67 protein-coding genes and 1 tRNA gene (2 of these 68 running past the window's edge) are annotated in these 53675 nt (G+C 69.8%); 9 read left to right on the top strand and 59 right to left on the bottom strand.

The window, feature by feature from the left end:
• From atpA to rpmE, 11 genes are all read right to left on the bottom strand, one after another.
• Positions 1-1282: the 5' portion of a F0F1 ATP synthase subunit alpha gene (atpA, locus tag EWH70_RS27770; RefSeq protein ID WP_130478466.1), read on the bottom strand. Its footprint begins 359 nt before the window's first position; the window shows 1282 of its 1641 coding nt (coding positions 1-1282); the start codon lies at positions 1280-1282; its stop codon lies beyond the left edge, outside the window.
• A 51-nt stretch (positions 1283-1333) separates the two neighbouring features.
• The gene (locus EWH70_RS27765; RefSeq protein ID WP_130478465.1) at positions 1334-2152 is read right to left on the bottom strand and encodes a F0F1 ATP synthase subunit delta; all 819 of its coding nucleotides are present in this window, start codon (positions 2150-2152) and stop codon (positions 1334-1336) included.
• Between the two features lie 8 nt (positions 2153-2160).
• Entirely contained in the window at positions 2161-2712 is a 552-nt protein-coding gene (locus tag EWH70_RS27760) for a F0F1 ATP synthase subunit B (RefSeq protein WP_130478464.1), read from the bottom strand.
• Between the two features lie 30 nt (positions 2713-2742).
• Positions 2743-2997: an ATP synthase subunit c family protein gene (locus EWH70_RS27755; protein WP_130478463.1), complete on the bottom strand. Its 255-nt coding sequence runs from the start codon at positions 2995-2997 to the stop codon at positions 2743-2745.
• Between the two features lie 55 nt (positions 2998-3052).
• The gene (gene atpB / locus EWH70_RS27750; protein WP_205669285.1) at positions 3053-3844 is read right to left on the bottom strand and encodes a F0F1 ATP synthase subunit A; all 792 of its coding nucleotides are present in this window, start codon (positions 3842-3844) and stop codon (positions 3053-3055) included.
• 218 nt (positions 3845-4062) lie between these two features.
• Positions 4063-4497 (bottom strand): Cg1360 family ATP-synthase-associated protein, encoded by a 435-nt coding sequence (locus EWH70_RS27745; RefSeq protein ID WP_130478462.1) that lies wholly within the window; start codon positions 4495-4497, stop codon positions 4063-4065.
• Positions 4494-5645 (bottom strand): glycosyltransferase family 4 protein, encoded by a 1152-nt coding sequence (locus tag EWH70_RS27740; protein WP_130478461.1) that lies wholly within the window; start codon positions 5643-5645, stop codon positions 4494-4496. The genes EWH70_RS27745 and EWH70_RS27740 overlap by 4 nt, the downstream gene beginning before the upstream one ends.
• A 133-nt stretch (positions 5646-5778) precedes the next feature.
• Positions 5779-6414: an L-threonylcarbamoyladenylate synthase gene (locus EWH70_RS27735; RefSeq protein WP_130478460.1), complete on the bottom strand. Its 636-nt coding sequence runs from the start codon at positions 6412-6414 to the stop codon at positions 5779-5781.
• 466 nt (positions 6415-6880) lie between these two features.
• Positions 6881-7744 carry a peptide chain release factor N(5)-glutamine methyltransferase gene (gene prmC / locus EWH70_RS27730; RefSeq protein ID WP_130478459.1) on the bottom strand — a complete coding sequence of 288 codons (864 nt, stop codon included), beginning with the start codon at positions 7742-7744 and terminating at the stop codon, positions 6881-6883.
• Positions 7745-7861: 117 nt separating this feature from the next.
• Positions 7862-8932, bottom strand: coding sequence for a peptide chain release factor 1 (gene prfA, locus EWH70_RS27725; RefSeq protein ID WP_130478458.1), 1071 nt, complete (start codon positions 8930-8932; stop codon positions 7862-7864).
• Between the two features lie 69 nt (positions 8933-9001).
• On the bottom strand, positions 9002-9214 hold the full coding sequence (gene rpmE / locus EWH70_RS27720) for a 50S ribosomal protein L31 (RefSeq protein ID WP_130478457.1): 213 nt from the start codon (positions 9212-9214) through the stop codon (positions 9002-9004).
• Between the two features lie 213 nt (positions 9215-9427).
• Between rpmE and EWH70_RS27715 the strand changes: the two genes are divergently transcribed.
• Positions 9428-9955 carry a CHAP domain-containing protein gene (locus EWH70_RS27715; RefSeq protein WP_130478456.1) on the top strand — a complete coding sequence of 176 codons (528 nt, stop codon included), beginning with the start codon at positions 9428-9430 and terminating at the stop codon, positions 9953-9955.
• Positions 9956-10032: 77 nt separating this feature from the next.
• On the opposite strand, the gene rho is transcribed toward EWH70_RS27715, so the two are convergent.
• From rho to argS, 6 genes are all read right to left on the bottom strand, one after another.
• Positions 10033-11952 (bottom strand): transcription termination factor Rho, encoded by a 1920-nt coding sequence (gene rho, locus EWH70_RS27710; protein WP_130478455.1) that lies wholly within the window; start codon positions 11950-11952, stop codon positions 10033-10035.
• Positions 11953-12308: 356 nt separating this feature from the next.
• Positions 12309-13181 (bottom strand): homoserine kinase, encoded by an 873-nt coding sequence (gene thrB / locus EWH70_RS27705; RefSeq protein WP_240687262.1) that lies wholly within the window; start codon positions 13179-13181, stop codon positions 12309-12311.
• Complete coding sequence (thrC, locus tag EWH70_RS27700) at positions 13178-14224, bottom strand: threonine synthase (protein WP_130478453.1); 1047 nt, start codon at positions 14222-14224, stop codon at positions 13178-13180. The genes thrB and thrC overlap by 4 nt, the downstream gene beginning before the upstream one ends.
• Before the next feature lie 2 nt (positions 14225-14226).
• The gene (locus EWH70_RS27695) at positions 14227-15525 is read right to left on the bottom strand and encodes a homoserine dehydrogenase (RefSeq protein WP_130478452.1); all 1299 of its coding nucleotides are present in this window, start codon (positions 15523-15525) and stop codon (positions 14227-14229) included.
• The gene (gene lysA / locus EWH70_RS27690; RefSeq protein WP_130478451.1) at positions 15522-16961 is read right to left on the bottom strand and encodes a diaminopimelate decarboxylase; all 1440 of its coding nucleotides are present in this window, start codon (positions 16959-16961) and stop codon (positions 15522-15524) included. Before lysA ends, EWH70_RS27695 begins: the two co-directional genes overlap by 4 nt.
• Positions 16962-16965: 4 nt before the next feature.
• Positions 16966-18621, bottom strand: a complete 1656-nt coding sequence (argS, locus tag EWH70_RS27685; RefSeq protein ID WP_130478450.1) for an arginine--tRNA ligase — start codon at positions 18619-18621, stop codon at positions 16966-16968.
• 153 nt (positions 18622-18774) lie between these two features.
• Between argS and EWH70_RS27680 the strand changes: the two genes are divergently transcribed.
• A complete protein-coding gene (locus EWH70_RS27680) occupies positions 18775-19650 on the top strand; it encodes a DUF3105 domain-containing protein (RefSeq protein ID WP_130478449.1) in 876 nt (291 codons plus the stop codon).
• Between the two features lie 46 nt (positions 19651-19696).
• Positions 19697-20380, top strand: a complete 684-nt coding sequence (locus EWH70_RS27675; protein ID WP_240687267.1) for a DUF305 domain-containing protein — start codon at positions 19697-19699, stop codon at positions 20378-20380.
• 102 nt (positions 20381-20482) lie between these two features.
• Here the strand turns inward: EWH70_RS27675 and EWH70_RS27670 are convergent, their stop codons facing one another.
• On the bottom strand, positions 20483-21403 hold the full coding sequence (locus tag EWH70_RS27670) for a cation diffusion facilitator family transporter (protein ID WP_130478492.1): 921 nt from the start codon (positions 21401-21403) through the stop codon (positions 20483-20485).
• A gap of 158 nt (positions 21404-21561) precedes the next feature.
• Between EWH70_RS27670 and EWH70_RS27665 the strand changes: the two genes are divergently transcribed.
• A tRNA-Arg gene (locus tag EWH70_RS27665) sits at positions 21562-21634 on the top strand.
• 130 nt (positions 21635-21764) lie between these two features.
• On the opposite strand, the gene EWH70_RS36340 is transcribed toward EWH70_RS27665, so the two are convergent.
• The 34 genes from EWH70_RS36340 to EWH70_RS27510 form a co-directional block, all read right to left on the bottom strand.
• Positions 21765-23186, bottom strand: coding sequence for a tyrosine-type recombinase/integrase (locus tag EWH70_RS36340; RefSeq protein WP_240687261.1), 1422 nt, complete (start codon positions 23184-23186; stop codon positions 21765-21767).
• Positions 23183-23380, bottom strand: a complete 198-nt coding sequence (locus EWH70_RS27655; protein ID WP_130478448.1) for a helix-turn-helix transcriptional regulator — start codon at positions 23378-23380, stop codon at positions 23183-23185. The genes EWH70_RS36340 and EWH70_RS27655 overlap by 4 nt, the downstream gene beginning before the upstream one ends.
• Before the next feature lie 321 nt (positions 23381-23701).
• Positions 23702-25366, bottom strand: a complete 1665-nt coding sequence (locus EWH70_RS27650) for a hypothetical protein (protein ID WP_240687260.1) — start codon at positions 25364-25366, stop codon at positions 23702-23704.
• A gap of 49 nt (positions 25367-25415) precedes the next feature.
• A complete protein-coding gene (locus EWH70_RS27645) occupies positions 25416-26999 on the bottom strand; it encodes a DNA cytosine methyltransferase (protein WP_240687259.1) in 1584 nt (527 codons plus the stop codon).
• Positions 26999-27178, bottom strand: a complete 180-nt coding sequence (locus EWH70_RS27640) for a hypothetical protein (RefSeq protein WP_130478446.1) — start codon at positions 27176-27178, stop codon at positions 26999-27001. Before EWH70_RS27640 ends, EWH70_RS27645 begins: the two co-directional genes overlap by 1 nt.
• Positions 27178-27495, bottom strand: coding sequence for a hypothetical protein (locus EWH70_RS27635; RefSeq protein WP_130478445.1), 318 nt, complete (start codon positions 27493-27495; stop codon positions 27178-27180). The genes EWH70_RS27640 and EWH70_RS27635 overlap by 1 nt, the downstream gene beginning before the upstream one ends.
• A gap of 161 nt (positions 27496-27656) precedes the next feature.
• Entirely contained in the window at positions 27657-27833 is a 177-nt protein-coding gene (locus EWH70_RS35630) for a hypothetical protein (protein WP_165436446.1), read from the bottom strand.
• 67 nt (positions 27834-27900) lie between these two features.
• Positions 27901-28818: a bifunctional DNA primase/polymerase gene (locus EWH70_RS27630; protein WP_240687258.1), complete on the bottom strand. Its 918-nt coding sequence runs from the start codon at positions 28816-28818 to the stop codon at positions 27901-27903.
• Positions 28815-29162, bottom strand: a complete 348-nt coding sequence (locus EWH70_RS27625) for a hypothetical protein (protein WP_130478444.1) — start codon at positions 29160-29162, stop codon at positions 28815-28817. The genes EWH70_RS27630 and EWH70_RS27625 overlap by 4 nt, the downstream gene beginning before the upstream one ends.
• Positions 29159-29476, bottom strand: a complete 318-nt coding sequence (locus EWH70_RS27620; protein ID WP_130478443.1) for a hypothetical protein — start codon at positions 29474-29476, stop codon at positions 29159-29161. The genes EWH70_RS27625 and EWH70_RS27620 overlap by 4 nt, the downstream gene beginning before the upstream one ends.
• 18 nt (positions 29477-29494) lie before the next feature.
• Positions 29495-29992 (bottom strand): RapZ C-terminal domain-containing protein, encoded by a 498-nt coding sequence (locus tag EWH70_RS27615; protein WP_205669284.1) that lies wholly within the window; start codon positions 29990-29992, stop codon positions 29495-29497.
• Positions 29993-30050: 58 nt separating this feature from the next.
• Positions 30051-30410 carry a hypothetical protein gene (locus EWH70_RS27610; protein WP_130478442.1) on the bottom strand — a complete coding sequence of 120 codons (360 nt, stop codon included), beginning with the start codon at positions 30408-30410 and terminating at the stop codon, positions 30051-30053.
• An 84-nt stretch (positions 30411-30494) separates the two neighbouring features.
• Positions 30495-30728: a hypothetical protein gene (locus tag EWH70_RS27605; RefSeq protein WP_130478441.1), complete on the bottom strand. Its 234-nt coding sequence runs from the start codon at positions 30726-30728 to the stop codon at positions 30495-30497.
• 82 nt (positions 30729-30810) lie between these two features.
• Positions 30811-31326, bottom strand: coding sequence for an ATP-binding protein (locus tag EWH70_RS27600; protein WP_130478440.1), 516 nt, complete (start codon positions 31324-31326; stop codon positions 30811-30813).
• An 85-nt stretch (positions 31327-31411) separates the two neighbouring features.
• Positions 31412-32047 (bottom strand): HNH endonuclease family protein, encoded by a 636-nt coding sequence (locus EWH70_RS27595; protein WP_130478439.1) that lies wholly within the window; start codon positions 32045-32047, stop codon positions 31412-31414.
• A gap of 26 nt (positions 32048-32073) precedes the next feature.
• A complete protein-coding gene (locus EWH70_RS27590; protein WP_130478438.1) occupies positions 32074-32502 on the bottom strand; it encodes a hypothetical protein in 429 nt (142 codons plus the stop codon).
• A gap of 22 nt (positions 32503-32524) precedes the next feature.
• A complete protein-coding gene (locus EWH70_RS27585) occupies positions 32525-32962 on the bottom strand; it encodes a hypothetical protein (protein WP_130478437.1) in 438 nt (145 codons plus the stop codon).
• Entirely contained in the window at positions 32959-33192 is a 234-nt protein-coding gene (locus EWH70_RS27580; protein ID WP_130478436.1) for a hypothetical protein, read from the bottom strand. Before EWH70_RS27580 ends, EWH70_RS27585 begins: the two co-directional genes overlap by 4 nt.
• 260 nt (positions 33193-33452) lie before the next feature.
• Positions 33453-35762, bottom strand: a complete 2310-nt coding sequence (locus tag EWH70_RS27575) for an ATP-binding protein (RefSeq protein WP_130478435.1) — start codon at positions 35760-35762, stop codon at positions 33453-33455.
• Between the two features lie 3 nt (positions 35763-35765).
• On the bottom strand, positions 35766-37085 hold the full coding sequence (locus EWH70_RS27570; protein ID WP_130478434.1) for a hypothetical protein: 1320 nt from the start codon (positions 37083-37085) through the stop codon (positions 35766-35768).
• Complete coding sequence (locus EWH70_RS35625; protein ID WP_165436437.1) at positions 37082-37480, bottom strand: hypothetical protein; 399 nt, start codon at positions 37478-37480, stop codon at positions 37082-37084. Before EWH70_RS35625 ends, EWH70_RS27570 begins: the two co-directional genes overlap by 4 nt.
• Entirely contained in the window at positions 37480-37731 is a 252-nt protein-coding gene (locus EWH70_RS35620; protein ID WP_165436436.1) for a hypothetical protein, read from the bottom strand. The genes EWH70_RS35625 and EWH70_RS35620 overlap by 1 nt, the downstream gene beginning before the upstream one ends.
• Positions 37718-37999: a hypothetical protein gene (locus EWH70_RS27565; protein WP_130478433.1), complete on the bottom strand. Its 282-nt coding sequence runs from the start codon at positions 37997-37999 to the stop codon at positions 37718-37720. Before EWH70_RS27565 ends, EWH70_RS35620 begins: the two co-directional genes overlap by 14 nt.
• Positions 37999-38205, bottom strand: coding sequence for a hypothetical protein (locus EWH70_RS27560; protein ID WP_130478432.1), 207 nt, complete (start codon positions 38203-38205; stop codon positions 37999-38001). The genes EWH70_RS27565 and EWH70_RS27560 overlap by 1 nt, the downstream gene beginning before the upstream one ends.
• Positions 38202-38555 (bottom strand): hypothetical protein, encoded by a 354-nt coding sequence (locus EWH70_RS27555; protein WP_130478431.1) that lies wholly within the window; start codon positions 38553-38555, stop codon positions 38202-38204. Before EWH70_RS27555 ends, EWH70_RS27560 begins: the two co-directional genes overlap by 4 nt.
• 174 nt (positions 38556-38729) lie before the next feature.
• Positions 38730-38942: a hypothetical protein gene (locus EWH70_RS27550; RefSeq protein WP_130478430.1), complete on the bottom strand. Its 213-nt coding sequence runs from the start codon at positions 38940-38942 to the stop codon at positions 38730-38732.
• 10 nt (positions 38943-38952) lie between these two features.
• On the bottom strand, positions 38953-39174 hold the full coding sequence (locus tag EWH70_RS27545; RefSeq protein WP_130478429.1) for a hypothetical protein: 222 nt from the start codon (positions 39172-39174) through the stop codon (positions 38953-38955).
• 96 nt (positions 39175-39270) lie between these two features.
• On the bottom strand, positions 39271-39504 hold the full coding sequence (locus EWH70_RS27540) for a hypothetical protein (protein ID WP_130478428.1): 234 nt from the start codon (positions 39502-39504) through the stop codon (positions 39271-39273).
• A 118-nt stretch (positions 39505-39622) separates the two neighbouring features.
• Positions 39623-39892 carry a hypothetical protein gene (locus tag EWH70_RS27535; RefSeq protein WP_165436445.1) on the bottom strand — a complete coding sequence of 90 codons (270 nt, stop codon included), beginning with the start codon at positions 39890-39892 and terminating at the stop codon, positions 39623-39625.
• Positions 39889-40089 (bottom strand): hypothetical protein, encoded by a 201-nt coding sequence (locus EWH70_RS27530; RefSeq protein ID WP_130478426.1) that lies wholly within the window; start codon positions 40087-40089, stop codon positions 39889-39891. The genes EWH70_RS27535 and EWH70_RS27530 overlap by 4 nt, the downstream gene beginning before the upstream one ends.
• A complete protein-coding gene (locus EWH70_RS27525; protein ID WP_130478425.1) occupies positions 40086-40487 on the bottom strand; it encodes an SsgA family sporulation/cell division regulator in 402 nt (133 codons plus the stop codon). Before EWH70_RS27525 ends, EWH70_RS27530 begins: the two co-directional genes overlap by 4 nt.
• Positions 40488-40628: 141 nt before the next feature.
• The gene (locus EWH70_RS27520; protein ID WP_240687257.1) at positions 40629-40877 is read right to left on the bottom strand and encodes a hypothetical protein; all 249 of its coding nucleotides are present in this window, start codon (positions 40875-40877) and stop codon (positions 40629-40631) included.
• Between the two features lie 174 nt (positions 40878-41051).
• Positions 41052-41285, bottom strand: coding sequence for a hypothetical protein (locus EWH70_RS27515; protein WP_130478424.1), 234 nt, complete (start codon positions 41283-41285; stop codon positions 41052-41054).
• 1 nt (position 41286) lies between these two features.
• Entirely contained in the window at positions 41287-41589 is a 303-nt protein-coding gene (locus tag EWH70_RS27510) for a hypothetical protein (protein ID WP_130478423.1), read from the bottom strand.
• A 112-nt stretch (positions 41590-41701) separates the two neighbouring features.
• On the opposite strand from EWH70_RS27510, the gene EWH70_RS27505 reads away from it, so the two are divergent.
• On the top strand, positions 41702-42037 hold the full coding sequence (locus tag EWH70_RS27505) for a GntR family transcriptional regulator (RefSeq protein WP_130478422.1): 336 nt from the start codon (positions 41702-41704) through the stop codon (positions 42035-42037).
• On the opposite strand, the gene EWH70_RS27500 is transcribed toward EWH70_RS27505, so the two are convergent.
• Complete coding sequence (locus EWH70_RS27500; protein WP_130478421.1) at positions 42020-42220, bottom strand: hypothetical protein; 201 nt, start codon at positions 42218-42220, stop codon at positions 42020-42022. The two genes, EWH70_RS27505 and EWH70_RS27500, sit on opposite strands and share 18 nt — an antisense overlap.
• Positions 42221-42612: 392 nt before the next feature.
• Here EWH70_RS27500 and EWH70_RS27495 point away from each other — a divergent pair, with 392 nt between their 5' ends.
• A complete protein-coding gene (locus EWH70_RS27495; protein ID WP_240687265.1) occupies positions 42613-43821 on the top strand; it encodes an NsdA family TPR-like regulatory protein in 1209 nt (402 codons plus the stop codon).
• Here the strand turns inward: EWH70_RS27495 and EWH70_RS35615 are convergent.
• The 4 genes from EWH70_RS35615 to EWH70_RS27480 all read right to left on the bottom strand — a co-directional run bounded on the left by EWH70_RS35615 (position 43780) and on the right by EWH70_RS27480 (position 48682).
• Positions 43780-44790, bottom strand: a complete 1011-nt coding sequence (locus EWH70_RS35615) for a phosphotransferase family protein (RefSeq protein WP_165436444.1) — start codon at positions 44788-44790, stop codon at positions 43780-43782. The two genes, EWH70_RS27495 and EWH70_RS35615, sit on opposite strands and share 42 nt — an antisense overlap.
• On the bottom strand, positions 44772-45434 hold the full coding sequence (locus tag EWH70_RS35610; protein ID WP_165436443.1) for a hypothetical protein: 663 nt from the start codon (positions 45432-45434) through the stop codon (positions 44772-44774). The genes EWH70_RS35615 and EWH70_RS35610 overlap by 19 nt, the downstream gene beginning before the upstream one ends.
• Before the next feature lie 1965 nt (positions 45435-47399).
• Positions 47400-48266: an NAD(P)H-binding protein gene (locus tag EWH70_RS27485; RefSeq protein ID WP_130478419.1), complete on the bottom strand. Its 867-nt coding sequence runs from the start codon at positions 48264-48266 to the stop codon at positions 47400-47402.
• Complete coding sequence (locus tag EWH70_RS27480) at positions 48263-48682, bottom strand: nuclear transport factor 2 family protein (protein ID WP_130478418.1); 420 nt, start codon at positions 48680-48682, stop codon at positions 48263-48265. Before EWH70_RS27480 ends, EWH70_RS27485 begins: the two co-directional genes overlap by 4 nt.
• A gap of 126 nt (positions 48683-48808) precedes the next feature.
• Here EWH70_RS27480 and EWH70_RS27475 point away from each other — a divergent pair, with 126 nt between their 5' ends.
• The gene (locus tag EWH70_RS27475) at positions 48809-49633 is read left to right on the top strand and encodes a helix-turn-helix transcriptional regulator (RefSeq protein ID WP_130478417.1); all 825 of its coding nucleotides are present in this window, start codon (positions 48809-48811) and stop codon (positions 49631-49633) included.
• Positions 49634-49664: 31 nt separating this feature from the next.
• On the top strand, positions 49665-50489 hold the full coding sequence (locus tag EWH70_RS27470) for a DUF72 domain-containing protein (RefSeq protein WP_130478487.1): 825 nt from the start codon (positions 49665-49667) through the stop codon (positions 50487-50489).
• A gap of 46 nt (positions 50490-50535) precedes the next feature.
• Here EWH70_RS27470 and EWH70_RS27465 read toward each other — a convergent pair whose 3' ends face one another.
• Entirely contained in the window at positions 50536-52083 is a 1548-nt protein-coding gene (locus tag EWH70_RS27465; protein WP_130478416.1) for an AbgT family transporter, read from the bottom strand.
• 15 nt (positions 52084-52098) lie between these two features.
• Positions 52099-53307, bottom strand: a complete 1209-nt coding sequence (locus EWH70_RS27460; RefSeq protein WP_130478415.1) for a lyase family protein — start codon at positions 53305-53307, stop codon at positions 52099-52101.
• 165 nt (positions 53308-53472) lie between these two features.
• On the opposite strand from EWH70_RS27460, the gene EWH70_RS27455 reads away from it, so the two are divergent.
• Positions 53473-53675 carry the beginning of a GntR family transcriptional regulator gene (locus tag EWH70_RS27455; protein ID WP_130478414.1) on the top strand. Its footprint extends 451 nt past the window's final position, so only the first 203 of its 654 coding nucleotides appear in the window; its start codon is at positions 53473-53475; its stop codon lies beyond the right edge, outside the window.

The following is a 53675-nucleotide window of genomic DNA, read 5'->3' as shown; positions in this document are numbered from 1 at the left end:
ACAGGCGGGCGCCGCGGTCCAGCTGCGCCTTCGACGCGGCGTCGAGGTCCGAGGCGAAGGCGGCGAAGGCCTTCAGCTCCTCGTACTGCGACAGGTCGATTCGCAGCGAGCCGGAGACCGTCTTCATGGCCTTGATCTGCGCGTCACCACCGACTCGGGACACCGAGGTGGTCACGTCGACCGCCGGTCGCTGACCCGAGTTGAACAGGTCCGACTGGAAGAAGCACTGGCCGTCGGTGATCGAGATGACGTTGGTGGGGATGTAGGCCGAGATGTCGTTGGCCTTGGTCTCGATGACCGGCAGACCGGTCAGCGAGCCACCACCCAGCTCGTCGGACAGCTTCGCGCACCGCTCCAGCAGCCGCGAGTGCAAGTAGAAGACGTCGCCGGGGAACGCCTCGCGGCCCGGCGGGCGGCGCAGCAGCAGCGACAGCGCGCGGTAGGCCTCGGCCTGCTTGGTCAGGTCGTCGAAGACGATCAGGACGTGCTTGCCCTGGTACATCCAGTGCTGACCGAGCGCGGAACCGGTGTAGGGGGCGACCCACTTGAAGCCCGCGGAGTCGGAGGCCGGGGCGGCGACGATGGTGGTGTACTCCATCGCGCCAGCGTCCTCGAGCGTCTTCTTCACGCCGGCGATGGTCGAACCCTTCTGGCCGATCGCGACGTAGATGCAGCGAACCTGCTGCTTCGGGTCGCCGGACTCCCAGGCGCGCTTCTGGTTGATGATCGTGTCGACGCAGACCGTGGTCTTACCGGTCTTGCGGTCACCGATGATCAGCTGACGCTGGCCACGGCCGATCGGCGTCTGGGCGTCGATCGAGGTGATGCCGGTCTGCAGCGGCTCGGACACCGGCTGCCGCTGCACCACGGACGCGGCCTGCAGCTCCAGTGCGCGGGACTCGTCGGCCTCGATCTCGCCGAGGCCGTCCAGCGGCTGGCCGAGCGGGTTGATCACGCGGCCGAGGAAGTTGTCGCCCACCGGGGCCGACAGCACGCGGCCGGTGCGCTTGACCTCCTGGCCTTCCTGGATGGTCTCGTAGTTACCCAGGATGACCACACCGATCTGGCGCGGTTCGAGGTTCCGGGCCACACCCAGGACGCCGCCGGGGAACTCCAGCAGCTCGTTGGCCATGGTCGAGGGCAGCCCCTCGACGTGGGCGACGCCGTCACCGGTGTCGATGACAGTGCCGACCTCTTCCCGGCTCACTTCCGGGGCGTAACTGGAGACGTAGTTCTCGATCGCACTGCGGATCTCGTCCGAGGAGATCGTCAGCTCCGCCATGTCGTTCCCGCTCTCGCTTCTCTTCTTGCCAGTGGTTGAGTCTTGTGTGGATCAGGCCAGCTGCCGGCGCAACGCGGCCAAGCGGCCGGACGCGCTGCCGTCGATGACCTCGTCGCCGACCTTGATGATCAGGCCGCCACCGAGTGCCGCGTCGATCTCCACGTGCAACGCGATGGGCCGCCCGTAGATCTGCCGCAGCTTGTCGGACAGTTGCTGCCGCTGCTCGTCGGACAGCGGGCTGGCGCTGGTCACCTGCGCCACCGAGCGCTCACGACGCTGCGCGGCCAGCGCGACCAGCCCGTCCAGCGCCTTGCCGATGCCACGGCCACGCAGCCGCTGCACGACCTGCTCGACCAGGATCTGCACCACCGGGTCGACCTTGCTGGCGAACAGCGTGCGCACCAGGGTGCGCTTGGCCTCCGCGGGGGCGGCCTGGTCGGACAGCGCCCGGTCCAGCTCCCTGCTCCCGACCACGATGCGGGCCAGGCGGAACAGCTGGCGCTCGACCTCGTCGATCTTGCCCGCGCGTTCGGCACTGCTCAGCAGCGCCGACCGGCCGAGCGACTCGAGGCCGTCGACCAGCTCACGCGGGCTGGACCAGCGGTTGCCGACCACGGCGTCGAGCACCCGCAGCGACGGTTCACTCACCTTGCCGTCCAGCAGCCCACGCAGCATCCGCGTGCGGGCCTGCGGGTCGGAGGTGCCGTCCGCGAGGGCACGGCGCAGGCCGACCTCGGAGTCGAGCAGCGTGACCACGGCGAGCAGCTCCTCGCCGACGGCTGACGGGTCGGTGCCCGCCTCGCCGACGACCTCGCCGAGACGGGTCTCGGCGAGGCCTAGAGCCTCCCGGCTCGCAGCATGCAGCGTCATGTACCTGTCTACTTCCTGGCTCCGGCCACACCATTGGCATCGAGCTCGGCGAGGAACCGGTCGACGGTCCCGCGACGGCGGGCCTCGTCCTCCAGCGACTCACCGATGATCCGACTGGCCAGCTCGACCGAGTTGCGGCCGAGCTCGGCCCGCAGCTCCGCGACGATCTGGGCCTTCTGCGCCTGCAGCTGGGCCTCGCCCTGCGCCACGATGCGGCGCTGCTCGGCGACGGCCTCCTCACGCAGCTCGGCCTTGATCTGCTCGGCCTCGAGCCGGGCGTCATCCCGGATCTTGGCGGCCTCGGCACGGGCTTCGGCCAGCTGCGCCTTGTACTGCTCCAGCGCCGCCTCGGCCTCGGCCTGAGCCTTCTCGGCCTTCTCGATCCCACCCTCGATCTTCTCGGTGCGCTCCTTGTAGAGCGCCTCGAAGCGCGGCACCGCGTACTTACGCAGCAGCCAGAACAGGATGAGGAAGGCGATCAGGCCGAGAATGATCTCCGACGGGTGCGGGATGATCGGGTTCGGCCCTTCGGCCGCCAGCACCAGTTGAGTGTTCAGCACAGCGTCTCCCTACGCGACGAGAGGCGAATATCAGGCCCCGGCCAGGAAGTACATGACGATGCCGATGAGGGCGAGCACCTCGACGATGGCGAAGGTCTGCCAGGCGAGGCCGAGCAGCTTGCCCGACGACTCCGGCTGGCGCGCGGTGCCGTTGATGACCGCCGAGAAGATCAGACCCACGCCGATACCCGGGCCGATCGCACCCAGGCCGTAACCGATGGCGGCGAGACCGGGGTTGATGTCGACGGCTGCCTCAGCGGCCTGCGCGAGAACCATGTTGCTCACTTGCTGTTTCCCTTTCACTCGGTCCGCGATTGGCGCGGATCGGGGGCTTTCTCTCTTAGTGGTCGGCGGACAGCGCCATGCCGATGTAGTTGGCTGCCAGCAGCGCGAAGATGTACGCCTGCAGAACCTGGATCAGTGCCTCCAGGAACGAAACCGCCAGCGCCATGGCGAAGCCGAACACCGACAGCGGCTTGAACGCGCCGCCGGCCTCGATAAGCAGGTACTCACCGCCCAGGGTGAACACCATCAGCAGCAGGTGCCCGGAGAACATCGCGGCGAAAACACGCAGTGCGAGCGTCGCCGGATTCATGAAGAACTTCACGAAGATCTCGATGGGCACCAGCAGCGGGAGCACGAAGCCCGGCGCGCCCGGGGGCACCACCTGGTTCTTCACGAACCCCGCGAAACCGAAGCGCTTGACGCCGACCACCCAGTACAGCGGGTAGACGATCAGCACCGAGAGCGCGAGCGGGAAGCCGATGTGCGACATCGTCGGGAACTGGATGAACGGGATGAACCCGAACAGGTTATTCACCAGCACGAAGGTGAACAGGGCCAGGATCAGCGGAACATAAGGCCGGAAATCCTTGGAGCCGATCTGGTCCCTGGCGATGTTGTTGCGCCCGAAGTCGTAGACCGACTCCATGACGAACTGGAACTTGCTGGGAACGATGCTCAGCCGCCGCGACGCGATCAGGAAGAACGAAGCGACGATGATCGTCGACAGGAATGCCAACAGCATCGGCTTGGTGAGGAATGTGCCCTCACCGAAGATGGGGCCGAGGTCGAAGTCCTTCGCGCCCGGGGGGACAAACTCGCCACCCTCGGCCAGTACCAGCGCGCCCACTGGGCTCCTTCCGGTTCTCCCGGCCGGCGTTCACTCCGCCGGGGGAATCGTCACGATCTGGACGTAACGTACCCGATACGTTTCGGGCACCCGGAGGCGGCTCCGCTGTGCGCAGGGGGACCCGGGGACGGCCGCACCGCCTCCTTTGACGCGGACCTTATCAGCCACGAAACAGACGCCGTACGGGCGTACTCCTAAGGGCGGGTAAAGGGGCCTTCTCAGCTGGTGGGGATGATCGTCGGGATCTTGGTCTTGCGGAACGCGACGATCTCTCCGGCGGCCGTGAGCAGGATCGTGGCGAGCATCGTGATCCCCAGCGAGTAGGTGTGGAAGACGTCCACACCACGCAGGGCGGCCATCACCCCGAAGAGGACAAGGATCTTGAGGGCGTAACCACCGAGTGCGACAACCATGACGAAATGGACAGGCATGTCGGCGGACCTGCGCATCATGAAGATGGTGGCCAGCGCGGACGCCAGCGCGACCACGCCACCGACGAGCGCACCCAGCAGCCCGGGGGTCCCGACCCAGATCGTGGCGACGACGGCGGCCACGACGACGGTGGCCGGCCCGACGATCAGCGTGTACCGCTGCATGGCCGCGGCCAGCTTCAACACCGACTCGGCGTGCGGGTTCTCGTGCTTGTCCGTCATGGCGCTCCCTGGTGGTTCCTTGACCTGAGTCTAGGCACCAGCGAGACCATGACCGCGAGCAGCAGCCCCACGCCGGTGATCCAGAGCACAACGGCGACGTCGAACAGCGTCACGGCGACCGCGCCGAACGCGAGCAGTCCGGCCCACAGGTAGATGAGCAGGACGGCCCGGCGGTGCGAGTGCCCGATCTCCAGCAGGCGGTGGTGCAGGTGCATCTTGTCGGCGGCGAACGGGCTCTCCCCGCGCCGGGTGCGGCGGATGACTGCCATCAGCAGGTCCAGCACCGGCAGGAACAGCACGGCCGCCACGACGAGCAGCGGCGAGAGCATGCCGACCACGTCGGTGGCGCGCCAGGCGTTGTACGGGATGCGGCCGGAGGCCGAGATGCTGGCGGAGGCGAGCATGAGCCCGATCAGCATCGAGCCGGAGTCGCCCATGAATATCTTCGCGGGCTGGAAATTGTGCGGCAGGAACCCGAGACAGCCGCCCGCGAGCGTCGCCGCGATGAGCGCGGGCGGGTAGGCGCCGACGTAACCGCCTGCCGTCCACAGCACGCCGAGGGAGAACACACAGGTGGCCGTCGCCGCGATGAAGCCGAGCCCGCCGGCGAGCCCGTCCAGGCCGTCGACGAAGTTCATCGCGTTGATCATCACGACGACCAGCAGCACGGTGAGGATGGCGCCCTGGTTTCGGTCGAGCACCATCAGCGAGCCGATCGACTCGCCGTTGCCGCCCCACGGAACCCAGAACGTCGTCCACTGCACGCCGTAGAGCACCAGGATGCCAGCGCACATGACCTGGCCGGCGAGCTTGGTCCAGGCGTCCAGCTCGAACCGGTCGTCCAGCGCGCCGATCAACACGATCACGCCACCCGCGACCAGCACGCCGACCGGATCGAACGAGTACTCGAAGGCACGGCGCAGCACCGGAAGCTGGTGGGCCAGGCCCATTCCGGCGACGACGCCGAGGTAGATGCCGATTCCACCTGCCCGCGGAATCGGGATGACGTGAACATCCCGCGCGCGCGGCGTGGCGACGGCGCCGGCCCGGATCGCTCCCCGGCGGATCAGGCCGGTCAGCAGGAACGTCAGGGTGGCCGAGATCAGGCCGACGAGGAGGTACTCGCGGATCGGCAGAACGTTGTCCATGGCCTTACGCCTTCGCGGGGTGGGTCACCCGGAAACGTTAGCGCCCGATCAGGATGGCTGACTCAGTGGGACGCCTAGGAGCGTGCTGAACGATCCCGCCCGTCGCGAGCGGTGAGCAGCAGGGTGGGGTCGTTCAGCGCGTTCCTAGAACTTCGGCTACCTCGTCGGCGCTCACGGCGCCTTCACGCAGCAGGGCGGGCTCGTCGCCGGTGAGGTCCACGATCGTGGACGGCACCGGGTCGCCGGTGGGCCCGCCGTCGAGGTACACCGACACGGAGTCGCCGAGCTGGTCGACCGCCTCCTGGGCGGTGGCGGCCGGTGGCCTGCCCGAGACGTTCGCGCTGGACACCGCCATCGGGCCGACCTCACGCAACAGTTCCAGCGCGACCGGGTGCAGCGGCATCCGCAGCATGACCGTGCCGCGGGTGGTGCCGAGGTCCCACTGCAGGCTGGGTGCGTGCGGCAGCACCAGCGAGAGGTCGCCGGGCCAGAACGCCTCCATCAGTGCCCGCGCCTGCGGGGGCACGCCGAGAACCAGGCCGTCCACTGTGGACCAGGACCCGACGAGGACGCCGACCGGCATGTCCGGCCCGCGGTTCTTGGCGTGCAGCAGCGACCGGACGGCGCCGGAGTCGAAGGCGTCCGCGCCGATGCCGTACACCGTGTCGGTCGGCAGCACCACGAGCCTGCTCGACCGGACCGCGCCCGCGGCGGCGGCCAGCCCGTCGGCCCTGGCGTCGGGGTCACTGCAGTCGTACACCGCGCTCATGCCCGGGAGCCTATCCCCGGCCGCCTTCCGAGGCTCGTGAAGGCCACCTTCACCACGTCTTACGTCAGGGTCCCCGGCAAAGTCCGGGTGCTGTGTGCCCCCAATGTGGCATTGGGGGAGTTCAAGTTCCCCAATGCCACATTGGGGAACTTTGCTGGGTCTCTTTCGTGGTGACGGCTGCGTCTGCTGGGCCGGATGTGACTGCTGAGGCCGCGACGCCGGGGCGGGAGTTCGTGAAGGCCACCTTCATCACATGAGACGACACAAACTCGGCCTTCACACCGGACAACGGGCTACCCGCCCACGTTTCCGTGGCAAGCATGCCGTGAAGGGGGCACTCACGGCATCAGACGCCGTGAAGGCCCCCTTCACGGCATCGAGGTCACCACACCAGCCCCACCAGTCACACCCTTTGCCGGGGCCCTGACGTGAGACGTAATGAAGGTGGCCTTCACGTGCCGCCGGGTCAGCCGCGCAGGGCGGTCACGAAACGGGGGCGCCCGGTCAGGTCGGGGTGGTCCTGCACGTCGGTGAGCACCCGCCTGGCCCGCACCAGCTCGGGCACCGCCGTGCCGTGCGTGTCGTCGTGCTCGATGGCCAGCCCGCCGCCGCGCCGCAGCAGCCGGGCGGCCGCGTCGATCGCGTACCGGATGACGGCCAGGCCGCCCTCGGGCGCGAACACGGCGTGCGCCGGGTCGTGGTCGGAGACCTCCGGCGGGACCGGGGTGCCCTCCGGAACGTAGGGCGGGTTGCACAGGACCAGGTCGACCAGGCCGTCCAGCTCGGCGAACATCGAGCCGTCGGCGATGTCGCCGGAGTAGAGGCGGATGGCGGTGTCGCCCGCCGCGATCCGCGCCTCGGCGTTGTGCCGGGCCCAGGCCAGCGCGTTCGAGTCGATGTCGACCGCGTACACGACGGCGTCCGGCCGGGCGTGCGCGACGGCCAGCGCCAGGACGCCCGAGCCGGTGCACAGGTCGACCACGACGGGGAACTTCCTGCCGTCGATCAGCTTCAGGCCCCACTCCAGCAGCAGCTCCGTCTCCGGGCGCGGCACGAAGACCCCGGCGCCGACGTCGACGGTGATGTCACCCATCGCCGCCCAGCCGATGAGGTGCTGCAACGGCACGCGCTTGGCCCGCTGGGTGACGAACTGGCCGATGGCGTCGATCACCGTCGGGTCGACCAGCGGGACCAGCGGTAGCCGCCCCCGCTCCACGCCGAGTACGTGGGCGGCGATCAGCTCGGCGTCGGTCCTTGGCGAAGCCACGCCGGCTCGCTCGAGAATCCGGGTGGCCTCCAGGATCGCCAGGCGCAGCGGTTGACGGTTCACACCCTCAAGATTGGCACACCCGGAGCGGGAACCCGGCGAGCGCACCGCGGGTCCGGCGCAGCGTGTCGACCGGTGCCCGAATGGTCAACTCGCGGGGCGGGAACGGTGGACTCGCGGTCAGCCCGCGTGCTCGGCCAGGCGCTCGGCGCGGTCGGCGGCGACCAGGGCGTCCAGCACGCCGTCGAGCTCGCCGTCGAGCACCTGGTCCAGGTTGTACGCCTTGTAGTTCACCCGGTGGTCGGAAATCCGGTTCTCCGGGAAGTTGTAGGTCCGCACCCGCTCGGAGCGGTCGACCGTGCGCACCTGGGAACGCCGGGCGTCGGCCGCCTTGCTGGCCGCCTCCTCCTCGGCGATCGCCTGCAGCCGGGCCTGCAGCACCTGCAGGGCCCGCGCGCGGTTCTGGATCTGCGACTTCTCGTTCTGGCAGGACACCACGATGCCGGTCGGCACGTGGGTGATCCGCACGGCGGAGTCGGTGGTGTTCACGCTCTGCCCGCCGGGACCGGACGAGCGGAACACGTCGATGCGCAGGTCGTTCGGGTCGATCTCGATCTCGACCTCTTCCGGCTCCGGGTAGATCAGCACCCCGGCCGCCGACGTGTGGATACGGCCCTGCGACTCGGTGGCGGGCACGCGCTGCACCCGGTGCACGCCGCCCTCGAACTTCAGCCGCGACCAGACGCCGTCCGCCTCGGCCTTCCTGCTCTTGATCGACACGGTGGCGTCCTTGTACCCGCCCAGGTCCGAGTCGACCTGGTCCAGCACCTCGACCTGCCACCCGTGCCGCTCGGCGTAGCGCAGGTACATCCGCAGCAGGTCGCCCGCGAACAACGCGGACTCCTCGCCGCCCTCCCCCGACTTGATCTCCATGACCACGTCGGACCCGTCGTAGGGGTCACGGGGCAGCAGCAGCTCGGTGAGCCGCTGCTCCAGCTCGGGGACGCGCTCGGCCAGCTCCGCCGCCTCGGCCTCGAACGCGGGGTCCTCGCCGGCCAGCTCACGGGCGGCCTCCAGGTCGGAGCGGGCCGCCTCCAGCTCGCCGATGGCGCGGACGACCGGGGTCAGCTCGGCATAGCGGCGCCCCAGCTTGCGGGCCTGTGCCTGGTCGGCGTGCACGGCAGGGTCGGCGAGCCGGCGCTCCAGATCGGCGTGCTCGTCGAGCAGACCGCGCAGTGAACTCGAATCCATGACCTCTCCCGTGTGCGGACGAAAAAACGGCGCCTACCCGGCAGTCGCGGGTAGGCGCCGTCAAGGAAGCTACTTGGCGCGCTTGCCGTAACGCTTCTCGAACCTGGCCACCCGGCCACCGGTGTCGAGGATCTTCTGCTTGCCCGTGTAGAACGGGTGGCAGTTGGAGCAGATCTCGACGTGGATCTCGCCGGAGCTCTTGGTGCTGCGGGTGGTGAAGGTGTTGCCGCAGCCACAGGTCACGTTGGTGACCTGGTACTCGGGGTGAATGCCGCTCTTCATGGGGTCCTCTCTAGGTGGCGCCGGGTCCCCGTCAATGGATCAGCCGAGGTGAACCGGTGCCGGACGTCAGCGGATGATTCTGCCAGACGTGCTGGCAGAGGACTCAACGCACCCCGGCCCATGCCTATTCCGTCCGGATGTACGCGATTTGTACGGGCGTACGGGACCGTGTTCGTCATCACTTTTCCGGCTCGGATGGAGGTAGGTCAAACCATGCACATCAAGGCAGGGCGGCTCCTTACCCTGGCGGCGGCCGTCGCGCTCGCGGCGACCACCCTGGTCACGGCACCCGCCGCGGCGAGCACCGAGGGCATCACGGCGGCCGACATCGACCCGTCGGCAGGCGTGTTCACCACCGTCCCGGACAGCGAACTGGAAGCGCTCGGGGCAGGCGACGGCACGCCGGCCGGTGCCGTCCAGTGGTTCCGCAACCGGATGGGCAGTACTGCCTATCAGGGGCTGTGCGAGAAAGCGGTGGAGAACGCCTACGGCGTCACCGGCGTCTGGGCGTCGGCCAACGCCCACTGGTTCGGCGCGAGCCCGAAGCACACCAACGGCAGCAGGCCACCCAAGGGCGCGTTCGTCTACTGGAACATCAGCAAGTGGGGCCACGTCGGGATCGCCGACGGCAACGGCGGCATTTACGCCACCAGCATCGGCGGCAAGATCGGCCACGCCTCCAGCGTGAACTACTTCCGCAACTACCGCGGTTGGACCCCGGCCGCCGTCCCCCGCCGGTGATATCTGCCCCCCAAAGACATGAAGGCCACCTTCATACCGTCTCGCGGTAGGAAGGTGGCCTTCATGCGCTTCGGGCGCTAGTCCTCGTCGGGACCGAGCGCCGTCTTCGAGACCTGCATCAGGAACTCGATGTTCGTCTTCGTCTTCCGCAGGCGGGACAGCAGCAGGTCGATGGCCTGCTGGGAGTCCAGCGCGTGCAGCACCCGGTGCAGCTTCAGCGTCACCGCGAGCTCGTCCGGCGAGAGCAGCAGCTCCTCCTTGCGGGTGCCGGACGGGTTGATGTCGACGGCCGGGAACACCCTGCGCTCGGCGATCTTGCGGTCCAGCTTGAGCTCGGCGTTGCCGGTGCCCTTGAACTCCTCGAAGATCACCGTGTCACCGGTGGACCCGGTCTCCACCATCGCCGTGGCGAAGATGGTCAGCGAGCCGCCGTTCTCGATGTTGCGTGCCGCGCCGAGGAACCGCTTCGGCGGGAACAGCGCGGTCGAGTCGACACCACCGGACAGGATGCGGCCCGACGCCGGCGCGGCCAGGTTGTAGGCCCGGCCGAGACGCGTGATCGAGTCCAGCAGCACCACGACGTCCAGGCCCATCTCCACCAGGCGCTTCGCGCGCTCGATGGACAGCTCGGCCACCGAGGTGTGGTCCGACGGCGGACGGTCGAAGGTCGAGGCGATGACCTCACCCTTCACCGACCGCTGCATGTCGGTGACCTCTTCCGGACGCTCGTCGACGAGGACGACCATCAGGTGGCACTCGGGGTTGTTCGTGGTGATCGCGTTGGCGATGTCCTGCATGATCGTCGTCTTGCCCGCCTTGGGCGGGGACACGATCAGCGCACGCTGCCCCTTGCCGACCGGCATCACCAGGTCGATGACGCGGGTGGTCAGCTTGTGCGACTCGGTCTCCAGCCGGAGCCGCTCGTTCGGGTACAGCGGGGTCAGCTTGGTGAAGTCGGGACGGCTCTTGGCCGCCTCCGGCTCCTGGCCGTTGATCGAGTCGACGCGCACCAGCGGGTTGAACTTCTGCCGCTGCTGCTCGCCCTCCCGCGGCTGCCGCACCACACCGGTGATCGCGTCGCCCCTGCGCAGGCCGTACTTGCGGACCAGCGACAGCGAGACGTACACGTCGTTCGGCCCGGCCAGGTAACCCGACGTGCGGACGAACGCGTAGTTGTCCAGCACGTCGAGGATGCCGGCTACCGGGAGCAGGACGTCGTCCTCACGCACCTCGGTGTCCGGGTTGCCCTCGCCACGACCGCCACGACGCCTGCGGTCGCGGAACCGGCGGCCACGACGGCCACCGCCGTCCTCGCCGTCGTCGTCCTGCTGCTGGCGACCGCCCTGCTTGCCCTGGTTCTGCTGGCCACCCTGGCCACGCTGCTGGTCGCCCTGGCCGCCCTGGCCGCGCTGCTGACCACGCTGCTGCTGGTCACCCTGCTGCTGACCGTCGGGAGCACCGGCGGCACGGTTGGAGCCGCGGCGACGCCGCCCGCCCTCCCGGCGGCCGCCCTCGTCGCCGCTCTGGCCCTGGTCGTCCTGGTTGCCGTGCGGCTGGTTGCCGTTGACCGACTGGGTCTCCTCGGCGGGCTTGCGCTCCTGCTGCTCGGCCTTCTCCGGCGCGGGCGCCTCGTCGGTCTTCGGGGCCTTGGCGGCCTTCGGCTCCTCGGCGGGCTTGTCCTGCTTCGCCGCGGGGACGTCCGCCTTGGGAGCCTTGTCCGACTTGTCGGCAATGCCCTCCAATGGCAGCGTCTCGCTCGCGGCGGGGCGGCGCTTGGACTTGCCCTGACGCTCGCGGATCGCGGCGATCAGATCCCCCTTGCGCATGCCGGTGGTGTCGCTGATGCCCAGCTCGACGGCCAATTCCCGCAGGTCAGCGATGACCATGCCGGAAAGGCCACCGGGCCGGCGCTTGGGTGCGGCGGCACCGTTCTCGGCGGTCTCAGGACTCGCCGGCTTGGTATCCGTGCCGTCGCTCAGAAGATCGGTGTTGCTCACACATGTCCTTCCTGACCGATCCACGCCTCCACGGTGGATCAGCGGACTGCCGCCCGCGTCCGAATTGCGAGACGGCTAGCTACTCCCGATGCCGGTGGACACCAGCCGAGACGTGCGACTCACCGCGGCGGAGCCGCCAGCACGGGAAAGTACGTGCATCAGTGATGCACGCGGAATCGATCTCCGCGCCTACCGGGAACCCCTCTGCACCAGCCCCGAGACTGGATGGAATATGCGATCCGGGAGAACCCCGGGACCGATACCGGGTGCGGACTGCGCACGGTGATCGAACGCCCCCGAGGGTAGACCGCCCTGTTGGCAGGTGCAACAACCACCCCCGTTTAGGGCCCGGCGTGTTACGCGCTTGCGACCTGCACACCGGCGGTGTCCACCGCCAGCTCGGTGACGTCAAAACCCTCAACGTCCATACCGGCGGGAAGTATTCCGTCTGTGGTGAGCGCGAGCACCGTCGGGCCTGCGCCGGACACCGCGGCGGCGACGCCTTGACTACGCAGCGCAGTCACCAGCCGGGTGCTCGCCGGGTACGCCGGGGCCCGGTACTCCTGGTGCAGCCGGTCCTCGGTGGCGGCCAGCAGCAGGTCGGGGCGCTGGGTCAGCGCCAGCACGGCCAGCGCCGCGCGGCCGGCGTTGTGTGCCGCGTCGGCATGCGGGACGGTCTCCGGCAGCAGCCCCCTGGTCGCCTCCGTGGACGACCGCATCGTGGGAACCGCCACAACGGGACGGATCGCCGGATGCGGGTCGAGCCGCTGCGCGGCGAACCGCCCACCGTCGGCCCAGGCGATGACGAACCCGCCGAACAGGCTGGCCGCGGCGTTGTCGGCGTGCCCCTCGAACCCGGCTGCCAGCCGCAACGCCTCGCCGTCCAGCTCCCGCCCGGCCAGCGCGTACGCGGCGGCGACACCGGACACGACGGCGGCCGCCGACGAGCCGAGCCCCCTGGCGTGCGGAATCGCGTTGTGACAGCGCAGGTGCAGGCCCGGGACGTCCAGGCCCAGGTGCTCGGCCGCACGGCGCAGGGCCCGCACGACCAGGTGCCGCTCGTCGGTGGGAACGTCGTCCATCGGGCCTGCGCCGGCGTCGATCACCTCGACCTTCAGGCCCGAGCCGGTAACCAGGACCTCGACCTCGTCGTACAGCCCGAGCGCCAGCCCGAGCGTGTCGAACCCGGGCCCGAGGTTCGCCGTCGACGCCGGTACCCGGACCCTCACACCAGCTCCAGCGCGGCGGCGACGGCACCCGGGTCGACGGCCAGCGGCTCGACCTCGACCGTGCCCTCCAGCGCCGTGGCCGGGTCCTTCAGCCCGTGCCCGGTGACCGTGCAGACGACCGTCGAACCACGCGGGATCCGCCCGTCGGCCGCGGTGGCCAGCAGCCCGGCCACGCTGGTGGCCGACGCGGGCTCGACGAACACGCCCTCCCTGGCCGCGAGCAGCCGGTACGCGTCGAGGATCCGCTCGTCGGTGACGGCCTCGAACAGCCCGTCCGAGGCGTCCTTGGCCTTCACCGCACCGGTCCAGGACGCCGGGCTGCCCACCCGGATCGCCGTGGCGATCGTCTCCGGCGTGGCCACCGGCTCGCCGTGCACCAGCGGCGCGGCACCGGCGGCCTGGAAGCCGAACATCCGCGGCGTGCCGTTGGTCACACCGTCCTGCGCGTACTCCGTGTACCCGGCCCAGTAGGCGGTGATGTTGCCCGCGTTGCCGACCGGCAGGCAGTGGATGTCAGGTGCCTTGCCCAGCTCGTCGCAGATCTCCCAGGCCGCCGACCGCTGGCCGAGCAGGCGGATCGGGTTGACCGAGTTGACCAGCGTGACCGGGTAGTCGATCGCGGTCTTGCGGGCCAGTTCGAGGCAGTCGTCGAAGTTGCCGTCGACCTGCAGGATCCGCGCGCCGTGTGCGACGGCCTGGGCCATCTTGCCGAGCGCGATCTTGCCCTGCGGCACCAGGACGGCGCAGGTCAGGCCGGCCTTGGCGGCGTAGGCGGACGCCGACGCGGACGTGTTGCCGGTCGACGCGCAGATCACCGCCTTCAGCCCGCTGGCCAGCGCGTGCGTGATGGCCACGGTCATACCGCGGTCCTTGAACGAGCCGGTCGGGTTGCTGCCCTCGACCTTCAGGTAGACCGTGCAGCCGGTCAGCTCGGACAGGTGCTCCGCGTGCAGCAGCGGCGTGGCCCCCTCGCCGAGGGTGACGACCTTCGCGCCCTCGGGAACCTGAATCCGGTTCGGGTAGGCCGCGATGATGCCGGTCATCGTCAGTAGTCCTCTCCTTCGACGCGCATGACGGAGACGACCTCGCGCACCACGTCCATCTTGGCGATTTCGTCCACTGTGGACCCCAGGGCGGCGTCCGGCGCCGAGTGGGTGACGATGACCAGGCTGGCCGTCGACAGCCGGTCCCGCTGCCGCACGGCGGCGATGCTGACGTCGTGTGCCGCGAACACCTGCGCCACCTGGGCCAGCACACCCGGGCGGTCGGCCACGTCCAGGCTGACGTGGTACCGGGTCGGGGTCTGTCCCATCGGCCGCACCGGCAGTGCCGCGTGCGCCGACTCCCTCGGGCCACGGCCGCCGCCGACCCGGTTGCGAGCCACGGCGACCAGGTCGCCGAGCACCGCGCTGGCCGTCGGCGCGCCGCCCGCGCCCTGGCCGTAGAACATCAGCTCACCGGCGGCGTCGGCCTCGACGTAGACGGCGTTGAACGCGCCGCCGACGCCGGCCAGCTGGTGGGCGCGCGGGATCATCACCGGGTGCACCCTGGCCGAGACCGACTCGGTGCCGTCCTCCGCGGTCACCCGCTCGCAGATGGCCAGCAGCTTCACCGTGCGGCCGAGCAGCCGCGCGGCGGCGATGTCGGACGCGGTCACGCCACCGATGCCCTCCCGGTGCACGTCGGCGGCGGTCACCCTGGTGTGGAACGCGAGCGAGGCGAGGATCGCGGCCTTGGACGCCGCGTCGTAGCCGTCGACGTCGGCCGTCGGGTCGGCCTCGGCGTAGCCCAGCCGGGTCGCCTCGTCGAGCGCCTCCGCGTAACCGGCGCCCGTCGAGTCCATTGCGGACAGAATGAAGTTGGTGGTGCCGTTGACGATTCCCATCACGCGGGTGATCCGGTCACCGGCCAGCGACTCCCGCAGTGGGCGCAGCAGCGGGATGGCACCGGCGACCGCGGCCTCGAAGTAGAGGTCCGCGCCGGAGGCGTCAGCAGCCTGGGACAGCTCGGCCGAGTGCTCGGCCAGCAGCGCCTTGTTGGCCGTCACCACCGACTTGCCGGACTTCAGCGCGGTGAGCAGCCAGTCCCTGGTCGGCTCGATGCCGCCGATCAGCTCCACCACCACGTCGACGTCCGGCGACGACACCAGCGCCGCGGCGTCGGCGGTGAGCAGCTCGGCCGGCAGCTCAGGGTGCTTGTCCGGCCGTCGCACGGCGATGCCGACCAGCTCGACCGGGGCACCGGCCCGCGCGGCCAGCTCACCGGCCTGCTCGGTGAGTATCCGGGCGACCTCGCCGCCGACCGTCCCGCAGCCGAGCAGTGCGACCTTCACCGGCGAGCTCACGACACCTCCAGGCCCAGCATGTCTTCGGTCGTCTCCCGGCGCAGCAGCAACCGCGAGTTGCCGTTGCGCACCGCGACCACCGCGGGGCGCGGCAGCCGGTTGTAGTTGTTGGCCATCGAGTAGCAGTAGGCACCGGTGGCGGCGACGGCCACCAGGTCGCCGGCGACGAGTGTGTCGGGCAGCCAGCAGTCACGGACGACGATGTCACCGGATTCACAGTGTTTTCCCACTACCCGGGAACGAACGGCGGTCACCTCGGCCGGCTGGCCGTCGTCGCTGGCGCGGGAGACCAGCCGCACGTCGTAGGCCGCGTCGTAGAGCGCGGTGCGGATGTTGTCGCTCATCCCGCCGTCGACGCTGACGTAGCGGCGCTGCTGGTTGTCCCCCAGCGTCACGTCCTTGATCGTGCCGACCTCGTAGAGGGTGACCGTGCCCGGACCGGCGATCGCGCGGCCCGGCTCACCGGCGATCTTGGGCACCGGCAGCCCGGCGAACGAGCACTCCCTGCGCACCATCTCGCGGATCTGGGTGACCATCTGCGCGGGCGGCGGCGGGTTGTCCCGCTCGGTGTAGGCGATACCGAACCCGCCACCGAGGTCCACAATGGACAGCTGCTCGACCAGCTCCGGCCCGTGTTCCTTGCCCAGCTCGGCGATCAGGCCGATCACGCGCCGGGCGGCGACCTCGAAGCCGTCCGGGTCGAAGATCTGCGAACCGATGTGGCTGTGCAGGCCGATCAGCTTCAGCGACGACGCGTTGAGCACGCGGCGAACGGCCTCGGCCGCGTCGCCGGCCGCCAGCGAGAAGCCGAACTTCTGGTCCTCGTGCGCGGTGGCGATGAACTCGTGGGTGTGTGCCTCGACGCCGACCGTCACCCGGACCAGTACCGCCTGCACCACGTCCCGTGCGGCCGCGACCTCGGCCAGCCTGGCGATCTCGTGGTAGGAGTCGACGACGACGGTGCCGACCCGTGCGTCGACGGCGGCCTCCAGCTCGGCGATCGACTTGTTGTTGCCGTGGAACGTGATCCGCTCGGCGGGGAAGCCGGCGCGCTGCGCGATGGCCAGCTCACCGCCGCTGCAGACGTCCAGGCTGAGGCCCTGTGCGGCGATCCAGCGCGCGACCTCGGTGCACAGGAAAGCCTTGGACGCGTAGTGCACCAGCGACGGGTCGTCGAACGCCTCGGCGTACTCGGCGCAGCGCGACTTGAAGTCGGCCTCGTCGATCACGAACAGCGGCGTGCCGTACTGCTCGGCCAGCTCCCGCACGTCCACCCCGGCGATCCGCACGACGCCGTCCGGCGCGCGGAAGCTGTTGCGGGGCCAGACTTTCGGGTACAGCCGGTCCAGTTCGGCCGATGTGGACGGCGGGTAGCCGGCCGTGTCGACGTGCGGGTAGTGCTCGGCGTGCCGGGGCCCGGCGGGGTGTGCGCACATGCGGTCACATCCGTTCCGGCGCCGAGACGCCGAGCAGGCCGAGGCCGTTGGCGAACACCTGCTGTGCGGCCTTGCACAGCTCAAGCCTGGCGAAGGTCAGCGGGGTGGCGTCCTCGTCGCCCTGCGGCAGGACGCGGGCCGCGTCGTAGAACTTGTGGTACGCGCTGGCCAGGCTCTCCAGGTAACGCGCGACCCGGTGCGGCTCCCGCAGCTCGGCGGCCTTGCGCAGCACGGTCGGGTACTCGCCGATCGTGCGGATCAGGTCGCCCTCGCGCGGGTGGGTGAGCAGGCTCAGGTCGGCGTCCGTGTCGGCGGACAGGCCGAGTTCGGCCGCGTTGCGCTGGAGCGAGGCCAGCCGGGCGTGGGCGTACTGCACGTAGTAGACCGGGTTCTCGTTGGAGTGCTTGCGCAGCAGGTCCAGGTCGATGTCGATGGTGGAGTCCACCGAGTACCGGTTGAGTTCGTAGCGGGCCGCGTCCACGCCGACGGCGTCGACCAGGTCCTCCATGGTGATGACCGTGCCGGCGCGCTTGCTCATCCGCACCGGCTTGCCGTCGCTGACCAGGTTCACCATCTGTCCGATGAGGATCTCGACGACGGCCGGGTCCTCGCCGAGCGCGACCGCGGTGGCCTTGAGCCTGCCGATGTAGCCGTGGTGGTCGGCGCCGAGCATGTAGATGCACAGGTCGAACCCGCGCTCGCGCTTGTTCATCAGGTAGGCGATGTCGCCGGCGATGTAGGCCGGGTCACCGTCGGACTTGATGACCACGCGGTCCTTGTCGTCACCCTGGTCGGTGGTGCGCATCCACCAGGCGCCGTCGGACTCGTAGAGGTTGCCCTGCTCCTTGAGCCGCTCCACCGCGTGCCTGACGGCGCCGGAGGCGTGCAGCGAGTCCTCGTGGAAGAAGACGTCGAAGTCGGTGCCGAAGGCGTGCAGGCTGGACTTGATCTCGTCGAACATCAGCTGGACACCGATGCGCCGGAACGTCTCGGCGCGCTCGTCGTCCGGCATGGACAGCGCGCTGGGCTCCTGGCGGATGACCTCGGCGGCGATGTCGGTGATGTAGCCGCCCGCGTAGCCGTCCTCCGGGGCGGGCTCGCCCTTGGCGGCGGCGATCAGCGAGTTGACGAACCGGTCGATCTGGGCGCCGGCGTCGTTGAAGTAGTACTCCCTGGTCACCTCGGCGCCCTGGGCGGAGAGCACCCGGCCGAGCGCGTCGCCGACCGCGGCCCAGCGGGTCGCGCCCAGGTGCAGCGGGCCGGTGGGGTTGGCCGAGACGAACTCCAGGTTGATCTTCGTACCGGCGAGCGCGTCGCCCGTGCCGTAGGCGGCTCCGGCCTCCAGGGCCTGCCTGACCTGGGCACCCTGGGCGTCGGCGGCCAGCCGCAGGTTGAGGAACCCGGGGCCGGCGACCTCGGCGGCCGCGACCTCGTCGGCGTCGCTCAGTGCCTTGGCCAGCGCCTCGGCCAGCTCGCGGGGCTTGAGACCTACTCGCTTCGCTACCTGCATGGCGACGTTCGTGGCATAGTCGCCGTGCTCGGGGTTGCGGGGTCGCTCGATCGTCACCGTCTCGGGCAGCACAGAATGGTCCAGTCCACGTTCGGACAGGACCGCGACGGCGGAGGAACGGACCAGGTCGGCGAGGGCAGCAGGTGTCACCTGCGGAATTCTAGGTCGAGCAGGGTCGGCGACCGCCGTCCGGGGGCGGTTGTTGACGACGAGCAGACACACTGACCCTACACTGGCTGGAGAACTCCGCGTAGGGAGCGGCTCACTACCGTGGGCGACTAGAGACGAGGTCGGTACAGCGCGATGGCAAGCGGGACCAAGAAGAAGCCGAAGAACGCCATGAAGTCGGCACGCAAGTCCTCCGTCGTGGCCAAGAAGGGCACGCCGTGGGGAACGATCATCGCGGTCGTCGCCATCCTGGCGCTCGCCGGCGGTGTGTTCGGCTGGTACTACGTGCAGTCGGCCGACAAGCGGGAGCAGGCCAACCGTGAGGAGGCCGCGGCCGCCTGGGCACCGTCGCAGCAGAACCCGGACCCGTCGCTGAAGATCGCGGGCATCGTCACCCAGCAGTACTCCGGCAGTGTGCACGTCACGGCCACCGAGCGGGTGCGCTACGACAAGACTCCGCCGTTCGGCGGTCCGCACGACGGCGCGTGGGCGGCCTGCAACGGCGTCGTCTACCCGAACCCGGTGCGTACCGAGAACCTCGTCCACTCGCTGGAGCACGGCGCGGTCTGGATCACCTACAACGCCGACAAGGTGTCCGGTGACGCGCTGAACAAGCTGCGGGTGCGGGTGCAGAACAAGCCGTACATGGTGATGTCGCCGTGGCCGGGTCTGGACTCCCCGATCTCGCTGCAGGCCTGGGGCCACCAGCTGCGTGTCGACAGCGTCGACGACGAGCGGATCGACCAGTTCATCGCCGCGCTGCGGCTGAACCGCAACACCTACCCCGAGGTGGGCGCCACCTGTGACGTCGGCCCCGGCCAGTTCGACGTCGACAACCCGCCGCCGTTCGACCCGGCGCCGTACGGCCCGGACGCCAAGCCGATGGACTACAAGGGCTCGGCCGGCGCCACGCCGCCCGAGGCGGGCATGACTCAGCCCGGCGCTCCGGGCGGTGCCCCGGTGCCGCCGGGTGGCCCGCAGCCGAACCCGGCACCGCCTGCCGGTGGCTGACCAGGAACCGGTCCGCGTCTCGGCGGAGGACGACAACGTCGACGTTCTGGTGGTCGGCAGGCAGCCGGTGTGGCCGCGGGTGCTGATCATCGGTGCCACGCTGCTCACCGTGCTGCTGGTCGGTGCCACGATCGGCATGCTGGTCACCGAGTCGATGTCCTCGGACGAACCCGCGGCGAGTACGCCCGGCGCGGGTTCGGTGGAGGTCGGGTTCTCGCAGGACATGTCCGTCCACCACCTGCAGGCCGTCACGATGGCCAACTGGGCGCGCGACCACTCGACGGACCCGTCGGTGCGCCAGCTCGCGTTCGACATCGCCAGCACCCAGCTGGAGCAGGTGGGGCGGATGAAGGGCTGGCTGATGCTGTGGAACCAGCCCGAGCAGGGTGTCGGCGAGTACATGACGTGGATGAAGTCGCCGACCGGCCACGCGCACCAGCCCGCGACGGGCGCGCCAGCCGGTGACGCCCCGATGCCCGGCATGGCGACCACCCAGGAACTGCAGAGGATGCGGTCGCTGTCGGGCAAGGAGCTGGACGTCTACTTCCTGCAGCTCATGCTGCGGCACCACCAGGGCGGCACGGAGATGGCGCAGTACGCGCACGACAACTTCGGCCTGGACGCGATGAAGGCGCTGACGCAGAGCATCCTGGTCTCGCAGGCGGCCGAGGCCAACCTGATGACCCAGATGCTCGCCGAGCGTGGCGCGAAGCCCCTGCCCGCGCCCTGAGTTTCCGCAGCCGGGAGGCGTCAAGGCACGTGAAGGCCACCTTCATCACGTGAGACGTAATGAAGGTGGCCTTCACGTGCTTCGGTGCCAGCCGGAGGCCGGTCACCAGGAGAGTTCGGAACAGCGCTTGGCCGACTCGTGGGCTTCCAGCTGCAGGGTGGCGTGCTCGATGCCGTGGTCGCCCGCCAGCAGGTTCCGCGCCCGCTCCAGCAGGTCCTCCTGGCTCGTGCCGGGCTCCATCGTGAGATGCGCCGAGGCGACCTCCATGCCCGAGGTCAGGGTCCAGACGTGCAGGTCGTGCACGTCGGCGACGCCGGGCAACGCGGCCAGCTCGTCGCTGATCCGGCGGACGTCCACGCCGTGCGGGGCATGCTGGAACAGGATCCGCAGCGCCCGCCGGCCCAGCGTGTACGTCCGCGGCAGGACGAACAGGCCGATCGCCACACCGATGATCGGGTCGGCGTAACGCCAGCCGGTGAGCAGCGTGATCGCGCCGCTGATCAGCACGCCGACCGAGCCGATGAGGTCGGCCAGCACCTCCAGGTACGCCCCGCGCACGTTGAGGCTCTCCTTGGCGCCGGACCGCAGCAGCGCGAACGACACCAGGTTGGCGGCGAGACCGCCCGCGGCGACCAGCAGCACCGGCAGGCCGGGCACCTCGGGCGGGTCGGTGATCCGCCCGATCGCCTCGTACACCACGTACCCCGCTACGCCGAACAGCAGCACGGCGTTGGCCAGCGCGGCCAGCACCTCGGCCCGGTACATGCCGAACGTCCGGGTGAACGTCGGCCCGCTGCGCCGCGCCAGCAGGATGGCGGTGAGGGCGATGCCAAGGCCCAGCACGTCGGTGACCATGTGCGCGGCGTCGGAGATCAGGGCCAGCGACGACGTGGCGAAGCCGACCACCAGCTCGGCCACCATGAACACCAGGCCGATCAGGAACGCGACGGCCAGCCTGCCGACATGTCGACCCGACGCGCTGTCCGCGGCCGCCAGGTGCCCGTGGCCGTGACCGTGGCCCATCCGCATGCCTCCCATGCTCGCTCCGTCGAGACCCTCCTGCAATATAGTGACATGCGCATGAATGCAAAATAGGTGAGGCTAACCAATCTCAGGATGCGGCACACCTCCTTGCAGTCGCGTCAGAGGCGTGCGCTAGGCTTAGCGAAGTCGCAAGACGGGCCCTTGTAGCTCAGGGGATAGAGCACTGCCCTCCGGAGGCAGGTGTCGCAGGTTCGAATCCTGCCAAGGGCGCCCACTGAGTGCGGGAGAAACCGCGCTTGACCAGGGCATACCTGACAACGTGGCCTCTCCCGCACTCCGACTGTCTCCGGCGGAATCCGGCTTCGCCCGGCTGGCTCTTCCCAATGCCTTCCCACGGGAACTAGGTCGCCCGTGGCTTGTGCCCGAGCATCTTCTCGATCCGAGCCCGGTTCACCGCCTCGCCCCCGTCCAGGAACGCGGCATACACCTCCATCAGTACGGCTACGGAGTGCCCCGCCCACGCCGCCACTGCAGCTGGGTCCACTCCTGCCGCCAACTGCGTGCTGACGGCGGCATGCCGCAGGTCGTAGGGACGCTTCGCCAACGGTGTCGCCTGAACCTCCTTGGTCAGAACCGCCCTCCGTGCCGCGCGCCATGCACGCGTGTACGTGATCATCGGGATTTCCCCGCCCTGCTCCGCGCAGAACAGACGACCGTCAGGGCCATAGCCGAACGTCCGGATGTGCCGCCATAACAGCCGCGTGAGGTCGGGCGGGAAGGCAACTGTCCGCTCCTCTCCCTCGTCACGAGACTTCAGTGGCCGTTCGTCGCGCGGCTTTCCGCTATCGGTCCACCGATGCCCGACATGCGGCTCCGCTCGGTCCAAGTGGAACTCACCCCAGTCGTACTCGTACTCCCCGGACACCTCGTTCCAGGCCGGCGCAGGTAGCGACAGGTTCCGCTTGTTCAGGGAGACAGCCTCCTCGGGGCGCAGCCCGGCGTAGTACATCGTCCCGAAGAACGCCTCCAGCCGCGGCCCACTGCGCGGCAGAGCACCAACGCCGGCCAGCAAAGTCCTTGCCTGCACAGGATTGGGCACGGCGCGGCGGTCGACTCGTCGCTTCCCCTTCGGCATCGCCGTCCACTTCACCGACGACAACGGGTTCCCGTCGATCAGCTTCTCCTCCACGGCATAGTCGAGCACGTTGAACAGCACCGAGCGCGTCTTACGTGCGACTGGCGGCGAGAAACGCTTGCCATCCAGGCGTCGAGTGACGGCGCGCTGCAGCCCTCGCAAGATGTTCGGATCCGCAACTGCCTTGACCGACAACGTGTTTCTGGCCAGCCAGCCCAAAACCTTGCGGACCTCCGGCGGTACCTCGCGACCAGTGCGGTACTCCGTGTTGTACCCCCATTGCCGCAAGGCAGAACGCACGTCTCTCGCATCGGGCGAGTTCTTCGCCTCGGGCACGAAGACGGGCATCACCCGAATCAACGATTCCGCGATCGTCTGCCGTGTCGTCGCCGCAGCGTCTGGCCATTTCATATCGACATACGCAGCGGTCAGTTCGTACCAGCTCATGTCCCCCTTCGGCTGGGTCATAGACGGCGGCAGCCCCGACACCAAATCGAACGCCTCGCCGCGGCGTTGAGCTGTCAACAGGGCGGACCGGAAGCCATCCGCCTGCGCATAGAGCTTGAAGGACTCCTTGAACGACTGCTGCTCCACTTGCCACAGCACGCGATAGCTGGTGATCTTGCCCTTCGTGTTTCGTCGCGCCTCAAGCTTCCACACTCGAACCTTGTAGGACGAACTGATCACGCAGCCACCTCCCGCTCTTCGAGCCACGTGTTCAAGTCCAGGCGGTCCACCCTGACACCTCCGTTGGGAAGCTTGATGCACCTCGGTGCACACTTCTTGGCTCGCCAGTCGTAGAAAGTGGACGGTGCGATATCCAGCTCATCGCACACCTCGGCGATGGTGAGAAGTTCGCGTTTGCTGCGCTGCCTCGACATGAGAACCTCCGAACGCCCGAAATCCGGGCATGACGAACAGCCTCCGGCCACGGCGCCGGGGCTCAGGAACGTGACGTTGGGTAGTTGGCTGACTGAGGTGCTGGCAGAAGGGGGATCGCGCGGGTTCGGGTCCCCGGGGCGCCTGGGGCAGAGAGAAACCCGCAAACCCGCAAACCCGCGAAACCCCGTGTGAGCTGGGGTTTTGGTTGCGGGTTTGGTTGCGGGTTTGCGGGTTTCTCTCCCGGATTTGGCGGGTTTGCGGGTTTCTCGGATGGGTCTCGGGGAGAAACCCGCAAACGATCTTGTTGTGATCTGTGCTGGTCAGGGCCTGTTTTCTAGATCATCTGCGGGTTTGCGGGTTTGCGGGTTTGTTTCCGGCCCGCGCGTACGGGAGGCTCCTTTCTCCACCCAGTAGGTTCGGGCGTTTCGGTGTTCGTCGTGCACGCTGCGTAGCACGATGTCGCCGTGCCAGCGGTCCACCCTCCCTGCCAGCCGATGCCCGAGGGACTTCGGGCTGAGTGGACGGCCGACGGCGTTGGTGGGGAACGTTCCGGCCCACACGTCGGTGGCTCCCGGAGCGCTGGCGTCGGCGGCGCTGACGACCAGTTCCTTGGCGGTCATGTGCCGGTCGCCGTAGACGTCGTGCCAGGTGAGCAGGAACGAGCGCCATTCGGCGTTGTCGTCATCGAGGCTGCGGTTGGCTTCGGCGTTGGCCAGGAACCCAGCGATGCCGTGGTGTTCGAGGAACCCGCCGAGGTCGCGGGCCCAGGCGGTGAACTGGCGCATCTGCGGGACGGTGCTGGCCGGCGGGGCGCCGTGTGCGGTCCAGTCCAGGATCAGGATGAGCACGTGGCGCAGCACGGTGGCGCGGTTTTTCGGGTCGAGGATCCAGGAGTCCAGGTTCGGGATGGTGAAACCGGTCCGGGCCTCGGGGCGCGGGCAGTTCGGATCCAGCCGGACCCACACGGTGCGGGAGGCCATGTCGGCGCCGGTGTGCAGGTTGTTCCCGGTGGCCAGCCACAGCCGGTCGTTGGGGAACGTGGCCGCGGCGTTGGTGCCCAGCCTGCGGTCGGACCAGGTCCGCTCGGTCATCAACCTGGCGAGTACCGCGGACTTGACGACGGAGCCTTCGGTGAGGTTGTCGAACACCACCACGCCGCCGTCACCAGAGAGCACGGTGGTGATGGTTTTGCGCAGCTCGTCCTCGGACTCGTTCCAGGTCTGCACGGTCTGCCCGACCAGCAGCCCGACACACCCGGTGAGGATGGTTTTCCCGGAGCCGGGCATGGACGCCTCGATCATCCCGAACGGCGACAACGCCCGGGTGAACGGCCGCACCAGTGGCGTCACCAGCAACGCCAGGTAGTTGGCCCGGTCGGCCTCGGTACGCCACGGGAAGTCGCGCAGGAACCGTTCCAGCAGGAACTCCCGGGCCGCGGCCACCTCGTCCGGCGTGGGGTGGTCGGGAATGGGGGCCAGGTCGTCGTTGCGGGCCAGGTAGAACCCGGTCGCCGGGTCGTAGCCCGGGGTCTGCAGCAGCGTCCCGTCCGGGCGCAGCACCGGCGTGGAAATGATCCGGCGCAGCACTGGCAGCCCGGGCCAGTGCCGTTTGGCCAGCACAGCACCGAGCACATGCCCGCCGGGCGTGACTTCCTCCTCGGCTCCTCCTTTCGCGGCCGGGCGCAGGATCTGGGTGTGGTCGGCGAGCAGCCCGGCCAGCAGCGGCGGTTTGAGCACCGACGCGGTGATCGGCAGGGCGACGTCGTCATCCCCGGCGGCCGGGTCGGCGGCCCCGGAGATCTCCTCCACGACCACCGGTGCTCCGTCGGAGACGTAGGTGTCGGGAATGATCCGGTCGTTGAGTGCCGCGGTCAGGACCCGGATCGCGTCGGGGTCCTCCCCGATCCGCAGAACCGGGCGGCCCCCGGCACCGATCGGCCACAGCGAGCGTGGTCCGGTCGGTGCGCTGTCAGGCGTGGTGGCCATACGTTCTCCCATCGTGCGGTCGTGCAGGGTGCCGTCGTGCCTGGCGCCGTCACGCGGCGGGTTCCAGCGGTTCCCCGGAGAAGGTTTCGACCAGGGCCGAGGCGAGGACTTCGGCCATGGCGGGCGGGACGGCGTTGCCGTAGCCACGGACTCGCTTTCGTTTCGAGCGGGCGGCCATCTTGTAGTCGGCCGGGAAGCCCATCCCGGCGCCGATCTCGTGTGGTTCGAGCATCCGGAAGGTGCACGCTTCGACCGGCTGCACGCCGCCGACGAGGGCGTAGCGGTCGCGGGTGGTCAGCGTCCCCACCGGGCGGTCGACCGGGCTGGTGGTGCCGTTGCCGTAGTAGGACATCAGCGCCATCAGGTCGGCGCCGCCGGTGGGCGGGCTGACCAGGCCGTGGTGGTTGCCCTGCGCGGACACGGTCGGGATCGGCCCGGCGACCGGATACCCGGTCCGCGCGGAGCCGCCGTTGCGCTGCAGGGAGATGAACGGCGGGATCACCACCGCCTGCTCCCGGCGGCAGGTCTGCGTCGGCAACGGCCGCCCCACCGGCACCGCGGTGTCCAGCCCGGCACGCGCGGCGCAGGGCACCACGGCCGGCGGGATCACCAGCCCGTCGGTCTCCCGGGTGGTGCGGGTCGGCAACGGCTCGTCGACCCCGGTGGCGTGCTCACGCCAGGTCCCGCCCGCCGGGGCCAGCATCGCCCCGACCCGCCGGGCCAGGTACGCCTCGATCCGCGCGATCGTCTTCGGTTTGAGCGGGTCCGGCCGGCCGTGCTGGTCGACCCGTTCCCCGATGCGCGGGCCCGGGTCCAGTGACCAGTCGATGATGGTCGAGGCCGGGAGCACCGCCGGTTCCACGATCCGGTTGCGGCAGGACCGGTGCGGGCACCGGTAGACGTACTGGCCGTTGCGGAGGCCGTAGACGCCCATGGACACGCGCGGGTTCTTGAACACCTGCAGCGCCGACACCACCTGGTCGCAGTCCGGGCAGTACGCCTTGGGGCGCAGCCACTTGTCCCAGTCCGGGTCCCGGCCCAGCATCCTGTGCCAGTAGGCCAGGAAGAACCGGTTGCGGGACTGCGCGACCTTGCCGTGGACGCGGCCGGTGACGTGCATGGCGTTGAGCGCGATCAGCCGCGTCCGGTAGCCCTCGGCCTCGATCTCGCGGCGCCAGCGGCCGAACTCGTCCCACTTGACCACCTGCACGACGTTCTCCACCACACCGCCCAGCACCGGCGTGCCGCGCCGGTTCATCGCCTGCAGGTAACGCGGCACCTCCTCCATCAGCGCCCGCGCCCTGGCGACCTTCGGGTCCAGCGCCCGCGGTCCGGTCACCGGATCGAACAGCACGCCCTGCGTGGATTGGTCGAAGTCCCTCTTCTTCCCGCGGGCGTCGGTCCACGGCGGGCACGCCGGCGAGGCCCAGAAGAGGTCGACCCGGGGGAACCGGCCGATGTCGGCTTTGGCGATGTCACCGCGGTAGTGATCCATGCTCGGGTGGTTCAGCTCGTGCGTGGCCACCGCCGTCGCGTCGTGGTTGGCCGCCAGGCGGCCAACCACCCCGGGCACGGCCAGGACGCCGGTGCTCGAACCGCCGAACCCGGCGAACTCGTCATACAGCTCGTACATCAACGGCTCCCTTCCCGAGTGGACGTGGGTGGGGTGGTGGCCAGGTAGACCCGGCCCCGGCCGGTGGTGGTGTCGCGGTTGGGGTAGAACCGCGACACCTCCCGTACCTCGATCACCGTGGCCAGCACGGCGACGGTGGCGGCGATCTCGGCTTGCGCGCCCTCGATCCGGATCCGCATCAGGCCACGGCCGCCACGTGTCCGGCGCCGTCGTCGGCGGACGCGTGGGCGTGGAAGAGGGCCCAGCAGTCCTCGCAGCCGCACAGGGCGCCAAGCCCGGTGCCCCTGGTGCCGGGCTCGGTGAGGGCGGGGTCGGGCACGGCGGGTCCGGTGAGGGTGGCCGGTCGCCAGGTCGGCAGGATCTCGGGCGGGCCGAAGGCGTGTGAGGGCTCCCGGCACAGGCCGTAGGAGCAGGGGCCGAGGGTCCCGTCTGCCCGGTCGCTGTGGAACAGGTCCGGGTGCTGGCAGGTGGTACAGCGGTGCACGATGACAGCCATCAGAAGACGTCCTTTCCGGTCAGGGCTGGTGGTCGGCGAGCAGGGCAGGCAGGCCCTGGCGGGAGGTGCCGCGGTTGGGGTGCAACCGCGGCACCTCCCGTGGTCTGGCTCAGACGGCCCGGCCCGCTCGGAGCCGGGTGGTGTGGGCTGTGCGGTCGGGGTTACTTGGCCCAGCCGGTCTGGTTGACCTCCGCGCGGAGTTCGGGGTTGCGCCGCAGCTCGGCGTCGCGCTTGTGGACGCGGGACCAGAACTCCCGCTCGGTGATCCGGCCCTTCTTGAGCAGCTCGTTGTCGCGCACGCTCGCGGCGCGGATCTGCTGGGCACGCTTGCTGACCATGGTGTTTTCTCCTTCGGTTGGGTGGGCCCGGCCGCGGGGTTGCGACCGGTCGTCACAGGGGGTGCGGCTAGGCCGCGTTCTTGCCGCGAATGCGGCGGGGGTTGGCCGCCCCGGCGCGCAGGGCGGTGTCGATCACCGCGGTGTCCTTGGTGGCGGACTCGGGTGTGTTCCAGGCGGCGACGGCGTCGCGCAGCTGGGTGCGGGCGTGGTGCTCGTCGAGCAGCCGGGCGCCGACGAGTTGCCCGAGGGCGTAGGCGGCGGTGGACAGCACCCGGTTGCGGGTGCCCGGCACCGCCGCACGGACCCGGTCGGTTTCGGCCTGCACGGCTTTCGTGACGTAGGCGGACGGCGCGGCCACGGCGGTCTGGTCGCGCCCTGTGCTGGCCGTAGGCGGGCGTTCGACGCTGGCCTGGACCATCCACCCGGGCAGTGGGACCGGGTCGGTGTCGTCGTACAGCTCGTAGGCCCCGTCGGCGCGGACCGACCCGGGGGCCAGGGCGTAGCCGCCCCAGCCCCGGGTGTCCACATTGGCCGCGACCCGCCGCACGGTGGAAGGCAGGCGGCAACCGGGCGGGGTGGCGTACCAGAGCTGGCGGCCACCGCTGGGAGTGGTGACCGTCCAGGTGTCGGGCAGCGGCCCGCCCCGCCGGGCGGCCAGCTCGGTCAGGGCGGCCCAGCCGTCCGGCCCGTGGTCGCCGGGTTTGGGCAGGTCGCAGTCGATGACGTACAGCCCGGACGGGCCCGGGAACACGGCCACGTTGTACGGCACGGACGCCCACACGCGGGCGATCCGGTCGTGGTCGGTGGTGGCCAGCGACTCCGGCGTGACGTGCCCGCCGGCACAGGACCCGGTACGAGGGCAGCTGTCGTCACGGTGCCAGTGCGGCGGGAACTTGCGGCCGGGCAGCACCGGGAACACCGCCCACGCTCTGCCAGCCATCTCGTGCGCGACCGCCTCCAGCGCGCGGCGGCGTGCCTGGCTCACGAGGCCACCAGCCCCGCCGCCGCGGCGCAGTCCGGGCACCGCCACCCGCCGCCGTCCCTGACCCACTCGACCGCGGCCAGGGTCGCGTCCACGTTGACCGGGGCGATGTGGTCGGCGCCGTCGGTCCACTCGGCGAACGCGCCGTCACAGCCGGCGCAGTCAGGCCCGAGCACGCACACGAACCGCTCCCGGCGGGCCACCAGCCCGCCCTGGCCCTCGGCGGCCAGCTCGCGGGCCCGCCGGGTCGCGTCCTGCTCGGTGAGGAAGTGCGGGATCCCGCTGTCGGTCTCCACCGTCTCGCCGGACCCGGTGTCCACCAGCACCCAGCAAGGCTGGTCGTTCATCTGATCTCCTTTCGCCAGTGCGGCCGGGGGTCCCAGGCCGCGACGTCGTGCAGGTGCACGCCGAACCGGCGGGCCAGCCGGTCGGCCACCCGATCCACCTCCCGGCCCAGCCCGCGGCCCCGGCCGCTGGCGCGCAGGCAGGCGGCCAGGGCAAGGCCGGTGGGTGAGGCGTAGAACTCGCGGTGGTTCCAGGCCCGGGCGATCCGCTGCCCGGCCAGCCGGGCAGGGCCGTCGGCGATGTCCTCGTGTGCGGTCAGCCACGCGGCCAGCACCGCCGCGCGGTAGGTGTCCTGCCCGTCCGCCTTGCCCGCCATGGCCGCTCACCACCGGGGTCAGCGGCGGACGACGGGCCGGTGAATGTCGCGGTGGAACACCTCGGCGCCCAGGCCGTGCCGTTCCAGCAGCAGCGCGGCCAGGGCGTCGGCGATCACCACCGAGCGGTGCCGCCCGCCCGCGCAGCCGATGGCGATGTCGACCAGGCCCGGGTCGGCGGCCGGGACCAGGGCGGCGATCGCGTCGGCCTGAGCGATCACGTAGGGGATGGCGCCGGGCTGGGCGAGCACGTTGGCCCGCACCGGGTCGTCCCGCCCGGTCAGCTCCCGCATCTCGGGCTTGAGGTAGGGGTCGGTGAACAGGGTGCGCACGTCCAGGGCCAGGTGCCGGTGCGCGGTGACCGGCCGGTAACGCCGCGCCGGGTCGTGCAGGTGACCGAAGCTGGTGATCATCACCCGCCCCGGGCCGCCGCCGGGCGGGGCGGTGTCACCGAGCAGCCCGAACCGGCCGTATGGGGCCAGGTGCGGCCAAGAGGCGAAATCGAACGGAATCGTCACAAGGGTGTCCTTTCCAGACAGTGCCGCGTCAGCGGCGGCACGGCAGTGAGGTGCGGGGTCAGGCCGCGGCGGCCACAGCGGCGACCCGGGTGCGGGCGGCTACCTGGTCGGCGTGGCGCCAGAGCACGGCGGGGAACGCGCCACGCTCACCCGGCCGCGCCGGGCGCACGGCGGGGTCGCCGGGCCCGGCAGGGTGGCCGTGGGTGAACCAGCGCAGCCGGAACGTCAGCGCGTCGGCGCGGCCGGGCACCGGCACCCCGGCCGGCGCGGCGGCGCGGATCATGTCCAGCGCGACCGCGGGGCGGGTGACGCCGACGACGCAGACGTTGCCGTGGTCGTCGGTGAGCACGGCCGGCGCCCGCACGCCCAGGCAGGCCACGGCGTCGGTGGCCGCCAGGTCAGGTGGAGCGAGGAACACAACGAACTCCTCTCCAGATGGGAGCCGCCGGACCGGCCGGACACGGAGTCAGCGGCCGGTCCGGCGGCAGCACACGGTGCGCGGTTACAGCTGGCGGATGATGTGGCGGATGAACCGGTGCTCCCGGTACGGCGAGCCGTCACCGAAGGTGTCGCCCAGGCGCCGCGCGATCGCGCGCTCATCGAGGCAGTCCTGCTCGTGCAGGGTTTTGATGCGGCGCACGACCCCTTCCAGGATCATGTCGCTGGGGATGTAGGGCCGGTTCAGATACTTGGCGGCGACCCGCATCAGGCGGGTCGGCTTGCTCGCGGAATACAAAGGGGTTCTCCCATCACGACAACGCCCCGGGCGGATGCGCCGGGGGCGAACAGAAACGAGCAGGACAACGATCAGGACGGGGTCACCGCAGGGCGACCGCGTCGGCCGGGGGCCGGTAGTGCACGGTGTGCCAGCCCTCCCGGTACAGGCCGGGCAGGTCGGCGGTGATCTGGGCGTGCATCGCCCGGATCGTCTGGTCCGGGACCCGCCGGGCCGTGCCGCACACCCCGCACACCCTCGGGTCCCGGGTGGCGTTGCGGCGCAGCGCCACCTCGACCGGCGGCAGCAGCACCACCGCCACGGTGCGGGCCCGGCAGTCGCCGGCCACGGCCAGCAGCCGCCGCCGGAAGGACTGCTTGTAGGAGGTGATGTCCCAGACCACCGTGCCGCCGCCGTCGAGCACCCCGCGGGTGAGGGCCAGGGCGTGCTCGTTGGCCGCGGCGTTGACGGAGTGGTCCCCCGAGCAGCCGCACGGCGAGAACACCGCGCGCAGCTCGTCCAGCGACACCACCGTCGCCCCCGGCGGGGTGTGCCGGGTCCGCCAGGTGGTTTTGCCCGCGCCGGGCGGGCCGATCATCACGATCAGCGTTGCGGTCACGCACTCTCCCTTCGTGTCACGCCGGCGGTGTCGGTCCACGTGCGGGAACCGGTGACCAGCACCCGCACCGCGTCCGGCCCGGCCATCAGCGACCACCACCGGGGCAGCGGGCCAGCCCGGACCGCAGCGCTTCGGCTTCGGCCGGGTCGACGGTGAGCTGGTAGGCGCGCTTCACGGCGACGTAGCGGGACAGGAAGCCGCACCGGTCCCGTGCGGGCAGCCACCGGCCGGGGTCCTGATCACCCCGGGCCCGGTTGACCTTGGCGGTGACCGGGATGAGGTTGGCCGGGTCGTTGGCGAACCGCTCCCGCTGCTGCTCGCTCCAGGCCCGCACCCCGGACCGGTTCGCTTCGGCCAGCGGCACGACGTGGTCGAGGTCGAGCTGTCCGGGGTCGGTGACCACCACGCCGTCGTAGGCAGACACCCACCGGCCGGCCAGGACCTTGCAGCCCTTGCCGGTTTCCACGTTCTGCCCGACGGTCTTGAGCACGCTCTCCCGGGTGTCGCAGCCCCGGCCCTGATGGGACCAGTGCGGCCACGCCTCCCGGTCGTAGCGCAACCCGGTGTCCTCGGGCGCGACCCGCAGCCCGGCCACCGCCGCCGTGGTCGGCGTGCCCGCAGGCGCCGCCGTGGTGGCGGGCAGACACCCAGCCACCCCGCCGGCCAGCACCCCCGCCGCCACGACAGCGGCGTAGACGCGGCCCGCGTCGTTGGTGTTCATCAACGGTTCCCCTTTCGGTGGTGTGTTCACAGGGACAGGCGGCCGTCGCGGGCCAGCCGGGGCACGAGGCGTTCCAGGCGGCCCCACTGGCCGGACAGGATCGAGCGGGCTTTGGACCGGGCAGCGGACTCGCTGAGCCCGACCCGGCGCCGCTCGCGGCGGAAGGCGTCGAAGTCGTTGGAGGACGGACCCCGGCTGGCTCGCCCGGGGCCGTGCTGGCGGCGCCAGCGGTCTTCGGCTTCGAACCCGGCGCACAGGCCGATGAGGTAGGCGCGCAGGTGCGCCTCGTTGCTGTCGTAGAAGCGCACGCCGACCCGCCCGCCGGAGATGTCGGTGAAGAAGCCGCTGCTCAGCTTGATGTTGCGGATGGTCAGCCCGCCGGACGACCACACCAGCGCGTGCCCCAGCTCGTGTGCGGCGACCGCCAGCCGTTCAGGCGAGGGTTCGCGGCCCATCGTCGTCTCCTTTCCGCAGGGGTCACAGGTCCCAGCCGGAGAGCTGGCCGGACCGGTACAGGCGGGTGGCGGCACGGTCGATGCGGCCCCAGTTGCTGCGCACCAGCGACCGCGCCCGGGACTGGGCCGCGCCCAGCGACAGGCCGGACCGGCCGATGACCTTGCGGACGTGCGCGAGATCGTGGCCCGACGACTTCCGGGCCAGCGACAGCGCGGAACCGAACGACCAGCCCAGCCGCCGGGAGATCCACAGCGCCTGCGCTTCCTGCCCGGCCAGGGACCCGATCACGTCGTGATCGAGGGTCTGCACCCGTGTCCGGGTGCACCCGCCGCCGGAGCCCAGCCGCACCCAGGCGACCTTGTCGCCCAGCGCCTTGTGCACGACGCCGTGCCCGGCCTCGTGCGCGGCCAGCGCGTAGCGGCCCAGCTCGTGCGGGCTGAGGTCGTCCAGGCGGCTCACGGGTATCGCCGCCACACGCGCCGGGCCAGGTCGGGCCGCCCGAGACGGACCAGGGTCTGGACGATGAGCGTGACGTCGCGGCGCGCGGGCCGCCGGACCCGCCGCCCACGGCGGCCGGTGGTGTAGATCCGGCCGGCGCGGTCCACCGCGAACTCGTAGATCCCGCGGCCCATCCGCAGGGTCACCACGAGCTTGCGGGTGCGGAGCTTGGCCAGGATGCGAATGCCCATGGACGTACCTCCAATTTGATTACGTTGTGTGACCGCCGGTGGGGTTGGTGAGGGCCCCGGCGACGGGTCGGCGTCGGCGGGGTGGCGGATTACGCAGCGGATGACGGCCCGGGTTCGGGATTACATCGGTAATTCCGACCCTGGTCGGGCTGTCATTTGCCCTGAGCAGGGCTTAATTACGCAGTTACGGCCAGCGGCGGCCGTGCCGGGGTGGTGCCGGACCCCCGGTTTTCGGGGTCCGGCACCACCGCCGGTGTCCGTCATTCGGTCTCGTCGCCGTCGTGGTCGGGCGCCGCGACCCGCCCGGCGTGAAGTTGACGGACAGTGACCGGATCGACGGGGTAGAGGTTGTTCGTCGTCGGGATCTTCAGGCCCAGATCGCGGAGCTGGGTGACCAGTTTGGGCTTGGTCAGCTCCTTGTAGGGCTTGTAGCCCGGGTCGAGGTTGCGCAGCGCGCCGACCAGGTCCCCGGCGTTGACCGGGTTGTCGCCGACCATGACCGTGGTCAGGTCCTCGACGATGTCGCGGACCTTGGGCTCCAGCGCCTTGGGGGTGCTGGCACCGCCGCGCAGCTCCGCACCGCGGGCAGCGATGTCGGCGAGCTGGTCATTGGTGTAGTAGTAGCTGCGCACGGCCCCGGGGGTGTCCATGAACCCGACGGTGACCAGGGTGCCGGCGTCGTTGAGCTGGTCCTTGGTCTTCGGCTTCAGCTCCAGTGCGGAGATGCCGTTTTCGTGGGCTTTCTCCCCGAGCACGATGTTGTTGCGGGTCTTGTCGCTGATCGAGCCGCAGGCCCGGTTGCTGGTCACCGCGACCAGGTCACGCGGCAGGGACGCGTCCGACGGGTTCGGGGTGGCGAAGATCAGCACGTCACCGTACTTGCGGGCCGCCGAGTAGAACCGGACCATCTTGTCGACCAGTTCGCGGCGCTCTTCGGCGGTGCCCTGCCGGAAGAAGCTCTGGCATTCCTCGATGACCACGATCCGGGGCCGCAACCCCGGCTCCTTGGCCGCCACTTCCCGATTGGCCTCCTTCACTCCGTGCTTGACCAGCAGTTTTCCCCTCACCGCGAGGTCGGCGTGCAGGGCGTCGATGTGGTCCAGGCACGTCTGGACGTTGTCGGCGGTGTCGCCCTTGACGAAGTTGTCCAGCACCGGCTCCAGCGGGTCGAAGTCGTTGTTGTCGGCGAAGACGAACACGTCGATGTCGACCAGCGGGTCCAGTGCCGCCGCGGCCAGCAGGCTGAGCACGAACGTCGTCTTGCCCGAGCCCATCTGGCCGGAGAACACGAAGTTGCGCTCGAACACCGTGGTGGTGACCTCGTTGCCACGCGGGGAGATCCCGACCGGGAACCCGGCGAAGAAGTCGGTGGTCACCCCCTCATTGAGCAGCGGAGACGCCGGAACCGGTGCCCGCAGCACCCCGGGCTCCAGCCGGAACAGATCCAGCACCGTGGGGTCGCTGGGGTCGGCGTCGAGGAACAACTCCACCGGCCGGCAGCCCAGGTTGTGCGCCAGCAGCTCCTTGGACTTGTTGATCGCGGCGACGGGCGCGCCCTGCGGCAGCCGAATCTTCGCGGTGTAGCCCTTGCCGTTTTCGGCCATCATCGGCCACCGCACCCACGCCTGGTCGGTGTCCCGGTTGGGCCATCCGTCCTTGATCGCGGCGTTCAGCTTGGCGTTGCCGATGTTGGCCAGCGCCGCGACCAGCGTGTTCTCGTTCAGTTCCAGGTAGGCGACCCGCTTGGCGTCGCGGCGCAGCGACTCGGGAAGCACCTGCTCACCGAGCCGGGTCCCGTCCTTCCACCGCCGCCACGCCCACACCGAGGCCACACCGGCGGCGATCAGCCAGGCGTTGAGCACGGCCCAGGACACCACCGCGGCACCCGAGGTCGCCACGTCGCCGATGGTGCGCAGCACGTCGGTCAGGTTCCAGTCGCCGAACCACTTGCCAAACCCGTTGATCACACCCGTGACCAGGGAAATCCCCAGCAGGCAGGCCAGGACCAGCCCGGTCTTCTTGGTGATGTCCCAGGCCAGCTCGAACCGCAGCTTGGCAGCCTCGGCGGCGTTGCGTTTCTGCTCGCTGATCTGCCCGTTCAGCTCGGCGACCCGGTCCAGCTCCCCGGCGGCCAGGGCCGCCTTCCGGGCCGCGCGGGCGTCCATCTGGCCCCGTTCGGCCTTGCGGCGCTGCCGTTCCGCCTCGGCTCCCTTGAGCACGTAGGTGCCGTGCCGACGCACGAACCGCACCACCGGCGCGCCCCGGCGGGCCTGCTTGCCGCTCCACGCGCCCAGCTTGCGCGCGCCCCGGCCCACGGTCACCGCGTTGTCGCGGTAGCTGCGGTAACGCTCCAGCGCCAGCCGCCGTTCCTGCTGGAACGCGGCCCGGTCGCGGAACCGGGCCCGGTACTCCTCCTCCGAGACAACCTCACCGTCGTGGACCTTCTCGGCCGGGGCCACCGCCGACCCCGGGCCGGGGTCGGCGGCAGCCTCGCCCGCGTCGGTGCGGGCGGGCAAGTGGTGCACCCGGGCCAGCCGGCTGTCGTCGCCTGCGGGGTCGGTGGTGGTCATCGGTTAGTCCTCCTTGCTGCTCTCGTATTCGCGGCGCAGCCGGCGTGCGGGGTGGTCCCCGCAGCGCAGGGTCCGCGCGATCGACTGAGCCGAGGTCGGATCCATCGGGCCGCCGTTGGGGTCGGCCGCGCCGGACGCGATCGCGTCGGCGAACTCGCGGCGCAATTGCTCCACCGAGCGCCGCACCGGCCGGGTCGGCCGGGACTTGCGGGCCCGGCTCGCGCGCGGCTTGGCCGGGGTCGGCTCACGCTGGTCAGACCCGGTGCTCGGGTCGGCCGCGCCGCCCCCGGACACCGGCGCCGGGCCGGGGCCGACCGGTGCCCGGTCACCCCCGGCCGCGTCCCCGTCCTCACCCCGGCCCCCGGCCGGGCCACGGCCCGGCGTGCCGTCGACTGCCCGGCCCGGCTCGGTCTGCAGCCACGCGGTGGCCTGCTCGGCGATCGAGTCGGCCACCGCCGTCACCGGCTCCACCGGCAGACCCGGCACCGCCGCCTCAGCCAAGTCCCGGCCGAACCGGCGCACCCGGTAGCGGCCCGGCCGGAACACCAGCCGGGCGGTGCCGTCCGGATCGATCTCGGCGACCGCGGTACGCAGCGCGGCCCGCTGCGCCCGGGCCACCCGGCGCGCCGTGGCGGCTGCCTGCCGGGCGGCGGCCCGTTCGGCCGGTGTGCGGCGGGGCGCGGCGATCAGCAGCTGGTGCGCGATCACCCCGGCCACCGACACCGCGCCCATCACCAGGCCGTGCACCACGCTGCCCGGTACCGGCGCACCACCCGGGACCGCAGGCGGGCCGGGCGCGAGGCCGTGCGCGAAGTTCAGCGCGAACGCGACCGCGGCGAACACCCACGTGCCCAGCTGGTAGGCCCACACCGGAGCGCCGGGGCGGTGCCGCCGGGTCCAGGTGACCCCGATCGCGAACGCCCACATGCCCAGCTCGGAGAGCACGAACAGCCCGGCGCCGACGGCCTGGCCGTACACCTGCGTGCCGAACGCGGCCATCGACGGAATCGCCATCACCGCCGAGGCCACGGCCAGGCCGTAGATCATCAGCTCCAGCACGTGCTCGCGCACCCACGTCCGCACCGCGTCCCGGCGGGCCTGCCACCGCCCGGCCCGCCGGTCCTGCCGTGTCTGACGGGCCTCGGAGCGGGTCAGGAAGTCCTTGCGGGCCTGCTCCCGCTCAGCCTCTTTCGCCTCGCGGGCCAGCTGGGCGCGGGCGGCTTCGGCCTGCAGCCGGTTGGCCAGCGCCGCGGCCTCGTCCTCCCGGCGCCGCCGCGCCTTCGCGTCCGCGTCGGCCCGGCGCCGCTCGAAGTAGTCGCTCACGCGCTGTCCACCTCCCGCTGCCGGGCCGGCGGCACCTCGGCGGCCTCCACGATCACCGGCTCAGCCGCACGCCCGGCGTCCTCGCTGTCGTCGTGCCCGGTGTCCCCGGCCCCGGCCGGGGACCGGTCGGCCGGGGCCAGCTCCTTGACCGGCTGCTCGCCGGTGTCGACCGGGCGGGGCGGGCGGCGGTCGTTGCGGCGCTGCCGCACCTCGTGCCCGGCCCACACCAGCGCGGCCACCGCCGACCCGGCCAGCGGCCACGGCGACCCGGCCACCCACGCCACCGCCGCCGGGGCCAGCACGGCGGCCTCTTCCCCGAGGTGCCAGGCCGTCCACGACACCACCGCGTCGGTCCGCGTCCGCGACCTGCCCGCCGGAGTCTTCTGCTTGCCCATCACGCCTCCTTCCGTGTGCGCAGGCCTGAGGCGATGAACCCGGCCACGAACGCCGTCCACCACGCGAACCCGCCGGTGACCACCCAGGTCACCGCCAGCGACAGACCCGCCAGCACCGTCGCCGTCACCAGCAACGTCCAGGCCTCCCGCACCGCCGCCCGACGGCACTGCTCGTCGTCACACGTGCAGCGCACGCGGGTGTCCTCACCGGACTCACCGGGCCCGCCGGGGAACTGCTCAGGCATAGACACGGCTGTCCTCCCTCCACATCGGACCGGCCGCACCGGTGGCGCCCACCGAGCTGCTGTCGTTGAAAAACTGGTTCACCGGACCCTTCGGCGGGGTGGACGCCTGGCGGGTGGCGTAGCCGTCCACCCGCCGCAGCGCCAGCTCCAGCACCCGCGCGGCCAGCACCAGTGGAATCCGCACCAGATGCAGGGCCAGGAACAACAGCACCGCCCCGGCGAACCGCAGCAACGCCGCGGTTCCGTGCCGCTGCAACACGTCGAACGTCGACATCACGACACCCCCTCGTCGGCGACGTAGAGGAACCGGTACAGCGCCTGACCGAGCCGAACCAAGTCCCGCCCGGTCCTCACCGGCGGATAACCATGTGCGGCCAGCACCTCGGCCACCTCGACGTGCAACCCGAAGGTGAACCGGGGATCGTCGTTTCGAACCGGTTCCGGCAGCGGGTACACCGGACTCTGCTCCTCGCGGTTCATCGCGCACCGCCCGCGCTCGCCTGCAGTTCGGCGTAGAGCTTGTGCAGCCCGGCCGCTCGCACGTCCCGAGCGCGCGCGGCCGCCACGAAGTCGTTGCTGTGGACCAGCGGACCCGGCTCGGCGCCGCGGGCCGCCAGGCGCCCGAACGCGTAACCCCGCGCCAACTCGTCCTGCAAGTCCTGGTCCGACCAGCGGACTGGCGGGGTGGCGGCCGTCGCCGCGGCGAGCGCGGGCGTGGCGTGCACCTGCGCCGTGGCGAGGTGGTAGCGCTCGCTGTCCGAACCGCCGTCGGATATCGCCGCGGCCGCCAGCTGCTGCTCGGCGGCGCGGTAGTGCTCGGGCCCGGTCATGCCGACACCCCCGCCTGCAGGTGCGCGTGCGTCGGAGTCGGTCGTCCACGGCGTGGCCGTGGCTGTCGTTGCGTTGTTGCCCATGACAAATGCCCCTTCGATCAGGGAAAAGGTGTGGTTTGGGGTGTGCCGCGTGTACGCGGCCAGCCCGGCAGGGGCCGGGAGACTCCGGGACTAGCGCCCTGGTTCATCGAGCACGGCCGCCACCGCGCGGCGCCGGGCCTCCAGCCGATCCACGTCGACCAGGCCCTTGCTGTGCAGGCTGATCATGCTGTCCAGCAGCGTGTACGCGGCCAGATACCGCCGGGCCCGGTCCACGCTGCGCAGCGAGGCCAGCAGCGGGAGCGCCATCCCGTCGTAGTCGCCGGGCCCGGACCGCTGTGCCATCAGCGGGGCCTCACATCCGGCGGGCGGCGGCACGGACGCACCACGGCTTCGTGCACGTCCGGCCTGCCTTCAGCTTGCGCTTGCAGAAAGGGCACTGGCCCTTGCGGGCGTAGCTGAACGACTTCACGATGACCGTGTCGTCGTCCTTCTTCGTCATCTGCTTGACGACTCTGCTGCGGTCCTTGGCGGCCCAGTCGACCGAAGCATCCAACGCGGTCTTGAACAGTCCCATGACGAAACCTCCGGATGAGATGGCGTGCGTGTGTGTGGCGGGGCTTGTGCCCCGGGGAACAGCGGCGCGTCGTTCGCGCTGGAACGGCTCGGGGTGTCAGCCCTGGCGCAGTTCGCGCAGGACCCAGCTCACGAACCCGTGCTGGGCGGCGGCGTTACGCGGGCCGATCACGCCCTGCAGGTAGCCCTCGATCTGCCGGGCTGAGTGCCCGGCCGCGGCACGCTCGGCGATGAGGTGGACCACCGGGCCCACCAAGATCGCGCGGTGACCCGTGCGCTTCACGGCCAGATCGATCAGCTTCTGAGGCACGGCGGTACGGGACGAACTCATGATGAAACCTCCACTCGAAACGGCGGGCTGGGGTAGAACCCCGGCGGTCATCGACGCTTCTGGGCCTTGCCGGACAGGCCTGACTTCGGATTGGTGGTGTGGCTGGTGTGGACGCGGGTTAGCGGAACGCTTCCTCGCGGTCGGCCAGGCGACCGCCGATGAGCAGGTCCGCGTACACCGACACGGTGCGCGGCCGGTCCTGGCGCACCATGCGCCGTTCGTTGCGGTCGTCCTGCAGGGCGCGGCGGCGCATCGCCGCGCGCGCCTCGGCGAGCAGGCTCACCCGCTCACCGGCGGCGATGGTGCGGGTGAACAGGAACTCCGTGCCGCCGTCGTGCAGGACCGCGGTCACGGCCAGCTGTGTCCTGGCGCCCCGGCGGGCGGTCATCGCCGGCCGGGGCGGTTGATGGTCTCCACCCTCGCCCGGCCCGCCCGCACCTGCCGGTGCCCGGCGTAGCTGCCATCCGCCTTGACCGTGGCCGCGTGACCGGTGCCGGTCGGGGTCCCATCCGGGGCGAGCAGCGCGACGAACACCCGGTCCCCGGGGCGCACCAGCGCGGACAGGTCAGCGGTCGCCCGGCTCACCGCGGCTCACCGCCTGCCAGCGAAGCCAGCGCGGCGTCCCAGTCGACCGCGTCGGACTCGCGGCCCTCCGGCACCAGCTGCAGCATCTCGTCGGCCGCGCGGTCCAGCTCGGCACGCGGCAGGGCCAGCACGATGTGCTCGCGGCCGTTGGTCAGCGAAACCATCACTTCGTCTCCGGCCGGGGCGAACCGCACGTCACCCTCGCCGGTGTCGGCGATCAGGCCGTCCAGGACCAGGGCCCGGTCCACCGTCCAGGACACCCAGCCGGTCGGGTTGGCGAACTCGAACCGCACCTCGAACGGGTGCGTGGTGACGTAGCGGATGTTCACCGGGAACTCCCGGCCGGTGGCCGGCGCGGTCGCGGTCGTGCGCAACCACACCGAGTCGGTGCGTAGCATGGGAAACCTCCATTCCGGGGCACCACGTGGGTGCGAACTGGGATGCGGGAACCCGGTTCGGCAGGATGACTGCCAGGTCTGGACTGCCGGACCGGGACTAAACGACGACGGGGACTCTGGGAGAAGCCGCCCACCAGGCGCCTACGCGGCGGCCCGGACACCACCCGTGGCGCCGCCGCCGGTGAGCAGGGCCACGACGTAGGCGACGAACGACCGGTCCGCGACCGCGCACACCTCACCCGTCTGCGGGTCCACCAGCGTCGACCGCAGCCACAGCGTCAACCGGGCCACCGACCAGCCCGCCCGGTGCCGCTTGGCGATCGCGTCGACCAGCGGCTCCATGAACGCCGGCCGCACCAGCTGACGACCCCGGTCATCCACCAGCTGCATCGACGCCAGCTGAGCGACCATCCAATGCCGCCCATACCTGCGAGGCAGCGACCAACCAGCCTGCCGATCACGACGACCGAACGTGCGATTCGAGATGCGAGAAGACATAGCGGTACTCCCAGAGAAAAGCGAAGAATGTGAACAAACGTGTGGCGCGAACGACGTCCGGCCAGGTCAGGCAGCGGAAACGCGGCCCCGGTCAATCTCCTCGTACGTGGCGTGCCGAACCCGGTCAATCACCCCGGCCAGCCGCATCGCCACCAACCCCCGCGGCCCCGCGAACTCCCGCCGCAACCCCTCAACAGCCCTGTCCAGCCACACCGCACGAACACGCGCCGCTGACGACGCCGACGGCATACCCGCCACCAAACCCGCGAACGCAGCCGGAACGAACAGCCGATCGGACATCTCAAGCCACCTCACGCAGCACCAGCCGCAGCCCGATGGCGGGCGCCTGGCCGATGGGTAGCCGCCCAGGCTCCAGCGTTGTGACCGCAGTGGTTTCGGGCGCCCCAGTCGCGCACTCAGTGGCCTCGTGCGCCGCCAGGTCCGCGTCGATCTCCGCTAGCAGGTCGGCTACCTCGGCCAGCTCATCCACCGCCAGTGACGGCCTGGCCTCCTCGGCAACCGTCATCGCCAGGGCATCGAAATCGAGGCAATCGGCAGCAGCCTCGATCTGGCGACGAGTCCGGTTCGGTCGTGCGTTCCTCATCGAAGTTCCTTTCTTGATGACTTACCTAAGCTAGCTCAAGCTAGCTCATCCTTGCGATAGGCCATTCGAGTGAACTAATCCAAGGTGGCTCAGTCCGAGTACGCTGGCGCTTATGGATGGGACAGTGGGGCAAGCACCGTTTGAGCTGGTCGCCGCCGAGATTCGCAAGGCCATGCGAGAGGGCGAACTCAAACCAGGTGACAAACTGCCGCCCCATCGAAAGCTGGCGAGCCAGTACGGCATCACCACGGCGACGGTCCAGCGAGCCCTCCGAGTCCTTCAGGAAGAAGGGCGCTTGAAGTCGCGGCCGACAATCGGCGTCTTCGTCACGGAGGCCGCTGCGGAACCTGAGCCTCTGTCCCTGAGGCAACTGGCTGCGGAGGTTGCTGCGCTACGTGAGCGTGTTGAGACGCTTGAACGCAGCTCGGGGCTACCCGTTGCCCAGTGACCGGACGAACTGGACGATGCTGTCGAGCACGCTCGTGCCCGATTCTGTTGCACTGTCGACAGCACCAGCGGCGTCCGTCGGGAACTTGACTACGAACGCGAGTAGTCCCAGGACGACCAGGACCACGATCAGCTTCTTTAGCACCCCGCCGCCGGTCTTGAACGGGAACTGCGCCTTAGCCATGAACATCTCCCCTCATCGGTCCGGGCCGCTTGTCGGCTCGGCTTTCTGTCATGGCTCAAGCATCGGCCCCAAGGGTGGGGGTGCAGCAGTGCGCATGTAGGGGCACTCGACGCTGGTGGGGGGCACAAGAGATCGGCGCATGTGCCCCTCTTGCGCTACCTGGCGTGATTTACTGGCGACGGGAGGTACGCATGTCCGGTCAGGAAAGGGTCCCCAACCACCGTCTACATGCGGTTATGCGGGATGCTGGCGTGAGCAATAAGGGCCTGGCCCGGCGAATGCACGACCTCAGCCGGCAGGACGGGGGCGAGCCCATCAGCCCCAGTCACACGAACATTGCCAAGCTCTTGACCGGCGAGACTCGACGCCCACGGCCACGGACAGCCCAGGTGATGGCGGCGGTACTCGGACGTGAGCTGGGGCGGCCAGTCTCCCTGGAGGAGATCGGCTACGCCGACGTCCCCGACGAGGGCGAGGATTCCACGCTGGAGTACCCAGCGACCATTGCCGCAGCAACTACCGCGTTGACTCAGCTCGCAAGCTACGAGCTACGCGGCGTGAAAAAGGAACTCGTGGTCGTACCGACCGCTTGGGATGGGCTCATCAACCGATGGCTGCTCGACCCGGACAATGAGCCCTCTCAGCCGGTCGAACCGCGGCCCATTGCCGAGGTAGACGTCCATGCTGTTCGGGACGCGGCCGCCATGTTCGGCAGCTTCGACTACCGCTACGGCGGGGGTCGCCCTAAGCCATTAGTTGCACGGTATCTAGAGACTGATGTTCTGCCACTGATTCCGCATGTCTCGCCGCACACGTCGGTGGGGCGGGAATACTTTCGCGAGGTCGCGGCGATGACGCGATTGGCAGGGTGGACAGCGTATGACGTCGGTCAACACTGGCTCGCGCAGCGGTATCTATTTCAAGCATTCCGCTTGGCGCGGGCCGCTGGCGATCGGCCGCTCTGTGGTCGCATTCTCGCAGGCATGAGTCACCAGGCGAATTTCTTGGGACACTACGACCGCGCGGTAAACCTCGCACGGGCGGCTGCCGCTGGCGCAAGAGGATACGCAACTCCGACGACAATGGCTCTATTTCATGCTATGGAGGCTCGCGGCCTAGCGTCCCAGGGGAAGGCGGCTGAAACGTTTGCGGCCCTAGCAGCCGCTGAGCGTTGGATGGAGCAGAGCGTGCCAGAGAATGACCCCGAATGGATTCGCTATTTTGACAGGGCTGAATTGCACGCCGAGTTCGCGCATTGCTATCGGGACCTCAACCGATCTGAGGAGGCTGCCGAACACGCCGCAGCCTCCATTGCAGCGTCCGAGGGTCTTTACGTTCGAAGTTTGTCATTTTGCAGGACAGTCCTTGCGACAGCCCGACTCCAGGCGGGTGAGCTGGACGAAGCTCTCTCAGTTGCGCGCGGCGTCGTGGATACGGCGGCGCAGCTGAGAAGTTTCCGTGTGATCTCGTACCTCAATGATTTTTGCACCCGACTACAACCACTCGGCGAGGAAGTCTCCATCCGCGATTTTACGGAGTATGTCTCTACCACCTTGCCATCAAAAGACGCGCCAGCGTCGCGGACGTTGGTCATCGCGTAGGTCGCGCAGGCGCACGCTGATCTCTTCATCGATCTCCCGAGATTGTCCCGCCTGCTGCATGAGCCAGGTGGTCATGTTGAGTTCGCGAATTGACCGGACAATCGGAAAGCCGGACCAGTCCGTGGGGTCAAAACCGTATGTGTTCGTAAATTCTGCGTACTCGACGTCTCCGACCCATCCGAATGCTTGGTATCTAACGGCCAGGATGGATACATCCCACTCACGTGGACCGACAGCGAAATCTTCAAAATCAATTAGGCGAATACCTAGCGCGCGATCGCGCATCAGGTTTCCAGTGTGAGCGTCGCCATGTATCACTCCTGGCGACAAACTAAATTTCAACTCGTTGTATTTGATCGCCAGTTCATGCTTTCGCCCCATGACGAACTGCAGGTCGTCCGAATTCAGATAGTCAGCCGGAAGACACGACAAGCGGTTCTCAATCTTCGCCAATGGTTCAAATAATGGCAACCTAAAGGGTGGTGAAGGCAGGTCATGCAATGACCGGAGCATTGCAGCCAGTTCGCGCGAGGTTGGCCTGGGGGCAACCTCGCTAATGTACTCCCAGAAGGTCACTGCGAAGTTATCTGCTACAACAGGCTGCGGTAAACTGTCGACGATGCGTACTGCCGGAAAGTCGTTATCCGATAACCAGCGCGCAACGGCGACCTCTTTTCCGCTGGCCGCGCGCGATCGGCCCACCCGGACCATAACGTCGCCTAGTTGAAACATTACGTTTTCACCGGTGCGCACCAGGCGGGCGTCCGATGAGTCAATTCCAGCCTGACGGCATGCGTCTTTCATTGCAGCGTGCGCGGACTCTGGAGTTAGCGCGGAAGTTGCTCGCATCTGCCCTGCTGCTCCCCGGGATGAGTGGAGGTGGTCGATTGCGCGCTCCGGGTGTCGTCGTTTGCTCAACCGTCCTTGCACTCTATCTGCCGGAAATAGGTTCAGGTTGTTGAGTTCCACACCCGGAGGAGCTGAGCGAGGCTGCGCGGGTCGGCTTCGTGGCCGTTTCGTGGGGTGGTGTGCCGGCAGTAGGTTGGTCGGCCTCGCTGCAGGTCGGCGGTGCCAGCGGCGGCCCAGAAGCTGGCGAGCTGGTGGTTGTCCCTCTCGATGCTTGTGGTGGACCAGGCGTAGCCCCGGCCGCGGTACTGGGCGGCGGCCACGAGCAGGCGGCCGTATCCGAGCCGTCGGCGGTGGTAGTCGACGCGGACGTGCTCGATCACACCTACGCGGCAGGTGCCGCATAGCACCATGTCGATGTCGCCGACGGCGTGATCGTGCAGCCACAGCGTGATGCGACCAGGGTTCTGCGCCCTGGCCGGTGGGGTGAGCACGAGCTGGAGACCCGCGCGGCCCGGGCGCCAGTCCGCAGGCTCGATCCGTGGTCGGCTGATGTCCCACAGCGCGAACGCGGCCCTGCGACGGCCCAGCCGGTGGCAGGCGAGGCAGAGCACGACGTCGCGGTGGTAAGGCTGGCACCGCGGCGTGGCGGTGCCTCCGATGGCCAGCCGGTGGCCAGCGGGGCATCGCAGGGGAGCGGACGCGCCCGGCCAGGTCGGATAGACCGGTACGGGATCCGGAAGCACCCCGCCACGCCACTCGCTCATGTGTTCGAGTATTGCTGACGCGGTGCCAGCAGGCCATGCGGGTCACGCTGAGCCGCCGCGGGACAGCCTCACGGCGTTGAGGGGCCAACTTCCACCCCCTCAACACGCTGCAGAAACTAACCCTGAGTGAAATTCTGGCTACCTACCGCTTTTGTGGCGGGGCGGGAACATTCGGTCGTATCGGCGGGTACGCTCGCGGCCGTTGACACACTCCGTGGCCCTGCGGTCGCCCGGCGCGATCGTGCGCTGGGCCCTCCGGTCAGCCGGCCGGAGGACATGGACCGCCTGCGCGGTCCCTGGCCCAAAGGAGCGAGGTCGACATGGCACGACAGCGGCGCAAGAACAGGCAGCGGAGACGCTGTGGTTCTTGCGGGAGCCGGATGTTGAGCAGGATGCGGGGTGCGGCAACGGGAATTGCCGCACCCCTGATGCTCCTGCTGGGCATCATCTACGAGGTGCTGAGCCTCGTGAACCGCTAGGCCCCGGAGGGCCGCACAGTTGGGGGCGGGGCCGGTCAGATGACTGGTCTCGCCCCTTCCGTCAGCCAACACGCACCAGTACTGATAGCGGATGGCTGCTATCAGTATCGCACGCTCAGTGGCCGAACCCCGTCCGGCGAGGTGTGAAACACGAGGCCACGTCCTCAGAGTGAGGGCGAACGACCGCAGGACGTCACCATCAGCCGGGTCGCGTTACCGACCCGAGTGAGGACGGGCCGGGCGTGGGCTAACTGCCGGGGGTCGACCACCAGCGGTAGACCAGAGCGGAGACGGGCCGCGACGTACCACCGCTCGGCTGACGCTCGACCTGGGTAGCAGCGCCGAAGACGACCACCCTCACCACGGAGAGCGTCAGGCCGGGCAGCTTCTCGGTTGGACATCCACCGGAAATCAAAATAGAAAGCAATGCGCTGACGAATGAGCGAGGGGCGAATATCGGAAACATTTGATGCACGTGTAACAATTACCTGATGAGTTCGACCTTAGAGGCATCTACCTGCAAGGCAGGTAGGAGTTGATCATCCATGTTGACCTTTAAGGAGTTGTACGATGGCTCGCAGACGTAATGGTTCTGACACTTGGCACTTCTGTTCAAACTGTTCCAACTGGCCCACTAGTGACTATGTCACTGGATCGGGGAACAGTGGTGAAAAATGCAACGAATGCCTGGCGAAGCAGAAGGCTGGCGCCTGCCAGGCAGGCTAGTTGCTCGTCCGCGCTGGACAAGAGGAGAAAACCCACCTTGAGTCCTGCCGGTATCTGTCCCTTCCTCATACGAAGCCGCCTTGCGCGGTTGGGCAGTCGTGTCACGACACGCTTTCCCGTCTTGACACGACTGTCCGGCCATACACCCCTCGGGCGGAGCGGAAGGGTTGTCCTGGCTCGGCGGCACCTGCGGATGAAGGCCGCTCGTCGACTCACAGCCACGGCCCGCGGGGACCGGCGGCAGTCGGCCGCCCCGCTTGGGCCGGGGTAAGAGCAGCACGAGCGGCCCCGCAGGGGCCGCCTTAACAAGCATCGGGGCCGGGCGCTGAAGAAACTCAAGGCGGCATGAACGAGAACAGCCCCCGGAGCCAGCAACACGGAGACTATCGCCGCGAGTGGTGGCCAGTACATGAAGATCTCTCATAACCAGGGGTCCGCGATCCCGCTCGTGCCGAACTGGTGCCGAGACCAACAAGTCAACGGTGTCGTTGACCGGCAAACCGCAGTTCAGGGCACTATGTGGACGTCGCTGCCGTGCGTTCTCCGAAGGCGGGTCGCCGCGTCGCCAGCTGGACGCCCTTCCCAATGCCTTCCCAACTATCGAGAATTCGGTATGCCAGGCGGGCTATATATGCAGCTCAGGTCCGTCTCGCCACCTGCACCGAGCGAAGCCCTCCGGAGGCAGGTGTCGCAGGTTCGAATCCTGCCAAGGGCGCCCGAACTTATTCCCAGGTCACGCCGTGGCGGCGTCGACGAAACGTCATCGCGGCGGCGCCCCATCGTTGGCCCACTGGGCCGCGTGCTCTTGGACGAATTCAGCGAAGGTACGGGGCGGACGGCCGGTCAGGTCCAGCACCGCGGTACTGACCCGATCCTCCCGGCCGGCGCTCATGCCGTCTTCGATCGTGGCGAGGGCGGCGGCGAACTCGGCGGGCAGGCCTGCCGCCCGGTAGATGGCCGCCTGCTCGTGGCTCTCGATCGGCACCACCCGGATCGGCCGTCCGATGTGGGCGGTGATGATCGCCGCCGCGTCCGGGTAGCTCAACGCCTTCGGCCCGGTGAGCAGGTAGTCGCGTTGGCCGCCGGGTGCGGCGTCGGGGTCGGTCAGCAGGGCGCAGGCGACGGCCGCGATGTCCCGCGCGTCGATCCAGCCCACCCGGCCGTCACCGGCCGCGGTGCGGATCTCGCCGTACCGCCGGATCCGGTCACCCACCGGGTGCGGGCTCAGGAAGTTCTGCATGAACCCGGACGCGCTCAGCACGACCCACCCCGGCCGGTCCCGCACGTACGCGGCCATCTCCAGCGCGCTGGGGGCGTTCGGCAGCACGATGGCGGAGCCCAGCAGCACGACCCGGCGCACGCCGAGACGTTGCGCCTCGGCCAGGAACGGCCGGACCCGCGGCATCGGGTCCACGGTGTTCGTGGGCGGCACCAGGTAGACCCGGTCCACGCCGCGCAACGCGGGCCCGTGGGTGGCCGGGTCGTCCCAGTCGAACCGGACCGCATCCGGGTCACCGGCACGCGGGTTGCGGCTGGCCACCCGGACCGGCACACCCTTGCCGCGCAACAGTTCCACCAGCGCACCGCCGGTCTTCCCGGTGCCGCCGGTCACCAGCACGCCGGTCATCGGGCGACCTCCGAACGCAACGAGTCGAGCAGCTCGGGCAGGTTGCCGGCCGCCGCGGCGCCGGCCAGCGGGTTCCAGTAGTCCCGGAAGCGGGTGATCACGCCGTCCTGGACGGTGATCACCACGATGTAGTCCATCCGATAGGGCGTTCCGGTACGGACCGAGCGTCCGTTCGCGTGGTACTCCACGACGACGGTGTCCGGCCGCTGCGTGTGGTGCACGGTGAGCTCGGAAACCTCTCGCAGGTCGTACGTCTCCGGGAAGCCGGACAGGTAGTCGCGGATCTGGTCCCGCCCGGTCAACCTGCGTGGCGAGGCACCGGCGGCGAACGGGAACTCGGCGATGCCGTCGTCGGCCCACAGCTCGGCGGCGGCGCCGGTGTCACCGGCCAGCATCAGGTCCAGCAGTCGGCGCATTGTTTCCTCTGCGGTATGTGGCATGTGTTCCAGCGTCGCGGCGGATCGACCGCCCGGGAACCGACGGCTGAGCCCCGGACCGCCAGTCCGTGGCTAGGCCGGGTGTCCCGTGCCATGCTGGGTGGGGTGAGCAGAGGCGAGCTGGCCGATTTCCTTCGCCGCAGGCGGGAGGCACTACGCCCGGAACACGTGCCGGCCACTCACCCGCCCGGCCGGCGGCCCCGGCGTACCCCGGGGCTGCGCCGGGAAGAGGTCGCCACACTGGCCGGTGTGTCGGTCAGCTACTACGAACGGCTGGAGCAGGCCCGCGCGCCGCGCCCGTCGCCGGAGGTGCTGGCCGCGCTGAGCCGGGCACTGCGGCTCACCGCGGCCGAGCGCGAGCACCTGGCTCGGCTGGCCGGACAGATACCGCCCGGCCCGGCGAACGCCGATCGGCGGCCGGTGCTCGCCGAGGCCCAGCGGCTGCTCGACCGGCTCGGGCCGATACCCGCCTACCTGGTCGACGAGCGGCTGGACATCGTCGCCTGGAACCCCGCGGCAGTCGCGTTGATCACCGACTTCGGGCTGCTTGCCCCGGGAGAACGCAACGTGATGCGGCTGTCCCTGCGGCTGGGCGGCACCCTCTGCTCGGGCGCGGACGGCGAGTTCGTCCGGCAGTCCGCCGCCCAGCTCCGCGTGGCCAGCGCCCGCCACCCCGCCGACAGTGCCATCGGCGAGCTGGTCAATGAACTCGCCACACACAGCCGGGAATTCGCCGTCAGCTGGCGTGACCACGACGTACGCCCCGTACCGACGTTGCGAAAGTATCTGCACCATCCCCGGCTGGGCGAGCTGGAACTGGACCACCAGACCCTGAAACTCCCCGGTAGTGACCTGGAGCTGGTGATGTACACGGCGGAACCGGGCAGCCCGAGCGCCGCCGCGCTCGCCCGGTCGACGGACGGGAGCTGACGAAGTGGCACGACTTCATGTCGGCTGTGCGATGTGGACCCACAAGGCGTGGCCGGGCCGGTTTCTGCCGCAGTCGGTACCGGCCGGGGAACGCCTGCGTGCCTATGCCGGCTGGTGCAACGCGGTCGAGGGCAACACCACCTTCTACGCGACTCCCGCCCGGAGCACCGTCGCGGCCTGGGCGCAGCAGACCGATCCCGGTTTCCGGTTCGTGGTCAAGCTGCCCAAGGTCGTCACGCACGAGCGCCGGCTGGCCGGTGTCGAGGCCGAGATGCGGGCGTTCCTGGACGCCGTCGAACCCCTCGGCGAGCGCGCGGTCCTGTGGGCCCAGCTGCCCGGTTCGTTCGGCCCCTCGGACGTCGACGCCATCCGCCGCTTCCTGCGCAGGCTGCCCGCCGGGCGCCGGCGCGCCGTGGAAGTACGCCACCCCGGGTTCTTCACCGACGCCGTCTCGGCCGCACGGCTGGAGGCGGCGCTCGCCGACGCGGACGCCGAGTGGGTTCCGTTCGACACGACGGTCTTCTTCCGCAACCCGCCGACCAGTGAGGCCGAGCGGGAGGCCTGGACCAGGAAACCGCGGCTGCCGCGGCGGACGCGGGCGCTGACCGGCCGGCCGATCGTCCGCTACCTGGGCCGGGATTCGGTCGACGAGACGGTCGAAGGGTGGCAGCCGTGGGCCGCCGTGGTCGCCGACTGGCTGCGCGAGGGCAGGTCGCCGACGGTTTTCCTGCACACCCCGGACAACGACGACGCGCCCGCGCTCGCCCGCCGGTTCCACGACGACGTGCGTGCGCTGGTTCCCGGCCTCGACGCACTACCCGAGCCCGAGCCGGTCGAGCCCGCCACGCTGTTCTGAACTCACCGATGGCGTGTCACCCGCGCGCCGCGGGCGAGGGGCGCGGTCAGTAGAGGTAGCCGCCTGGGCCGAGGGGCACGCCGAGCAGGTACCAGGTGACGAACAACGCCGTCCACGCCAGCAGGATGACGAACGACAGCGGGATCGCGAACGACATCACCGTCCCGATCCCCGCGTCCTTCTTGTACTTCTGCACGTAGCTCAGGGCGAGGATGAAGAAGGCGTTCATCGGGGTCACCGGCCCGGTCGACGAGTCCCCGATCATGAACGCCGACAGCGTCGCCTCCGGCCGCAGCCCGACGTACATCATCATCGGCACCAGGATCGGCGCGAGGATCGACCACATTGCCGTGCCGCTGGAGATCACCAGGTTGAGCACGGCGATCCCGAAGATGATCACGAGCAGGACGACGAGGTCGGGCGCGTTCAGTTTGTTCAGCAGCTCGGCACCCTCGACGGTTATCACCGAGCCGAGTCCGGTCCACTCGAAGTAGGCGAGGAACTGCGCGGCCGCGAAGAAGAGCACGAGCACCGGCGCGACCGGGAACATTCCCTCGGCCATGATCTTGGGCAACGCGCCCAGGGACCGGATGCTGCCGGTCACCTTGCCGTAGACGTAGCCCATCATGCCGAGCAGCAACGCGACGAACACCGCGACGTCCAGCACCACGGTCGACTGCACGATGCTGCCGCCCTCACCGAGCAGCGGCGAGCCCGGGATCAGCAGCAGGGTGGCGACGAGCGCCGCGTAACCGGCGAAGACGACGCCCACCCACCGCAGACCGCGACGCTCCCGCGCGGTGAGCCTGGCGTCCGACCCGTCCAGGTCGTCGTCCTCCACCGAGGGCAACTCGCTGAACGCGGGCCGCTTCGCCAGCACCAGCTCGACCATCAGCGTGATGACGACCGACAACACCAGCGAGCCGACGGCGGCGTAGAAGTAGGTCGCCAGCGGGGTCACCACGATCGCCGGGTCGACCGTCTGGGCGGCCGCCGTGGTCAGCGAGGCCCGGATGGCCGCGGACGGCGTGACGAGCGGGCTGGCGTTGAACGCCGCGGAGACCGAGACGAACGCGACCAGGATGCCGAGGACCGGGCTCCGCCCGACGGCACGGAAAGCCAGTGCCCCCAGCGGGATCATCACCATGTACGCCGAGTCACCCATGACGTGCGAGACCATCGACGCGAAGGCGATCGCGAACGTCACCCACCGGGCGGGCATCCGGATGACCGTGGCGCGCAGCAGCGCCGTCATGAGGCCGCTCGCCTCGGCGATGCTCACGCCGAGGATCATCGTGACCACCAGCGGGACCGGCGGGAACTCCGCGAAGTTGTCGAAAGCCGATTCCGCCGCGTGGTTGAGACCTTCCAGGGACAGCAGGTTCTTGACCTCGACGACCTTGTCCGAGTTGGGCAGGGTGACGGTGACGCCGAGCTTGGCCAGGACGAGGCTGGCCACACCCAGCACCCCGGTCATGATCCAGAAGAGCCAGAACGGGTTGGGCAGCTTGTTGCCCACCCGCTCGATCGCGCCGATGGCCCGGAACAGGACGTTGGGCTTGGTAACAGCAGTGCTCCGTTGCGACTGTGTCATTTCTGGTCCTCGGGATCAGTCGGTGATGCGGCCGGCAACTGCGTCGTAACCGTCCTTTTCGGCCTGTTCGATCAGCGAGTCGAAGGGGCGTGCGGCGAGTTCGGCGAGCCTGGGCCGGTTCCAGTACAGGGTGTCGACGCACCTGTCCGCGAAGACCGTCACGACCTCGGCCAGCTCGCTCAGTGCGGGCGAGAGGGTCGCGACGACCGCCGGGCTGTTCGAGTTGTAGTCCGGTTCCCCCGCGGCGACGGCCATGCCCACGGCCGTGGCGGCGGCGCGGATGGAGAAGCTGGCCTGACCGACCATGCTGGGGACGACGGGGTTCACCTTGCCCGGCATGATCGACGACCCCGGCTGGAGCTTGGGCAGCACCACCTCCCGCAGTCCGCCGTTGGGGCCCGAGCTCAGGATCCGGAGGTCCTGGCTCAGCTTGAACAGGATGCTCGCGCAGCGAGCCGCCGTGTCGGCCAGCAGACCGTACCCGTCGGCGTGCGCGAAGGCGTCGACACAGCTCGCGCTCCGGCGCATCGGCAGACCGGTGATCTCGGCGAGGTTGGCCACTGCCAGGCCGGCGTACCCCGGCGGCGCGCCGACCCCGGTGCCGAGCGCCGTCCCGCCCAGCTGCACGGCCTGCAGTGCCTCGGCCGCGGCGGTGAACTGGTCGGCGATGCGCTCCGCCACGAGGGCCTGCGCCCGGTGGGTCTCCGGTACCGGCACGAGGACGGCGTCCTGCCAGCCGGTCCGGCCGAGCCGCTCGACGCCCTCGTGCCGCTCGGCCTGCCGCCGGAAGCTGCGCGCGAGCCCACGCAGCGCGGACGCGACGTCGAGCGCCTGCCGCACGAGCAGCACCTTCACGGCGGTGGGGTACACGTCGTTCGACGACTGCGAGCGGTTCACGTGGTCGTTCGGGTGAACGGAGTCCGCGAGCAGCTGCGACGCGCGGGCCGCGAGGACCTCGTTGACGTTCATGTTCGTCGACGTACTGCCGCCGGTGGCGACCACGCGCAGCGGGAACTGGTCGAGGAACTCGCCAGCGGCGACCTCGGTGGCTGCCTGGGCGATGGCCCCGGCGCGTGCCTCGTCGAGGACGCCCAGCTCCCGGTTGGCCCGGACGGCGGCGAGTTTGACTTCGGCGAGCGCCCGGACGAAGGCGGGCAGATCGCGCAGACGCAGCCCTGAGCTGGGCGAATTCTGGAGCGCGAGCGAGGTCACGTGACCCCACATCGGAGGTGTACCTGCCGATTCACTCACGGTGGGCCTTTCCACGGAGGGGACCTGACGAGAGTGAGACCATACGACCTAGTTGCCAGGTTGTCTAGTTGTCTAGTTAGTTGTCAGGTCGCGGGTCAACGGTCCCGGGCGCGGTGGCCGAGACTAGGATCGGGATCGATGCGCCCAGCGAACAAACTCAAGCAGACGAGCCTGGTCGACCAGGCTGTCGAGCAGCTCCGCGATGAGATCATCGACGGATCGCTGGCTCCCGGCACGTCTCTGCCCGAGGGCCAGGTGAGCGAGTGGCTGGGCATCGCGCGGCCGACCGTCCGCGAGGTCCTGCTCCGGCTGGAGAACGAGGGACTCGTGCAACGGCAGGG

The sequence above is a fragment of the Amycolatopsis suaedae genome (genome assembly GCF_004214935.1).
In the GTDB taxonomy this organism is placed as follows: Bacteria; Actinomycetota; Actinomycetes; order Mycobacteriales; family Pseudonocardiaceae; genus Amycolatopsis; species Amycolatopsis suaedae.
The sequence above is the reverse complement of the archived record's forward strand: the minus strand, read 5'-3'. Positions and strand labels throughout refer to the sequence as shown.

Coding starts and splice junctions, on each gene's coding strand:
- EWH70_RS27765 (WP_130478465.1), bottom strand. CDS start 2,152: ATGACGCTGCATGCTGCGAGCCGGGAGGCTCTAGGCCTCGCCGAGACC.
- EWH70_RS27745 (WP_130478462.1), bottom strand. CDS start 4,497: ATGACGGACAAGCACGAGAACCCGCACGCCGAGTCGGTGTTGAAGCTG.
- EWH70_RS27740 (WP_130478461.1), bottom strand. CDS start 5,645: ATGGACAACGTTCTGCCGATCCGCGAGTACCTCCTCGTCGGCCTGATC.
- EWH70_RS27735 (WP_130478460.1), bottom strand. CDS start 6,414: ATGAGCGCGGTGTACGACTGCAGTGACCCCGACGCCAGGGCCGACGGG.
- prfA (WP_130478458.1), bottom strand. CDS start 8,932: ATGGATTCGAGTTCACTGCGCGGTCTGCTCGACGAGCACGCCGATCTG.
- rpmE (WP_130478457.1), bottom strand. CDS start 9,214: ATGAAGAGCGGCATTCACCCCGAGTACCAGGTCACCAACGTGACCTGT.
- EWH70_RS27715 (WP_130478456.1), top strand. CDS start 9,428: ATGCACATCAAGGCAGGGCGGCTCCTTACCCTGGCGGCGGCCGTCGCG.
- thrC (WP_130478453.1), bottom strand. CDS start 14,224: ATGACCGGCATCATCGCGGCCTACCCGAACCGGATTCAGGTTCCCGAG.
- lysA (WP_130478451.1), bottom strand. CDS start 16,961: ATGTGCGCACACCCCGCCGGGCCCCGGCACGCCGAGCACTACCCGCAC.
- EWH70_RS27680 (WP_130478449.1), top strand. CDS start 18,775: ATGGCAAGCGGGACCAAGAAGAAGCCGAAGAACGCCATGAAGTCGGCA.
- EWH70_RS27670 (WP_130478492.1), bottom strand. CDS start 21,403: ATGGGCCACGGTCACGGCCACGGGCACCTGGCGGCCGCGGACAGCGCG.
- EWH70_RS27655 (WP_130478448.1), bottom strand. CDS start 23,380: ATGTCGAGGCAGCGCAGCAAACGCGAACTTCTCACCATCGCCGAGGTG.
- EWH70_RS27650 (WP_240687260.1), bottom strand. CDS start 25,366: ATGGCCACCACGCCTGACAGCGCACCGACCGGACCACGCTCGCTGTGG.
- EWH70_RS27645 (WP_240687259.1), bottom strand. CDS start 26,999: ATGTACGAGCTGTATGACGAGTTCGCCGGGTTCGGCGGTTCGAGCACC.
- EWH70_RS27640 (WP_130478446.1), bottom strand. CDS start 27,178: ATGCGGATCCGGATCGAGGGCGCGCAAGCCGAGATCGCCGCCACCGTC.
- EWH70_RS27635 (WP_130478445.1), bottom strand. CDS start 27,495: ATGGCTGTCATCGTGCACCGCTGTACCACCTGCCAGCACCCGGACCTG.
- EWH70_RS35630 (WP_165436446.1), bottom strand. CDS start 27,833: ATGGTCAGCAAGCGTGCCCAGCAGATCCGCGCCGCGAGCGTGCGCGAC.
- EWH70_RS27625 (WP_130478444.1), bottom strand. CDS start 29,162: ATGAACGACCAGCCTTGCTGGGTGCTGGTGGACACCGGGTCCGGCGAG.
- EWH70_RS27620 (WP_130478443.1), bottom strand. CDS start 29,476: ATGGCGGGCAAGGCGGACGGGCAGGACACCTACCGCGCGGCGGTGCTG.
- EWH70_RS27595 (WP_130478439.1), bottom strand. CDS start 32,047: ATGAACACCAACGACGCGGGCCGCGTCTACGCCGCTGTCGTGGCGGCG.
- EWH70_RS27590 (WP_130478438.1), bottom strand. CDS start 32,502: ATGGGCCGCGAACCCTCGCCTGAACGGCTGGCGGTCGCCGCACACGAG.
- EWH70_RS27580 (WP_130478436.1), bottom strand. CDS start 33,192: ATGGGCATTCGCATCCTGGCCAAGCTCCGCACCCGCAAGCTCGTGGTG.
- EWH70_RS27575 (WP_130478435.1), bottom strand. CDS start 35,762: ATGACCACCACCGACCCCGCAGGCGACGACAGCCGGCTGGCCCGGGTG.
- EWH70_RS35625 (WP_165436437.1), bottom strand. CDS start 37,480: ATGGGCAAGCAGAAGACTCCGGCGGGCAGGTCGCGGACGCGGACCGAC.
- EWH70_RS27565 (WP_130478433.1), bottom strand. CDS start 37,999: ATGTCGACGTTCGACGTGTTGCAGCGGCACGGAACCGCGGCGTTGCTG.
- EWH70_RS27560 (WP_130478432.1), bottom strand. CDS start 38,205: ATGAACCGCGAGGAGCAGAGTCCGGTGTACCCGCTGCCGGAACCGGTT.
- EWH70_RS27555 (WP_130478431.1), bottom strand. CDS start 38,555: ATGACCGGGCCCGAGCACTACCGCGCCGCCGAGCAGCAGCTGGCGGCC.
- EWH70_RS27550 (WP_130478430.1), bottom strand. CDS start 38,942: ATGGCACAGCGGTCCGGGCCCGGCGACTACGACGGGATGGCGCTCCCG.
- EWH70_RS27545 (WP_130478429.1), bottom strand. CDS start 39,174: ATGGGACTGTTCAAGACCGCGTTGGATGCTTCGGTCGACTGGGCCGCC.
- EWH70_RS27540 (WP_130478428.1), bottom strand. CDS start 39,504: ATGAGTTCGTCCCGTACCGCCGTGCCTCAGAAGCTGATCGATCTGGCC.
- EWH70_RS27535 (WP_165436445.1), bottom strand. CDS start 39,892: ATGACCGCCCGCCGGGGCGCCAGGACACAGCTGGCCGTGACCGCGGTC.
- EWH70_RS27525 (WP_130478425.1), bottom strand. CDS start 40,487: ATGCTACGCACCGACTCGGTGTGGTTGCGCACGACCGCGACCGCGCCG.
- EWH70_RS27520 (WP_240687257.1), bottom strand. CDS start 40,877: ATGCAGCTGGTGGATGACCGGGGTCGTCAGCTGGTGCGGCCGGCGTTC.
- EWH70_RS27515 (WP_130478424.1), bottom strand. CDS start 41,285: ATGTCCGATCGGCTGTTCGTTCCGGCTGCGTTCGCGGGTTTGGTGGCG.
- EWH70_RS27510 (WP_130478423.1), bottom strand. CDS start 41,589: ATGAGGAACGCACGACCGAACCGGACTCGTCGCCAGATCGAGGCTGCT.
- EWH70_RS27505 (WP_130478422.1), top strand. CDS start 41,702: ATGGATGGGACAGTGGGGCAAGCACCGTTTGAGCTGGTCGCCGCCGAG.
- EWH70_RS27500 (WP_130478421.1), bottom strand. CDS start 42,220: ATGGCTAAGGCGCAGTTCCCGTTCAAGACCGGCGGCGGGGTGCTAAAG.
- EWH70_RS27495 (WP_240687265.1), top strand. CDS start 42,613: ATGGCGGCGGTACTCGGACGTGAGCTGGGGCGGCCAGTCTCCCTGGAG.
- EWH70_RS35610 (WP_165436443.1), bottom strand. CDS start 45,434: ATGAGCGAGTGGCGTGGCGGGGTGCTTCCGGATCCCGTACCGGTCTAT.
- EWH70_RS27485 (WP_130478419.1), bottom strand. CDS start 48,266: ATGACCGGCGTGCTGGTGACCGGCGGCACCGGGAAGACCGGCGGTGCG.
- EWH70_RS27480 (WP_130478418.1), bottom strand. CDS start 48,682: ATGCGCCGACTGCTGGACCTGATGCTGGCCGGTGACACCGGCGCCGCC.
- EWH70_RS27470 (WP_130478487.1), top strand. CDS start 49,665: ATGTGGACCCACAAGGCGTGGCCGGGCCGGTTTCTGCCGCAGTCGGTA.
- EWH70_RS27465 (WP_130478416.1), bottom strand. CDS start 52,083: ATGACACAGTCGCAACGGAGCACTGCTGTTACCAAGCCCAACGTCCTG.
- EWH70_RS27460 (WP_130478415.1), bottom strand. CDS start 53,307: ATGTGGGGTCACGTGACCTCGCTCGCGCTCCAGAATTCGCCCAGCTCA.